We start from the raw sequence: 57,671 nt of genomic DNA on the forward strand, positions 1-57,671 counted from the left end.
GTACGGAAGACGGCATTGCAGCAGTTAACCGTGGCAAACTAGCGGCAACTATTGCTCAGCAACCAGATCTTATCGGTGCTTTAGGTGTTGAAACGGCTGACAAAGTTTTGAAAGGTGAAGAAGTAGAAGAGTACATCCCAGTACCACTAAAAGTAGTCACTAAGTAAGTTTCAAGTTCCAATAAATCATCCTAATTTTTGCTCTCTCCTCCGTTTATATCTGTCGTTTAGGAGGTGAGGGCAAATTTACCCAAAATACTGCAAAGTGTGGGGTATAGATGCCTTTGGCTTTTTATCGAGAATCCTTCGTCAGGAAGAGAAGTTAAAGTCATCTAATGTATTTTCCTAAACAGTTTTTAAAAAGGGTTCATTCAGAACCGAGGATAACCGTATGAATAAGTTAGTGGTGTTAGGTAGTGTAAACGCTGACCATGTTCTTCAAGTGCCTTCTTTCCCTCGCCCAGGCGAGACGCTGCATGGTCGCAACTATCAAGTTATCCCAGGTGGCAAAGGAGCCAACCAAGCCGTCGCGGCGGCGCGATTAAATGCAGACATCGGTTTTATCGCTTGTGTGGGCGACGACTCATTCGGCATTAACATTCGCGAAAACTTCAAAATGGACGGCATCGATATCACTGGTGTGAAGATGCAGCCAAATTGCCCGACAGGTATCGCGATGATTCAAGTGTCGGACAGTGGTGAGAACAGCATTTGCATTTCAGCTGAAGCAAACGCCAAACTGACAGCAGAAGCGATTGAGCCAGATTTAGAGCGTATTCGCCAAGCAGATTACTTGCTAATGCAATTGGAAACGCCGATGTGCGGCATCGAGAAAGCCGCGCGAATCGCGAAAGATGCCAAAACCAATGTCATTCTGAACCCAGCGCCAGCTCGTGAATTGTCTGATGAATTACTGTCTTGCATTGACGTGATTACGCCAAATGAAACCGAAGCTGAAGTTCTGACAGGTATTACTGTAACAGACAACGAAAGCGCGCAAGAAGCGGCGAATGTGCTACATGGTAAAGGTATAGAAATTGTCATGATCACACTCGGTGCAAAAGGCGTTTGGCTAAGCCAAAACGGTCGAGGCGAAATCATCTCGGGTTTCCGCGTTGAAGCGACGGATACTACCGCAGCGGGCGATACATTTAATGGGGCATTCGTCACTGGTCTCCTAGAAGATTTACCTTTAGAATCAGCGATTAAGTTTGCACATGCGGCGGCTGCAATTTCTGTGACCCGCTTTGGCGCGCAAACGTCGATTCCAACCCGCGAAGAGGTGGACGCGTTTCTCGCTGAACAATAAGGCGCACAACGCCTCATTAAAATAGGAGTAGTAACATGGCGACGATGAAAGACATCGCAAAACTGGCAGGGGTTTCCACTTCAACAGTGAGCCATGTTATTAACAAGACGCGTTTTGTGAGCGAAGAGATCTCTGAACGCGTTAACAATGCCGCAAAAGAGCTTAACTACTACGCACCCTCTGCGTTGGCGCGTAGCCTCAAAGTCAATCGTACCAAAACCATTGGTATGCTCGTGACAACCTCAACCAACCCATTCTTTGGCGAAGTCGTAAAAGGCGTCGAACGCAGCTGCTACCAAAAAGGCTACAGCCTCATTTTATGTAACACCGAGGGTGATAACGAACGTATGCGTCAATCCATTAATACGCTATTGCAAAAGCGTGTCGATGGTTTGATCTTGATGTGCTCGTCGCTAGAAGGAGAGCGTATCGATGTATTTGAGCGTTACCCAGATATCCCAGTTGTGGTAATGGACTGGGGGCCGATGCTATTTACAAGCGATAAAATCCAAGACAACTCACTTCGTGGCGGTTACTTAGCGGCGAAATACTTAATTGATTGCGGCCATACCGAAATTGGGTGCATCACTGGCCCTTTGATTAAACACCAAGCGCAAATGCGATACGAAGGTTATAAGCGAGCAATGAACGAAGCGGGCTTGGAATTTAATGCCAATTGGATCATTGAATCGGACTTCGAATGTGAGGGTGGGTATCAAGCGTTCAAAAAAATGGCTCAGCGTGGCGCATTACCCAGCTCGATTTTCGTCTCTAACGATATGATGGCGATGGGTGTGATTAACGCCGCAAATGAGCTCGGTATTAAAGTGCCGGACGACCTGTCCATTATTGGTTACGATGACATCCATATCGCGAAATTTATGTCGCCATCGCTAACTACCATTCATCAGCCTAAGTACCGTTTGGGGCAGGCTGCCGTTGAGACTCTTGTCCGAAGACTGGACGACAAATCTAACGACGCTCAAGTCGTTCAACTGGAACCAACATTGGTTGTACGCAACAGTGTGACGAATTTCTCTTAATTAAAAACAAACGCATGGTTAACAAATTTAGTGCATATAATTTATAAAAAATGGGCTAAAAAATAAATAAGCATGCAAAACAGATGTTCGAATTTATTAACTCAACATTTGAAAAGTGTGATTTTTTGCGAGTAACTCGAAAGATTTCGTGTCGATAGTGCTTAAAAAGCTTATTATTAATAAAGCCTATAATTAGATTTATAAATTATTGAGATGAATGGAAAATCTTTATGTTAGTTAAGAGATATGCACAGTATTCAGTAAAGAGGCCGTGGTTTCACCGTTTCAATATTTCACTAGTATTAACGGTGTTTGTCGTGAGTGTTTATGAACTACTTGCGAATGAAGAGTATGTATACTTGGCTGGCGTGGTGTTTACATTTGCTTCGACTTTACTGTTCGCGTCAGCATCGACGTTCAAAAAGCGCTACCTAGGACACGAGTCCTAGTTCATTTGGAATGAATAATTGAGATAAATAGGTACTTTCAAGTAAGTAATGAATCTGAATTATGATCGAGTGCATCAAGAGGAGGACAAATGTCCTCCTTTTTGTTGGGGATCACGCTCTAATATAAGCGTATTCCAAACAAAATAATAAAGGACATGTTATGGACCTCTTTGCCTTACTCGATATTAATAATACTCTCGTTAACATTCCGATCGGCGACGGCTACGCAATGAGTTGGATCGAAGCTTTCGGTACCGTTTTTGGACTGCTTTGCATTTGGTTTGCCAGCCAAGAAAAAACCATCAACTACTTATTCGGTTTGCTGAATGTCACGCTTTTTGCCGTTATCTTTTTTCAAATTCAGTTATACGGATTATTGCTTCTTCAATTGTTTTTCTTCTGTGCGAACATTTACGGCTGGTATGCGTGGACCCGTCCAAACGCACAAGGTGAAACGCTGGAAGTTCGCTGGTTAAATAAACAGAAACTTATTACTACTGCCTCTATTAGCGTTGCATGTATCGCATTATTAACGATCTATATCGACCCATTTTTCTTTGCGCTAGCAAACATTGCTGTTGATAGCTTGAATCTCTTTGGTGCTGGCTTGGCTGAACCGGTGCTTGAACCTGACGCGTTCCCGTTCTGGGATGCAACCATGACAGTACTGTCTGTTGTTGCACAAATTCTGATGACACGTAAATACGTCGAAAACTGGATTCTATGGGTTGTGATTAACATTATCAGTGTGGGTATCTACGCGACGCAAGGTGTTTACGCAATGTCTGTTCAGTACGCGATTCTTATGTTCATCGCTGCCAATGGCACGCGTGAGTGGGCTCGTAGCGCTAAGCGCAATGGCGATAAAACCTTAGCGCACGCTGCTGCGTAAGGAACGAAGAATGGCCAAACAACCTCATATCGGAGTGGATGAAACACAAATCGCTCCCCTCGTTATTGTATGCGGCGAGCCAGATCGAGCGAATCGTATCGCGGCATTATTTGATGATGCAGAAATGGTGTCGGAAAACCGCGAGTATCGTGTGTTTACCGGCAACTACAAAGGCAAGCCTGTTTCAGTGTGTAGTACAGGTATAGGTGCGCCATCGATGATCATCGCAGTGGAAGAGCTAAAACAGTGCGGTGTGACTCATGTGGTACGCGTTGGATCTGCGGGGGCAATGCAATCAGGCATTCATCTTGGCGAGTTGATCATTGCCGAAGGCGCGGTAAGAGATGAGGGCGGCTCTAAAGCGTATGTCGATTCGTCTTATGCAGCCTACGCAAGCTTTTCACTGTTAAAGGAAGTTGAGCGTTACTTGTCGATGCAAAAAGTGCATTATCATTTTGGTGTGGTACGTTCTCACGACAGTTTCTATACCGATGACGAGGATGCAATATGCCAACATTGGAACAAGAAAGGCATCTTAGGTGCCGATATGGAAACCTCTGCGCTGTTTACGGTCGGTCGACTACGAGGCCTTCATGTGGCTTCGATATTAAACAACGTGGTGCTGTATCAACAAGATGTGAAAGAAGGGGTTGGTCAGTACGTTGATGAGGCCAAAGTAATGATGCAAGGTGAGAAGAGCGCCGCGATTACGGCATTAGAAGCCTTGGTTGCTCAGCGTTAGCCAGTCTTTATCTCAGTAAGTCACATAAACAGAATAGATGTAAAGCGACAGGTCACTGTCGCTTTTTTATTTGGAGTTACGGGGTACAATCCACCTTAAATAGTTGTCCGTAACTTTTTCTGAGAGAGCAGAAAATGAAAATCAGCCCTTATCCGACTGGTCGCTTCAAAACATACCTTGAAGAAAAGAGTGCCACCTTTCGCGATTTGATTTATCAATGCCAAATAAATTCGCGTTACTTTGATGCTGGGGAAGCAATTCTCCGCCAAGGTGAGCAACTTCAGTACTTGTATGTTGTGCCAGTAGGTCGAGTCTCGATGAACATATTGGCCGCAAATGGACGACGTTTTCAATTAGGGGAAGCTAACTGCGACTATCATATTTATGGTGAAATGGAGCTCTTCACTCAGACTCCTTGTCAATGGAATGTGATAGCAGATGAACATATGCAGGTTGATGTTATCTGTATCCAAAAACTAACCGAAGCACTGCAAAATTATCCCCAAATGATGGTGTTCTTCGCTTCAGCATTGGCTGAGTCTTATCAAGACTCCATGGATATCTACACTAATCGTTTGTTGCATCCCATTACTTACAACATTGCCTATGATCTTCTCGTCCGTAATCAGACGGATAAGCTGCTTGGTGGCTTTGATAAAGTGAACCAAGAGGCTGAGCGGTTTGGTACCTCAGGCCGAGTCTATCGACGTGCAGTTAAGGACTTGATTGAAAAGGGATTGATTACCAAAACGGACAACGGTTTGGAGATTATTGATGAGCTGGCACTCAAAGCGTTTATTGAAGCGCATGAATGATACGCCCAGGTATTGAAATTGATGAGTTTTATAAGTCTTTGATATATCTAAGTCTTGAGTAAACGTAACTAATGTAAAGTACCTTAAATTTTGTTGAATGCATTAAAGAGTAGCGTTATATTGCGAACGCGTATGATAATAGATCTCATTAAGGCTTAACAAAATGAAAAAATTCGTCGGTGCGGCTATGCTGTCGTTATTTACTGTTTCTCCTTCTTTCGCTGCTAAAGTTGTGATTGACCACTACATGGGTCAAACAGAGCTAGAGCAATCCCCAGAGCGTGTGGTTGTGATTGGCTTTGGCCCGCTAGATGCGCTGGACAACTTTGGTATCGATCCTGTTGCAGTATCTAACTCGTCTAATCTTCCTAGTTACCTTTCAAAATACAGCAAAGATAACTACACCTCTGCGGGTAGTTTGTTTGAACCTGATTTTGAAACCATCTACATGCAAAAACCGGATTTGATTTTGGTTGGTCCGCGAGCGTCTGCGAAATATGAAGAGCTGAGTGAAATTGCCCCTACAGTTGTTTTCGCGGCGAAAGAAAACCAAGGCTATTGGGAAGGCACGCAAGCGCAATGGCGCAATATTGGTAAGATCTTCAATATCGAAGAAAAAGTAGAGCAGAAAATTGAAGCGTTAGATACTCAATTCAAAGCAATCCGCGACTACAACCAATCGAACAAAAATGATGCATTAACGATTTTAAGCATGGGTGACAACATCAGCGCGTTTGGTGCCCAGTCGCGATTTGGCGTCATTTATAACGACTTTGGCTTCTTGGAAACGGTTGAGCACGTGAAAACGGGCACTCACGGAGATGTCATTTCTTATGAGTTTATTCGTGAAGCTAACCCGAAAAATATCCTCGTGGTTGACCGAAATTCTCTGACAGGTACGCCGGATAACGATATTCGTAAATCCATGGATAACGACTTAGTCAAAGCGACTGCGGCATATAAAAATCATAAAATCACCTATTTAGATGTGGACGCTTGGTACTTGTCGATGTCTGGCGTGACAGCAACAGAAAAAATGGTCAGTGAGATTAAGCAAACCGTTGAACTGTAATCCAAGATAGCAGAGGTTAACTTTGAAGAAGTTATTGCTAACCCTTGTGGTTTTAAGCACGGTTTCGTTATTTGTTGGGGTGGCAAACATGACACCCCAACAACTCTTTTCAGGTGATGAGAAAGCATTAGAACTTTTCTTTACCAGCCGTATACCACGTTTATTTGCCATATTGCTTGCTGGTGCTGGCTTGAGTATTGCGGGTCTTGTCATGCAGCAAATCAGCCAGAACCGATTTGCGGCACCTTCTACAACTGGTACGATCGAATGTGCCATGCTGGGCTATGTACTGAGCGTGGTTTTCTTTGGTAATGATAATCACCTTTGGCTCGTGTTCGGCATCTCGGTATTTGGGACGCTGGCGTTTGTTTTCTTTATTCAGCGCATTCAATTTAAGAGCGTGGTTTTTGTGCCACTTGTCGGGATTATTTTCGGCAATGTCATCCAATCCATGACTACGTTTATCGCTTACAAATATGATGCACTTCAAAGTCTGAATGCTTGGACAGTCGCAAACTTCGCTAACATCTTGCGTGGTGATTTTGAACTGCTGTACATCGCGGTACCAATGGTTATCCTCAGCTATCTTTTTGCCGCAAGGATCTCCGCCGTAGGTATCGGAAAAGATTTCGCGATTAACTTGGGTTTGAATTATCAGCAGGTTGTGACGATTGGCGTGCTATTGGTGTCCATCATGTCAGCAAGTGTCGTGATGATTGTTGGCCAGTTGCCATTCCTAGGGCTTATTGTGCCTAATCTCGTGAGTCACTTTTATGGCGATAACCTCAAAAAGAACATTCCGCTTACGGCCATGTATGGGGCCATTTTAGTGTTGTGTTGCGACTTGGTGAGTCGTTTAATTATTTTCCCTCATGAAATGCCAATCTCTATCGTGATCAGCATATTGGGTGGCGTGGTATTCATCGCTATGTTGTTGCGAGGTAAGCAACATGCGTGATTCAACGAAAATCCTGCTGCTAGGTGGCATTGCGATTCTTTTCGCGTGTCTGTTTATTGGTATTGGGCTAACGGCTGACAACTACCAATATTTTTTGTCTCGTAGAGTTCCTAAAGTATTGGCGATAGTGCTAGCGGGTGTGGCCATTGCTCAGTCTTCACTTGTATTTCAAACCATTACGCACAACCGAATTTTAACGCCAAGTATCATGGGTTTTGATGCGCTGTATGTGTTAACCCAAATTTTGATCGTGTTGATTTTTGGTGGGTTGAGTACCTTAGTTCTTAACTTGTACGTCAATTTCGCGATTGCAGTCATTGTAATGGTGTCGTTTTCGCTACTGCTGTTTGGGTTTTACTTTTCAAAAGGCAGCAAGAACTTGATTACGTTGCTATTGGTCGGCTTGATCTTTGGTCAGCTATTTTCCAATGCGGCGTCATTCTTTTCTTTGCTGATGGACCCAAACACATATGCAATTGTTCAGTCGAAACTGTACGCCAGTTTCAATAATGTCAAAGTGAACTTGGTTTACTTTAGTGCTCCGGCTTTGATGTTTGCATGTTGGTTGTTGTTTAGGATGCATCGCACTTTAGATGTGTTTTGGCTCGACCAAGACAATGCGAAAAGTTTGGGTGTTGATGTACCTAAAGTGACGAGAAATGTGTTTATTATCTCGGCGGTTTTGATTGCTATTTCTACGGCTTTGGTAGGGCCAATCATGTTCTTTGGTTTACTAGTGACCAACTTAAGCCGAGAAATGTTCCGAAGTTACCAACATAAAACGCTATTGGTCGGATGTTCGTTTCTATCCATCAGTTCATTACTTGCTGGGCAATGGATAATCGAAAACGTGTTCAGTTTTGAGACGACGTTGAGTGTCGTAATTAACTTTATCGGCGGTGCGTATTTCTTATACCTGCTGCTGAAAAACAAAGTTGTATAAATATGATAGTAATAGACAAATTAACGAAGGCTTTCGGTTCAAACCAAGTCGTAGACGAGGCCAATACTCAGTTTGAAAAGGGCAAGGTAACATCGATTATCGGTCCAAATGGCGCGGGAAAGAGCACGCTGTTATCTATGGCCTCGCGCTTAACGGAGCGAGATGGCGGTAGTGTTATCATTGATTGCAAGGAAATCGCGGAATGGGACACAAAAGAGCTAGCGAAAAAACTGGCAGTACTTCGCCAAGCTAACTCGATTACAATGCGGTTTACCGTAAAAGAGTTAGTCTCTTTTGGTCGTTTCCCATACTCTAAAGGAAATCTGACTAAAGAAGATCATGAGGTCATAGAACAAGCGATCGACTACTTAGATTTGCAAGATATTCAAGACAAATACTTGGATGAATTAAGTGGTGGTCAGCGACAGCTTGCATTTATTGCTATGGTGATTGCACAAGATACAGATTATGTCTTTCTTGATGAACCTCTTAATAACTTAGATATCAAACACTCTCTTCAGATCATGAAAGTTGTGCAGCAGTTAGCCCATGACATGAATAAAGCCATGGTGGTCGTGATTCATGATATTAATTTCGCGGCGTGTTACTCAGATGTCATATTGGCGCTTAAGAAAGGCAAGGTTGTGGCGAGTGGTGCGGTTGAAGAGGTTATTCAAGCATCTACGCTAGAGGACATCTACGAAACGCCATTTAACATCATAGAGTTAAACGGTAAGCGCATGTGTACCTATCATTAAGCGAGCTAGTTCGTTTTAAACGAGATCAATAGATAGGCGGGCTTACTTGGTGAGCTCGTCTATGATTGGGCATCGGCTCTCTGCATCTCCAGGACAAGAAGAAACCCAACCTTCAAGTTGTGTTTTGATCTCCATGAGGTGTGCAATTTTTTCTTCAACCTCTCTCAGTTTGTCCATGGTTCTTGCTTTTACTTCACTACTTTTGCGGTTGGGGTTATGAGCAAGTTGTACGAACTCTTTGCATTCTTGCAACGAAAAGCCTGCGCTTTTTGCGCGTGATACCAAGTTAAGCTCTTGAATATGATTATCTGAATATTCGCGATAGCCAGAGTCGCTACGCGCTGGTGGAGATATGATCCCTTTGTCTTCATATAATCGAATCGACTTAGATGAAAGCCCTGTGAGCTTCGCGACAGCACCAATATTCATGTTTAACCTCCATAACGTTTAAGGCGAGTATATACCGATGTTGTGGATAAGACACTCCTAAATAACAGTCAGTTACCTAGAGTCCCCTTACTCTTTAATCACTTCATGTGGTGGCACACCAAATGCCTTTTTGAAGGCATAAGTGAAGTTAGAAGGGTGGTGGTATCCGGCTTCATAGGCGGCTTCTGTTATCGTCACTAGGCCACGTTCCAAATGTTGCCTAGCAATCTCAAGACGTCGAAAACGAATGTAGCCGTTTATGGTCATATTAAGTGATTGTTTAAATCGGCGCTGCAGGTTTGAAACACTCATTGAGAATTGGCTCGCCAACTTTTCCAAGCGTAGTTCTTGATCAAGGTGAGTTTCAATATAGCTGACAATATCCTCAATCCGACCGTCAATGTGTCGTTCAATACTGCTGTTTTTAGCACTGAAATTCTTAGGAATTTGCTTGGTGGCTTGATGTAATATTTGATAGATCAAGCTTTCGACCTCTAGCTTTTCTTGGAACTCTTGCGGTGTTTCTCTATTTGTTAACGTTTCGGCCAGCTCGCATAGCGTCTGGTTAGGCTCCAACTGTTGAAACGCCTGATGAGAGTTAAAAAAGGCTCGATGACTACAATTTTGCTCAAGGCGGGCCTCTAGCCATTGGGGCTTAACCAATATGTTGATCTTATTAATGAGGTTATCTTTGAGCAGTGAACGACGAAAATTTGCAGGTTTGAGTAAGTTCACCACTACACCCTTAGGGCCGTCGCTCGCGTCTAAATCAAATTGCAAATCGTCGTAGCCAAACGAGAGTCTACCTTCTAAAAGAATAGTGACCAGCAGTGAGGCGTGTGCAGTAGAAACAATATTCGAATCAATAAGTTCTAGACAACGCCCGCCATGAACAAAAATTTGATCATTGTACTGATATGATAGGAACTTACCTTCGGCCAGTTGAGTTTGACAAGGTTGGCCTTGCGTGACAATCCATTGTTTCTCTGTCGCCTCTAGTCTTTGGGTTAAAGCTATCTTGGCAATTTTAGTTCGTTTTGTTGTGACTTCCTGCATTTGACACTTCCTCATAACACTTGTGCGATTTCGCATAACCAAATCGCCTTTGTATTTATAAAACTCATGCTTATTATACCTGAGAATTATTATCATTAATATTTAGGAATGAAGTTATGGAAAGCCCTGCTTGTTCACCTATCAAGCTTTCAAGCCTTTGCCTTGCAGTGGGAATGGCGCTATCAACCCCTGTTTTAGCTCAAGATACTGAGTCACATTTTGAAGAGGTCGTTGTATGGGGAACGAAAGTTTCCAGCAACACTGAGTCGATGTTTGCGGACGACATGTCACTGAAGCAAGCCGATCATATGTCTGATTTACTGCGCGATATTCCCGGTGTAGATGTTGGTGGAACACACTCTGTGAATCAACGTATTACGATTCGTGGTTTGAGCGAAACCGATTTGGACATTCGTCTTGACGGTGCTTCTCAGCATGCGAGCATGTTCCATCATATTGGTAACTTGACGCTGAACCCTGACATTCTCAAATCTGCGGACATTCAGGTAGGTAATAACTCTGTGACTCAAAACGGGTTAGGCGGTTCGGTTTACTTTGAAACGAAAGACGCTCGTGACTTACTTCGTTACGATGAAAAGTTTGGTGCGCGTGTTTATGGCGGCTATGCATCTAACGACAACCAGCAAGGTTCGTTGACACTGTACGGACTTTTGTCCGAAAACATTGATGCGATGGTCTATGGCCATTACGTTACGCGTGATGATTTTGAAGATGGTGATGGCAATAAAACCTATGGTGCAGCAGGTGATGTTTACAACATTCTGGCTAAGCTGGGGTATGAACTAAATGACATCCATCGTTTTGAGCTCTCTTATGACATGTACCGAGACAGTGGAGATTACAGTCCGCGTCCTGATATGTCGGGTAGTGCAAATAATAGCCTGTCGAGCAAGTTACTTATCCCTACGGATTATGACCGCGATACCGTTACCTTGAGTTACGAGTTGCGAGGCGAACAACACCAAGGAAACGTCACTCTTTATAATACCGAGACAGAAATTAAACGTGACGAAACGGTGATGGCCCCTCGTTGGCCCTCGAACCGTTTATCAAAGAACACCGCCAAAAACCAAAACTTTGGTTTGAATGGCAAATTCCAATCAGATGTTATGTTAGGTGAGTTTGATAATCGAGTCACTTATGGCTTCGACTACATGGATAAAACGTCTTCGAGTTACTACGGTAGTCGTAAGTTTATGGACGAATCGGCGATTTCAACCGCACTGTTTGTAGAAGATCAGTTCTTCTTCTCTGATGCCTTCTTTATTACCGCAGGTATGCGCTTTGATGATTACAAACGCAAAGCTGAGACAGGAACCAGTAATTATGATGATGTGACTTGGGCTCTAGCAGCAGAGTGGGCGGTGACTCAAGATTGGACGTTGTTTGCGAGTGCACGTTCTCTATTTAAAGGTCCAGAGCTAATGGAAACCTTTATTGCTTACCAAGACGTTGCATTTTTAGAGGATGGGTTAAAGCCAGAAACGGGATTGAACACGCAGGGTGGTGTTCGTTTTGATAAAACCTTTGATAAGCATTTCTTTGGGGCGAATATTACGGTATTCCAAACGGAAATTGATGATTACATTGCAGATCAGTACCAAAACGCGACTCAAACTTACCTGATTTACAACTTAGGTGATGTTGAGATTAAAGGCTTTGAGGCAAGTGCTTCTTATGGTTACGACAAGTTTAACAGCAAACTTTCTTACTCTAAGTCGGACACCAAAAACAAGAATACTGGTGGTCCTGTTGCTGGGGGCAATGGGCGTAGCATTGATATGGGTGATAGCATTGCTCTAACTTTGGATTACCAGTCAGACGCTTTAGAAACGCTCTTCGGGTGGAACTCAATGTTTGTTCTAGAGGAAGACAACGTCTTTGATGGTCAGCCAAAGAAAGCAAGTTATGATGTACATAATCTATACGCTCAATGGGTGCCGTCTGATATTGATGGACTGTCGGTGACCTTTGGTATTGATAATGTATTTGACGAGTTGTACAGCTCTCACGCGTCTCGTTCTGGTACTGCACGTGGCTTCACGCTTGATGACTACGAGCCGGGTCGCAACTTCAAGCTCTCTGCAGCTTATCAATTCTAACAAGGTTCTTCATAGGACGTTTCAAAGTAACGAGTAAGTTCATGATTAAAGAAAGCACCCGAATAGATAGCGAACACGCTGACAAATACTTAGTGACGCTTTGTCGGCATTTTGGACGAAAAGTTCCTGCTACTTGGAATGAAAATAGCGGTTTGGTGACATTTCCGACGGGAAAAGCGGAGTTTAACCTTTGTGCATCTAGCTTAACTATAACCTGTGAGGCGGATTCAGAAGAGAAACTGAATACGGTTAAGGCGATCATTTCATCGCATATGGATATGTTTTCTCGTCGAGAAACATTAGCACTTAGCTGGGTTCGTTAGCGCTCGTTTAGGGATGCTGTGATAGAAAGGGAATATTAAAAGCAAAAGCCCGCAATCTTATGATTTGCGGGCTTTTATTGTTTGAATGCTATTGCGCTTTCTCAGGCTCTAGGCTTTTTTTTTCCTGCTGCATTTTTGCTAGGAAGTAGATGTTAACGCAAGCAATAAAACCGTTAGTTAATACTACAGGCCAAGAATCAATCATTAGTCCGTAAGCAGTAAATAGCGCACAACCAATAAAGTTAAGGATACGAAGCTTAACAATATCTTTCATAGTTAGCGAAATAGCGACCATGATTGAAGCTGCATAACCTAAAATCTCAACCATATTCATGTCCATTTTTTGACCCTCTTAAAATCTGCCGAATTTTGTCGGTACCAATTCTTCTCATCTTGAGATTAATGAGGAAGCTCCATGCCTCGAATGGTCTTTTTTTGTTGTATGGACGCACTATATCAATGGAAAAACCGTGATAAAAGCCTCAAATCAAGGTTAAGAGAAGGTTAGCGATTACGCAAACGTTTAGGACTGGAATTACTGATAATTTTACTTATTGTGTTGATTGATAATAACGATGACATTAATAGCTCAAACACCATTGAAAGTAAGGGAATATTTACATATGATTGAAAATGATAATTATTTTCAAGTGCTGTGTTTATGTATTTTATTATTAGCTTGGTCGTGTTTTTTTTGCTGTATATCAGAACAAAACCGAACTCGTGGTGTGCGGGGATTCATATCGTAAGCCACTTTTGTATCGTTGCATTTTGTCCTGCAATTTATGTTGTTCAATATTTAATCGTTACGTTTTTTTCGTCACCGATATTGATTAAGATGTCATCACGCTCCGGTGTATACAACATTCTCATTGCTTTTCTTCCATTATTGATCGCAACCGGCAGTCTGGCGTTTAGCTGAATGATTTCATCTCTCTTCTTTTCTTAAAACAACTACACTTAATTAGAATAAGGTATCAATTTCATATAATTATTCGATATCTACGCGTCAGCACATGTGTCACATTTCTGTGACTACGAGTAAGTTTTACTTATGTTGCTCGGTAGTAGGGTATTTATCGATTGTTTAATGATTCAATACTTAGTTTAATCGCATAAAGGTGTGCAGTATGCCGCACTAAATTAATAAGAAATTATCTAAAAAGGTTAATGGGAAACGTAAGCCATTAGCGGAGGTCAGATGAGTACGCACACGGTACCGCAGAGCGCGATTGTAAATGCTGTCAAAGGTGAAGTTTTGGTTTTGGGCCTGGACGGAAACGTTAAGGTCATAAAATCAGGGGATGAGTTAAGACCTGGCGAGATTATTATCACAGAAAATAATGCCTCTCTCGACGTACAGATAAATAATGAGCTTTATCTGGTCGACGCAAATTGTGTTGCTTGTCTTCCTGTGCCTTCTTCTGAACCGTTAGAACCAGTATTGGTACAATCTCCAGTTAATGGCTTAGTGACTTTTGACCCAACGGCTATTGGAAGTGCTGACTTCGACGCCAACGATATTGCCGCTATCCAGCAAGCTATTTTAGACGGAGCTGACCCTACCGCTATCTTAGAAGCAACAGCTGCTGGCGCAGGTGGTGAGGGCTCGGCTAATGCTGGCTACGTGACGGTTGAATATAATAACCCGGAAGTACTCGCGTCTACTTTTTTTGAAACGTCTGCGACTCGCAGCGGAGAAGATGATCGCGACGAAGATGACGGTTTGAATGTCACGATCTTTGCTGATGGTGGGCAGTCACTGCAATCTAGCGTAACAGAAGGCTCAATTTCTCTATCTAGCTACCCGCAAACCATTTCTTCTAGTGTGCTGGTTGAAGCAGGGGATCTCGCACTTGATACTGCTTCATTTGTACCTGAAACGTCCTCATTAGAGTCTTTGTTAACCGAGTTAAATAGTGACATTACTTCTGGTGGTCAGCCAGTAGCGTTCGTTTATGACGAAGCGCAAAATGCCATTATCGGCACCCAAGAAGGTAACGAAGTACTTCGTATCGAGATCGAAGCGACATCTTTAGGCCGTGATTTAGAGTTAGAGGTCGTTACCACGATTAGCCAGGGTATTGACCATGTTGCGTCTGTTGCTGATGGCCAAGTATCGATCGTCGGTGATCAAATCAATATTGCTTTTGATATTACAGGTGCAGATATTGGTGGTAACAGTATTCAAGCCCCTATTGATTTTACGACAACCGTTATTGATGGCGATGATCCTGCGCCGCAAAACGTTACTTTTGAAAACGTTGAATCTTCTTCTACACCAATTACTGGCACTTTTGTTGATATTGGTAGTGATCAATTGGCAACGGTCACATTTAATCAAGAAGGACTTAGTCAATTCGATGGCCTATTGAGTGATAATCAGGCGACAGAAGCGGTACTCTCTGAAGACGGCAGTACTATCACCTTGTCCATTGCTGGCTCGAATGAAACCGTCTTAACCATCAGTCTGAACACCGATGGTACCTACCAATTTGAGCAATTTAAGCCGTTAGAACAAGCAAACGGTGAAGATACGATTGAGCTCTCTTTACCAACCACAATCGTTGACTTTGACCAAGATACGGCAAGCAACACCTTTACGATGACCATCCTTGATGGCGATAATCCAGTGATTGAAAACGCGACGGGATTGTCTTTAGACGAGGCGGGGGTTGACCAAGGTTCACAGGAAGGCGCGGCAGTAACAAGTGGTACCGGGTCGATCACGACAGCGGTCGGAAGTGACATCATTGATCACTATGAGTTGGAACCTACAGAGTTTAATGTTGGTGGAGAACTCCAATCTCAAGGGCAGGTTGTTCAATTGGAACTGGCGTCCGAGAGTAACGGTGTGCGTACTTACGAAGGCTTCATCGAGCTGGATGGCGTGCGTATTACCGTATTTGATGTGGCGATTGATGCTCCTGCATTGGGCGAATACCAATTCAACTTGTATGAACAACTTGACCATACGGGTGCTAACGATGACTCGCTTACTTTCTCACTGCCAGTTTACGCGGTAGATGCGGATGGTGACCGTTCCTCGATTACTGAAGGTTCGAACACACCAGAAGCAGCGCAAATTGTCATTCAAGTTCAAGATGACGTTCCTTCGATTGATGGCGTTGATGCGCTAGCCGTCGATGAAGACGATTTATCAAGCATTGGCTCCGATCAAAGCGACTCTGTGTTCGCGCAAGGTAGTTTCACGACGACTCAGGGCTCAGACCGTGTTGTAAGTTATCAATTAGAAAGCGGCACTGATCCACTCAATGGGTTGGAATCACAGGGTCGATCTATCTCTCTGACGGAAACTGTCAATTCAGATGGCAGCTTTACCTATTCTGCAACGGCAGAAGGGGACGCTATCTTCACCTTACAAGTGAACCCTGACGGTACTTATTCGTTTACCCTTGAAGGTCCAATCGATCATGCTGTGGGTAGCGATAGCTTAACTCTAAACTTCACTATTGTCGCAACGGACTTTGACGGTGACACCAGCTCACTTGTTCTACCAGTAACCATTACTGATGATGTGCCAATCATTAACGACGTTGTCGCTCTTAACGTCGATGAAGATGACTTAAGTTCGGTAGGCTCAGACCAATCACAGCCAACATTGGTTGAAGGTCAGTTCACGACGACTCAGGGTTCTGATGGCGTCGTACAGTATCAGTTGGATGTAAACGCTGATCCTTTAAATGGCCTGCAATCTCAAGGTCAAACCGTCTCCATTGCCGAAACGGAAAATGCAGACGGCAGCTATACTTACAGCGCAACGGCAAATGGCAGCGCAGTCTTCACATTAATTTTGAATACTGACGGCTCGTACAGTTTTGAGCTACAAGGTCCAATCGACCATGCGGCAAATAGCGACAGCTTAACCCTTGATTTTAGCGTTATTGCTACCGATTTCGATGGTGACACAAGCCAAATCGTATTGCCTGTTACCATCGTGGATGATAAGCCAACCATTACCGATGTCGATGCAATTACCGTTGATGAAGATGATTTAGGCACGATTGGTTCAGATCAGACTGACCCGATTTCAATCTATGGCAATTTCACCACCACACAAGGCTCTGATCGAGTAGAGAGCTATCAGCTTGATGCTTCTTCAACACCAGTGGCTGGACTCACATCACAAGGTGTAGCAGTCACACTAACTGAAACCGCAAACGGTGATGGCAGCTTTACTTACGAAGCGACAGCGGGTACTGAAGCGGTCTTTACGCTGACAGTGAATACTGATGGCTCTTACAACTTCACGCTAGAAGGGCCAATTGATCATGCTGTTGATAGCGACGAGTTGACGCTCAACTTCCCAATCATCGCGACCGACTTTGATGGCGACACCACAAATGCCACGATCCCTGTGACGATTGTGGACGATAAGCCAGTTATTACTGACGTGGATGCCATTACGGTTGATGAAGATGATCTAGCGTCAATCGGTTCAGACCAAAGCAATCCAATTTCTATTGATGGTAACTTCACCACCACACAAGGTTCAGACCGAGTGGTGAGTTATCAACTCGATGGCACATCAACACCAGTTGACGGTTTAACCTCGCAAGGGGTAGCGGTCACGCTTACAGAAACCGCAAATGGTGATGGCAGTTTCACTTATGAAGCGACAGCGGGTGGCAACCCTGTATTTACTTTGACTGTGAATACTGATGGCTCTTACAACTTCACGCTTGAAGGGCCAATTGATCACGCGGTTGATAGTGACGAGTTGACACTTAACTTCCCAATTATCGCAACCGATTTTGATGGCGACACCGTTACTGAAGCCATTCCAGTCACGATTGTTGATGATGTACCTACCATCACAGCGGTGGATGCGTTGAGTGTCGACGAAGACGACCTTAGCGGTGTGGGTTCAGACCCAGGCGGCGATCTGTTCGTTGAAGGTGCGTTTACCACCACTCAAGGCTCTGACCGAGTGGTGAGCTATCAACTGGATTCAACGGCTGATCCTGTTGCGGGGCTAACGTCTCAAGGTGAGGCGATTACCTTGGTGGAAACCGCCAACGGTGATGGCAGCTTTACTTATGTGGCGACTGCAGACGGCAATCCGGTATTCACGTTAAACGTAGCAACAGATGGCACTTACGATTTTACGCTGCAAGGCCCGATTGACCATGCCGCTAACAGCGACAGCCTGACGATTGATTTCCCAATTATTGCCACCGATTTTGATGGTGATACGACTTCGGCAACCATTCCAGTCACGATTACGGATGATGCACCAATCATCGATAATGTTTTGCCTCTGGCTGTAGACGAAGATGATTTATCAGGTATTGGCTCAGACCAAACTGACGCTGTGTTTGTTGAAGGCGCGTTCACCACTACCCAAGGTTCAGACCGTGTGGTGAGCTACCAACTTGATTCAACTTCTGATCCTGTTTCGGGGCTAACCTCCCAAGGTGAGCCAGTTACTCTGGTAGAGACTGCGAATGCTGATGGCAGCTTTACTTACGTGGCTACCGCGGATGGCAATCCGGTTTTCACCATGAACGTGAATGCTGATGGCACATACAATTTCCGTCTGGAAGGGCCGGTCGATCACGCGTTAAACAGCGATGAATTAGTACTGAACTTCCCAATCATTGCAACAGACTTTGACGGCGATACGACGACCGCGACCATTCCCGTCACGATTACTGATGACGTTCCAACTATCGACAACGTTGTTCCACTCACGGTGGACGAAGATGATCTCGCCTCAATTGGCTCAGACCAAAACGATGATGCGTTTATGTCGGGTTCTTTCACCACAACTGAAGGCTCAGACAGCGTTGTTAAATACCAGCTTGATGCAACAGCAGATCCAGTATCTGGGTTGACCTCTCATGGTGAGCCTGTCGTGCTTGCTGAAACTGCTAACGGCGACGGTAGTTTTACTTACACAGCCACAGCAGATGGCAATGCCGTATTTGAATTGATTGTGAAGCCAGATGGCAGCTACAACTTTACACTGCAAGGTCCACTAGACCATGCGGTGAATAGCGACAGTCTGCAAATCGACTTCCCGATTATCGCAACAGACTTTGATGGCGACACCTCATCGGAGACGTTACCTGTCACCATCGTTGACGATAAACCAACCATCACCGACGTAGACGCGATCCGTGTGGATGAAGATGACTTAGCGACGATTGGCTCCGACGGCTCAGATCCAATTTCAATCGATGGCAACTTCACTACAACGCAAGGCTCTGATGGGGTAGTAAGCTACCAATTGGATGCTGCTGCAACGCCTGTTGACGGTCTAACATCACAAGGTGTGGCCGTCACGCTGACTGAAACCGCAAACGGCGACGGTAGCTACACTTATGAAGCGACAGCAGGAACTGAAGCAGTATTTACGCTGACCGTTAATACGGATGGTTCATACAACTTCACGCTGCAAGGTCCAATCGACCATGCGACGGGTAGTGATGAGCTGACACTGAACTTCCCAATCATCGCAACGGATTTTGATGGTGATACCACCACAGAAACGATCCCAGTCACCATCGTGGACGATAAGCCAACTATTACCGATGTTGATGCGATTACCGTTGATGAGGATGACTTAGGTACGATTGGCTCAGACCAAACTGACCCGATTTCAATCGATGGCAACTTCACCACCACACAAGGCTCGGACCGAGTGGTGAGCTATCAGCTTGATGCTTCTGCAACACCAGTTGACGGCCTTACATCACAAGGCGTGGCCGTCACGCTGACTGAAACCGCAAACGGTGATGGCAGCTTTACTTACGAGGCGACAGCGGGTACTGAAGCGGTCTTTACGCTGACAGTGAATACTGATGGTAGCTATAACTTCACGCTAGAAGGGCCAATTGATCATGCTGTTGATAGCGACGAGTTGACGCTCAACTTCCCAATCATCGCGACCGACTTTGATGGCGATACCACAAACGCCACTATCCCTGTGACGATCGTGGACGATAAGCCAGTTATTACTGACGTCGACGCAATCACGGTTGATGAAGATGACCTAGCGTCAATCGGTTCAGACCAAAGCAATCCGATTTCTATTGATGGTAACTTCACCACCACACAAGGTTCAGACCGAGTGGTGAGCTACCAGTTAGATGGCTCATCAACACCAGTGGACGGTTTAACCTCGCAAGGCGTGGCTGTCACACTGACAGAAACCGCAAATGGTGATGGTAGTTTCACTTATGAAGCGACTGCGGGTGGCAACCCAGTATTTACTCTGACAGTAGATACTGATGGCTTTTATAACTTCACACTTGAAGGGCCAATTGATCACGCGGTTGATAGTGACGAGTTGACACTGAACTTCCCAATTATCGCAACCGACTTTGATGGCGACACCGTTACTGAAACCATTCCAGTCACGATTGTTGATGATGTACCGACCATCACAGCGGTGGATGCGTTGAGTGTCGATGAAGATGACCTTAGCGGCGTGGGCTCAGACCAAACTGACGCTGTGTTTGTTGAAGGCGCGTTTACCACTATTCAAGGCTCTGACCGAGTGGTGAGCTATCAACTGGATTCAACGGCTGATCCTGTTGCGGGGCTAACGTCTCAAGGTGAGGCGATTACCTTGGTGGAAACCGCCAACGGTGATGGCAGCTTTACCTATGTGGCGACCGCAGATGGCAATCCTGTTTTCACGTTAAACGTAGCAACAGATGGTACGTACGACTTTACGCTGCAAGGCCCGATTGACCATGCCGCCAACAGCGATAGCCTGACGATTGATTTCCCAATTGTTGCCACCGATTTTGATGGTGATACGACCACGGCAACCATTCCCGTTACGATCGCAGATGATGCGCCAATCATCGATAATGTTGTGCCTCTGGCTGTAGACGAAGATGATTTATCAGGTATTGGCTCAGACCAAAGTGACGCTGTGTTTGTGGAAGGCGCGTTTACGACTACTCAAGGTTCAGACCGTGTGGTGAGCTATCAACTTGATTCAACTTCTGATCCTGTCGCAGGTTTAACTTCTCACGGTGAGCCTGTTACTTTGGTAGAGAATGCGAATGCTGATGGCAGCTTCACTTACGTGGCTACCGCGGATGGCAATCCGGTCTTCACCATGAATGTTAATGCTGATGGCACATACAATTTCCGCCTTGAAGGGCCGGTGGATCACGCGTTAAACAGCGATGAATTGGTTCTGAACTTCCCAATCATTGCAACAGACTTTGATGGCGATACGACAACCGCGACTATTCCAGTCACGATTACTGATGACGTTCCAACCATCGATAACGTTGTCCCACTAACAGTAGACGAAGATGACCTTGCCTCAATTGGCTCAGACCAAAACGATGATGCGTTTATGTCGGGCTCTTTCACCACAACTGAAGGCTCGGACAGTGTTGTTAAATACCAGCTTGATGCAACAGCAGATCCAGTAGCAGGGTTGACCTCTCATGGTGAGCCTGTCGTGCTTACTGAGACAACAAATGGTGATGGCAGCTTTACTTACACTGCCACAGCAGATGGCAATGCCGTATTTGAATTGGTTGTGAAGCCAGATGGCAGCTACACCTTTACTCTGCAAGGTCCACTAGACCATGCGGTGAATAGTGACAGTCTACAAATCGACTTCCCGATTATCGCAACAGATTTTGATGGCGACACGTCGACGGAAACACTACCTGTCACCATCGTTGATGATAAACCAACCATCACTGATGTAGACGCAATCCGTGTGGATGAAGATGACCTAGCGACGATTGGCTCTGATGGCTCAGATCCAATTTCAATCGATGGCAACTTCACTACAACGCAAGGCTCTGATGGGGTAGTGAGCTACCAATTAGATACTGCTGCAACACCAGTTGATGGTCTGACATCACAAGGTGTGGCCGTCACGCTGACGGAAACTGCAAACGGCGACGGTAGCTACACTTATGAAGCGACAGCAGGAACTGAAGCAGTATTTACGCTGACCGTTAATACGGATGGTTCATACAACTTCACGCTGCAAGGTCCAATCGACCATGCGACGGGTAGTGATGAGCTGACACTGAACTTCCCAATCATCGCAACGGATTTTGATGGTGATACCACCACAGAAACGATCCCAGTCACCATCGTGGATGATAAGCCAACCATTACCGATGTCGATGCAATTACCGTTGACGAAGATGACTTAGGCACGATTGGTTCGGATCAGACTGGCCCGATTTCAATCGATGGCAACTTCACCACCACACAAGGCTCTGACCGAGTAGTGAGCTATCAGCTTGATGCTTCAGCAACACCAGTGGCTGGACTCACATCACAAGGCGTGGCAGTCACATTGGCTGAAACCGCAAATGGCGACGGCAGCTTTACCTATCAAGCAACAGCAGGCACCGAGTCGGTCTTTACACTGACAGTGAACACTGATGGCTCTTATAACTTCACGCTTGAAGGCCCAATCGATCATGCTGTTGATAGTGATGAGTTAACGCTCAACTTCCCAATCATCGCAACAGACTTTGATGGCGATACCTCTGCTGAGACAATTCCTGTCAAGATCGTTGATGACAAGCCGACACTTGGTGGCATCGAAGCAACAAGTGTGCAAACGGTTGATGAGGACGATATCCCAACAATCGGATCTGATGGTACACAGTCGAACAGCATTGCCGGTAACTTCATCGCGACTGATGGTTCTGATGGCATTGTCGAGTACAGCGTTTCTGACCTAACGACGCCAGTACAAGGCCTGACCTCTGGTGGTCAATCTCTGGTTATGGTTGAAGTATCAAACGCAGGTGGCGTTTCAGTTTACGAAGCTCGTATTGATGGCACGACGACACCAGTATTCCGTGTAACCCTCGATGCCTCTGATGACAGCTACACGTTCGATTTGCTCGCTCGTCTCGATCATCCAAATGCTGATGGCCAGAATGAACTGATCATAAATTTACCGATAAACGCGACTGACTTTGATGGAGACGTGTCGAACAACATCACCTTACCAATTACGGTTGTGGATGATGTTCCGACCATTGATGGTTTGCTAGCAGGCAGCGAACAAACCGTTGATGAAGATGACCTACCAGCAGGTACGGATGCTGCAAGTGCAGAAGATACTGTTATTTCAGGTACTTTTGATATCACCGAAGGTGCTGACCAAGTTGCTTCTATTCAGCTGAGTGACCTGACCACGCCAGTTGCGTCACTGACTTCAGATGGTGACGCTATCACCTTAGTTCTGTCTTCTAGCGCAAACGGCGTGAACGTATACCAAGGTGTCGCTGGCAATCCTGCTGAAGTGGTTTTCGAACTGACGTTGGATGCAACGAACAACACCTACGAGTTCGATTTACAGAAGCCGCTTGATCATCCAGATGGTAATCAGCAAAACGAGATTGTTATTAACCTCCCTGTGACGGCGACAGATAATGATGGTGATACTTCACCAGCCTTCACATTGCCAATTACCGTTGTGGACGATGTTCCAGTGGTTACCAATATTGAAAGTCTACGTGTCGACGAAGATGACTTACCTCTTGGTTCTGATGGCACTAAAGAGCCGTTAACGGTATCAGGTGAATTCGAAGTCACTAGCGCAGATGGTATTGATGCTTTCGAATTGGATCTGAGCTCAAATCCTATTCCGAACCTGAAATCGGGTGGAGAAGAGGTAACACTTTCTCAAGACGTTGGCGCTTCAACTGCTGACGCGCTTGTTTACGTGGGACAAACTCCGGGTGGAGTGACGGTCTTCACGTTGACACTTCATCAAGATGGTAAATACGACTTTGAGTTATCTGGTCAGTTAGATCACGCGGTTAACTCTGATGAGATTTTGTTGAATCTACCTGTGAAGATCACGGATGGCGACAACGATACCATCACTGCGACCTTGCCAGTTACGATCGTAGATGACAAACCAACCATTGATGCTATTAGCTCTGGTAGTACCTTGTCTGTGGATGAGGATGATATTCCAAGCCAAGGTTCGGACGACACGCCAGAATCCAATATCATTGGTGGCAACTTTGACGTTACTGATGGTGCCGACTCTATCGTTAGCTTCCAGTTGGATAGTTTAACATCGCCTGTTTCTGGCCTTACCTCAGGTGGTCAACCGCTTGAGTTGGTTGAGTTTTCAAATTCAAACGGTGTGATTGAGTACCGAGCTTATGTACAAGGTACGACGGACACCGTCTTTAAACTGACGCTAAATGGTTCAGCAGACAGTTATGAATTTGAACTGTTGGGTGCACTTGATCATCCTGCGGGTAACGATGAAAACTCGTTGGTCATTAACTTCCCAGTCAACGCGACTGATTTTGATGGCGATGTGTCCAATAACATCACCTTGCCGATCACCGTGGTGGACGATGTCCCAGCTATTGTGAAAGTGACAGACTCTAGCCAACAAACCGTTGATGAAGATGATCTTTCCGGTGGCTCTGACACGACAAGTAGTGATTCAACGGTATTGAACGGCGGATTTGAGGTCGTTGCTGGTGCAGACAAGATTGTCAGCTACCAAGTTTCAGACCTCGATGCAGTCGTGTCTGGTTTAACGTCGAACGGCAGCAGCATCGAGTTGAATCTAGTAAGCACGAATGGTGGAGTAACCAGTTACGAAGCGGTTATTACTGGCACATCAACTAAGATCTTCACGCTGTCTCTTGATGCGAATAATGACAGCTACCAATTTGAGCTGTTGGGACCAATCGACCATGACGCTGTTCAAGGTGAAAACAACCTTGTCATTGATATTCCAATTACAGTAACAGACTTTGATGGTGACACGTCATCATCACTGAATCTTCCAATTACCGTAGTTGATGACATTCCCGAAATTAAATCAGCAGATGCTTTGGCTGTTGACGAGGATGACCTTGTCAACGGCTCTCAGGCAACCAACAAAGACAGCCTAGAAGCAACGGGCAATTTCGATACGGTGGAAGGGGCAGATACCGTTGTCTCTTACCAGTTAGATCTTACTTCTAACCCGATACCAGGAGTAACTTCAGGTGGTCTTGGGGTGACGTTAGTTCAAACCGCGGTAAGCAACAACAACTTTACTTATCAAGGTCAAACACCTGATGGTAACTCAGTGTTCACGCTAGTTTTGAACGCTGACGGCTCTTACAAGTTTACGCTTGAGGGTGCGCTAGATCACTCAACTCAAGGCGAAGATACACTCATACTTGATCTCCCAGTCTTTGCGACCGATGTCGATGGCGATACGGCAGGTATTAACTTACCAGTGACGATTACCGATGATGTTCCAACCTTGTACGATGCATCTATTTCGCGTGTTGAAGGACAAGGCAGCCGCACGGTTCACTTATTCCAAGACCCTGTAGAAGGTGATGACGATCTTGGTGCTGACGGCGCACAAGTGACTTCATTTTCGGCTGATGATTCAGGTGTTTACTTTAAGCAAAACGGTGTTGATTCTGATTCTGTCGATTTGAACGGTAGCGACCAAGTCGTATTTGTTCACAAGGTTCTTGACGGAGTGGATACTGAAATCGGTCGTTTGGTTGTTCGAACCGATGGCAGTGTGTCATTCCGTCCGAATGACGATCTTGACCATACCGAAACCGACTCGATTGATTTCACCATCAACGTTGTTGCAACCGATGGTGATGGCGATATCGCTGATGCCGATGTGGATATCTCGATAAGAGACCGCAATGCGCAAATTGACACGTCTACCGTTACTGCGTTCGAAGACCAAGGGCGTGATGGTGTCGTTGTGGGCGTTGACTCTGCAAATACTCAGGACAACTTGTCGACGCTGGATGTTAACCCTGCGAAAGTCGACTTGGTTATCAATTTACACGATATCGACCGTAACGAGAGCTTAGGTGACATCACTATTCGAGATGCTGATACTCACAACGGTACGTTCTACTACCGAGACGGCAGTGGCAACTACATTGAATTAACATCTGTGGGCAATACGGTTGTTCTCGACGCATCAAATGTTGAGCAGTCATTCAATGGTGAGCTTGTCTCGCTAGATAACTTGTACTTCGTACCAGATCGTCATACATCAACCGATGCTTCTGGTATCGATCCTCGTATCCGCGTGGAAATTCTTAACAATGGTACGCCAGATCATACGATTAATGGTCGTTTAGACATTGAAGTTGCTGCCGTCGCAGATATTGCAACGTGGACGGCAAGCAGCGAATTTAACTACTCGGTTGATGAAGATGGAAACAATGTCGCACTTAACATCACGGCTGAAACCCAAGACACTAGTAACCCTGAAGGCATTGTGTACGAGCTTGTCTTTACACAAGGAGAAGGTAACGCAGAGTTAGTCTATTCAGATGGTAGTGCGATACCAAAATCCGGTGGTGTTTATCTGGTGGATGCAAGCCGAATTGATGAAGTTCAAGTTGATCCGATAGATAACTTCTCGGGCGAAATCAGAATTGATGTCACCGCTATTACGACGGAAAACAACAATCCACTGCTTGGGAAAGATACCGCTCGCTCAGAAACCGAAACCATCATTATTGATGTAAACCCAGTTGCGGATAAAGGTAGTTTTACTGTAAACCGAATTAATGTGTTTGAGGATAATGCTCGAACTCAAAATACGGTAGACCCTGTCACTGATCACGACCCACTCCAATTAAGTGAAGTGATCACCATGAAACCATCAGCGGACTTAGATGGTTCTGAAGCGTTATTTGTGCGCATTTCTAACTTCTCAATTGATGGGGTTACTTTGGTGTGGCTGGACTCAGCAAACCCAAGTCAGATAGTAGAAGTGACCGATTCAGGCGGCAATGTACTTTATTACGAAGTGCCAGAGTCTGAATTAGCGAACGTCGAAGTTCTTCCTCCGTTGCACAGCAATGATGACTTTACTTTCAATGTCGAAGGCATTGTGAAAGACACAGCATCATTGTCTACCGGTACGACAGAAGATGTGTTGTCACTGGGCAGTAAGACTGTCATCGTTGGTGTAAAAGGTGTTGCTGACATACCAGACACGGTATTAATTGACGCGGGGAACGTTTGGAACCGATTCGTAGACGGAGATGTGGCTGGGATAGAGACGACTATTGAAGAGAATGGTGTTGTAAACCTCAACTTCTCGGTTGTATCAGGTGAAGTTGCCGATAGACCTCTGGATGATTCAGAAGCCATTACTGTTATCCTGTCCAACATCCCCGATGGTGTTCGTGTCGTAGATTCAGACGGTTCAAGCGTTGACCTCACCTTTGTTGGCTATGATGGTAACGGTCAACCGATTTACGAAGCAAACATCACTGGGCTGAATTTTAATTCCGGTATTCAAATTATTCCAGAAGCCTCTTCAACCGAAAACATTGCGATTACAGGGACGATCATTGTTACCGAAAATGATGGTCATAGTCGTGTGATTGAAAGAGAGGTAAGGATCAAGGTCGAACCCGTTATTGACGCTCAAGATAACTACGTTGTTCGATCTGAGGGAGATGAAGATACGCGCTTTGACATCGATTGGAAACCGACGCTCGTACAAAGTCCTGATACCGATGAATTCTTTAGTGATGTAACCATCTCTGGATTTCCTCCAGGCAGCACGGTCTATGTAGATGGTGTGGCACAAACGCTTGTTTCTGGAACACTAACGCTTTCACCGCAAGCCGGTGAATCAGAGCAAGATTTTTCCGCTAAAATCTCTCAAAGTGGCTATGTTCAAGTCCAGTTGGAGCAGGATTCAAGTACTGACTTTGACTTGACCACGACCGTCACTGTGAAAGAGATTGACCATGAATATGTTGACGCTTCGAATCCCGGTGAAGGTATCGCTGAGAAAACCATCAATGGTACGGTGAATGTCCAAGTTAATCCAATCGTTGAGCCAGAGGATAAGACGGGGGCAATAGATGACCAAACCCGTCTGCTTGTCACTGAAAGTGGTGGTGGTGCTACCGATATCGTGAAGTCAGACGATCAAGGTAACATTGACTTTACGATCAACACTTCTATGGGGGGCGAATCTGGCGCTCATATCATTAAATACCAAGAGTTTGATGCGTCTTCAGATGAAGTGGTGACTCAACTTGTTGTTCAATTTCACAATGTGGACCCTGAGATCCTCAACCAATTGGTTATCGTCGGTGCACTAAATGAAGGTGGAGGTCGTTGGACAGTAACTAATGAAGACAACTTCTCAATTAAAGCGCCGTCTGGACTTGATTTAACACCAAACGATGACAGTGACGATGGCGATAACGGCGGTCTCTCTCAAATTGGCTTAACCATTTACGCAGAAGTGAATGATTTGGGCGAAGATTTGGGCAACGAAAAAGATGCGACGGTCATGCGCCAAACGGATGTGACACTTGAATTTCCTACCGTTCTCACACCGCAAATGAGTGTAGCGGCAGAGATTCAGGTGGCTGATGATGTCCAAATTCAAGCGTTGGAAGATAATTCTATCAACCTTGGTGCTCAGTTAACGTCGAAAGTTGATGCGATTAATGCAGATGGCGTGGAGGATGTCTTGACTATTATCGTCGATCCTTCAGCTCCTGGCATTCCTCCTGGTTTGGTGATTACGGGGACGGATATCGACTTTGTCAATGGCAAATACGTGTTCCAAGCCCATATCGATGCGAGTGGAAATATTACTGGCCTTGATGGTTTGACGATGCACTTGGCAGAAGATTACGCAGGTGATTTCGAATTACCAATTCGGTTCGTCACTAAAGACACTGAGTCCGGTGATGAAAAAGAAAATAATGTCCAGTTTCCAGTTCAGGTTTTACCGGTTGCAGACGTTCCGAGTTCAGCCGGGGATCAGCCGTTGGATAGCGATGTCACACCGAATGTAAAAGTAGATATCGTTGGTACTTTCGGCTTGGATGCAAACAAACAACCTGTAACTGATCTAAATAACGACGTTCCCACGGCGGATGGTGTCGGTTACGAAGATGGCTTAATCCAACTTAACTTGAGTGTTGATTTTGCCGATCAATTTAACAACACTCAAGGTGGTCGAGAAACACTAACGAACATCAAGTTAGAGCTTGATGACACAACATTAGGTGAGTTTGTTGATGCCAATGGTAACAGCTTAGGAACCAGTATTGAGTTTAATGAAGCTGAGATTTTAGCTGGTGCGCTTGACAATGTTCTGTTTAAGCCAAAAGAAAATTACCCCGTCGGTGGTGGCCAAAATACCGTCAAGATTAATATCGAGGGAGAAATTACTGATGAAGCTGTGTTTGATCAGTCTATCTTGAATAACTCTGGCGATAATATAGATGTAAGAACCTTCACTGACGATGTCACATTTGAAGTTACGCCAGTCGTTGATGACATTACCATTACAGGTGCCGATCCGACGCAGCCAATCACGGTGATTGGTGACGAAGATACTTTAATTTCGCTGAATCAATCGGGCTCTGGTGTTTCGATCAGCCTGAACGATAATGACGGTTCTGAGAGTTTCGTTTCACTCAAGTTAACGGGGCTTCCTGATGACTTTATCGTTAAATCCAATTCCTCTGATTATGTTGTTAAGAATAACGGTGGGGGCGAATGGAGTATTCAACTAAAAGATCTCACTCAGACGTCCATTGACCTGAGTGACATCCAAATTAAACCGCCAAAACACTTTAGTGGCGAGGCTGAGATAGGTATTACGGTCTTCATTCAAGAGGAGTTGCTACAAGTACCAACGGAACGAAACAATAACTTTACGCTTATTGTCAATCCTATTGGTGATGATGTTGATGTGAACCCCGACACTTCGGCTGCAGGTAATGAGGGCGAAGACATTGTTATTAATGTAAATGCGTTAGTGGTTGATAACAAAGAGTCCATCGGAGATGGTGCAAACTACCAGGAAAATGATCCAGAGACGCTGAGAGTTGAGGTCTCAAATGTCCCTGATGGGGCGAGCGTTTCATTACCTGATGGGACAGTATTTACTGACCAAGGCGGCGGCGTTTTTGTCTTAGAAATCAATGCTCAAGACTTGGATCAAGTGGTGTTTAATTCTGGTGATCGCAACGATAACTTATGGGATGGTTCGCTGCATTTCAAAGTGCAAGCCGTTGATACTGGGCTCGATGGCAGTCAAAGCTTGGGCTCCGCAGAGGAGTTTGATGTCACTGTTGATGTTGAAGCAGTGAACGATCGTCCAGAGTTCGTCAATACCGTGGATGTGGAAACACCAGAAGATACGCCAATGCTGCTTGATGGTTTCAGCATTACCGATATTGATGCCGTACTCGATGATCCGAATGCTGAATATGTACTCAATGTGAACGTCGACAGCGGTATCTTGGAGCTTAATCCAACGCTCATCGCTACTTACAACCTAACAGTGAGCGGTGATGGTACGGACTCCGTTGAACTGAAAGGTACAGTGGCCGATCTAAACAATGCCATTGCAGACGGTCTGATTGAGTTTAATCCAGAGCTGAACTTCTTTGGTGACGTTCAGGTGGACGTGACAGTCGATGACCAAGGTAATGAAGGTATCGTAATTGGTGGGGTAGATGACACCCTAAATACCAACAGCAGCAGCTTCAATATTGAAGTGACAGCGGTGAATGATACCCCAGAAACTACGCCAGTGACGCTACCGGATATTGAAGAAGATAGTGGTGTGTTCTCCATCTCTGAAGCGGATCTTATTGCGAATGCGACAGACTTAGAGAACGATAATCTCACGGTTAGCAATGTTCAGTTAACGGATCCGAATTCGGGCAGCATTATTTTCAACAGTGGCACGGGAGAGTGGGAATTTACCCCAGCACCAGATTACAACGGTCCAGTTGAAATCACGTACACCATTACAGATGATGGCACGACAAATGGTGCATCCGATCCTAAATCGGTTAACGGCAGCGCATCGTTCAACGTAACGGAAGTCAATGATGCTCCAACGACGTCTGAAGTGACACTTTCTGATATCGCAGAAGACAGTACGGCGGTTGATATTACCCAAGCTGATTTGTTGGCGAATGCGTCTGATATTGAAAACGACACCTTGATGGTGAGCAATGTCCAGTTGGTTGATCCAAGCAGCGGCACATTGGATTTCGACAACGTAACAGGTACATGGTCATTTACTCCTGCGCCTGGCTACAACGGCAAGGTCGATCTGACCTACAACATTACCGACAACGGTACAACGAACGGTGTTTCAGATCCTCAAACGGTGTCAGGAACGGCGACCTTCGAAGTCACTGAGGTGAACGATGCACCGGTAACATCAGAGGTAACGTTGAGTAGTACCGAAGAAGATGGTGGTTCGGTAACTATTACGGCTACTGAGTTGCTGAGCAACGCAAGTGATCCTGAGTCAGACAACTTGACCGTCGATAATGTTGCGTTAGTGGACCCAGCTTCCGGCACGTTGACTCAAGTGAGTGCGACAGAGTGGACGTTTGAACCCGCAGCAGATTTCTTTGGTGACGTTAATTTCACTTATGAAATCACAGATGACGGAACCACTAACGGCGCTCCAGACCCAATTACAATCGCGGGCACAGCAGTGTTGAATGTTGAAGCGACCAATGACGCACCTGAAATCACTGCAGCATCGGTAACGGATACGATCAACGAAGCCGATGGCCAGAAAATAACGGGTATTAGTGTAAGTGACATCGACTTCACTGGTGCGCAGGCGAATGAAATCATGACGGTGACTCTTACAGTTACCGAGGGCGACCTTCGTGTCGAGCCGCCAGCAGGTAGTGGTGTGACTGTTGGGGCGGGGATGGCTGGTGAAATAACCCTAATGGGCACACCAGATAATATTAACTCCGTTCTTGGAGCAACAGATGCTTCTGAGGGTGTATTTGTGGATGCAGGAGATGTCAACGCAGCTTCAATCACTTTATCGGTGAAAGTCGAAGACAACGGCGTGTACTTCGAAAATGCGGGTACCGCATTGGAAGCGAATCAAGATTTCACTATCAATGTGACACCTGTAACTGATGCACCTACATTGAGTATAAATCCTCAGTTTAATTACATTCGTCAAATTGCGGCTAGCCAAACCGCGAGCAGTCAAGGTTTAGCGATTGTCGGAATCATGGCGGCGCTTACTGATATTGACGAGGTGCTGTCTTTGGAGCTAACGGGCGTACCAGCTAGTGCTGAGGTAACAAGTGGCGTTTCTCCATCAGGCATTAGCTTCGATGGTACCACTTGGACAGTACCAAGCGATGAAATTGATACGCTAGAAATTGTCGCAACAGATACTAACAGTGGTATTGATGTCGGTTCTTACGATATTTCGCTTACGGCGATATCAACGGAATCTAATGGCGATGAAGCGCAGTCTTCACCTGTCCAAATTAGTTTGGATGTGAGTAGTGATAGCGACGATATTGACCAGTCAACCGCAGTGGACGACAGCTATTTAGTCGGTGGAGACACAGGTATCAACTTGATTGGTGGCGACGGTGACGACGTTATTCTGGGTGGCGATGGCGATGACGTGCTTATCGGTGGCTTAGGTTCAGATATCTTAACGGGTGGAGACGGCAGCGATATCTTCAAGTGGACGGTAGATTCCGTTGATGAAGGGGCAGTGGATACCATTACTGACTTCACTGTTAACGAAGACAGTATCGATTTACGTGAAGTTATCTCTGATCTCAATAACTCAATGATCGACATGGATGATCTGCTTGGTCACATTTCAGCAGACTACGATGCATCGACGGAAAGTGTTTCTCTGAACATTACGACGGATGCAAATGTTCAGCAGACTATTGTCGTGGAAAACTTAGGTACTTCAATCGACTTCAACGGTCTCAGCTCCAACGAGATTGTAGAGTCATTGCTGAACAACGGTGTTATTGATAACGGATAAACCTGTATACAACACAAAAATAGGCGGCTCTGATAAGCCGCCCATTTTTTTCGGGAACGCTTGATTTTAAACAGGAGATATTTGAATCGAAATAGAAAGCAAGAACGAAGCAAAGGGGTTATCTTGTTACGACGTTGTAGTGATAGTTGGAAATTAAAATAGCGATAATTTGACGTTAAATCGCCTAAACGTGGATGTCTAGCAAGCTGCCAATGATTTCATTGTTTTTCTCTATGACAGACGCGCCAACTCGGTTATAACCAGCGGCTTGTGCGAGGTTGATGAGAGATTCAACTTTTTGAGAGGGAAGGCTAGGTGTTGAGGCTGTTATTGCGACATCCGCAACCGCAGCTAAATCGATGTTGTGATCAGAAAGCTCTTCTTTTACCTTACTTACATTATTGCTAATGCCATGTGCAGCTTTCTCGGCCATTTGTTGTGACATCTGAACGATGTGGTATCCAGATTGAATTCCCGATACAGGCATATCACTACTCCCAACATTATGATAGTGAGAGCATAGGTGGAGTTTATAAAACGTTCAAGTGTTTTATATCAATGACTTGATTAGGCAAACAGTTTGGCAAGCATTTCTCTTTCTTCACCAGATAGAACCGGTTTTTGCGCTTTATTTAGTTTCACGCTGATCTCACCTTGTAATGACTTTAACTGACTTGCCGTTAAATCACTGAGCTTTTGCTTAAGTTCATTAAATTGTTGTGCGTTCATCTCAATACCTTCGTCGTGATTCGGTTTATCCGTCGTTGCCCGAAATTCTTCATCCTTTGGATACAACATATTTATTCAACCAAAATAGATTAGAATTTGATCGATTGCTTTTTGTCCGAATATTGTCAAGGTGTGTTAAGTGATACGTCAGATTTTTCCTAAGAAGGTACATAATTACCCACTTTGGGGTAGATGGAAACGTAAAAAGAAAAAGGGAAGCGATATAGCGCTTCCCTCTTACATATGGTTTGAATGTTACTAACTTACCCTGACGGCAAACTTACTAGCAAGTGAATGAAGCTCTGGGAGCATGCGATAGATAAGATGAAGTTGCTGCAATACCATGCGGGCAGAGCTGTCGTCTTCATCGCGCCATTCGTTTAAGCGTTGCTCGAGTCCAGCATCATCAATATTAGATAGGTCACACTCCTCACAATGCTGGTGAAGCTGTTTATGAAGTACATCCAGATGCTGATGAATACAACGGTGAGCATCTAAAACGAGTTTATGAATTGACTCATCTTCGATGCGAGTTCTGTGCGCGCCTAATGCAGAAATATAGTTCAACATTGCGTGATTTAACGTTAGGAAGCGAAAACTTTCATCAACAGCTGCGCGATATTTGCCAGGCTCCGCCAGCATCGTACTAATCGCAGAAGAGAGTGAGGCATCATTATTATGGGCCTGGCGGCGAGCGATACGGTAACTCAAATTGTCTTTCTTGCCGATTCTATACTGACCAATGATCTGATCGAGATACTGCTTGTTCGCCTCTATCGCATCCGACATAACTTTGTGAAGCCTTCTCGACTGCCAGTCGGGCAAAATAACTAATACAGCTCCTACTGCAAGCACACACCCGATGAGGGTATCTGCTAGTCGAGGAAGGACAACTGCGTAACCTTCACCTAGTTGATTAAATAAGAAGAGGACGAGCAGTGTAATAAAACCAGTCGCGTACCCATAGTTGTTCATCCGGAAGGCGAAAAACATCACACCAGAGATAACGATAAATACTAACTGGCTTTCTTGAGAAGGGAAAAAAGTCAGCAATGGTACACCAATCAACAAACCAGCTAATGTACCTATTACTCGCGCCGTCAATTTTTGGCGAGTGGCACTGTAGTTCGGTTGGCATACGAATAAAGTGGTTAAGAGTATCCAGTAACCTCGGTCGATGTTGAATATTTGAATGATTCCATAGCCAATCGTTAAGGCAATTGACATACGTAATGCATGCCGAAACAGCATCGAATCTTTGTGTAAATTTGCTGATATACGCTGCCACATCGCTTTTAGCGTGTGTGGGTTGGTATCGGCGAGGGTATCTTCTTCGAGGCCTTCAACATCTGGGTTGTTAATGTTATTAAGTTGTTTTTCTACCGTCGCTAAGTTATTGAATAAATATGTTAACTGCATCAGCAGACGTTTCCAGTGCCCTTGCTTTTGTTCTTCTAGATAAGCAAGAGAGTTTTGTACTTCAGCTAATGCCAGAATAGATTGATCGGTATGGGAGTATTCATTTCCTAGCTGAATGGCTAGTGCAATATCACGACACGCTTGGGCTTGAGACTCCAAAAGATATTTAAAACGAAACAGCACATCAGAACGTTCAAATTCGGTCGCTAAATCCTGATAGCGATAATGGCTAGAACTGACGCGTTCGTGAATGTCTTGAGCGATGAAATAAATATTTAAAAATCGGTCACTAGGCCCATCAATGTGACCCCGTTTCGATCGGTTAAGTAATGTGGTTTTACAAGCGTTTAGTGCCGTAACCGTGGCAGCATTGCATTTTGCAGCTTCAATCCGCAGCGGTTGTGGCGTCAAGTTGGTCACAGGGTGAAAAAGCTTGGCTTTCGCATCAAGATAATTCGCCATTTGGAAGAACACATTGGCTAAGCTTTGTTGCACCGGTTGAAGAGGCCAAAATATTTGCCAAATCATGGACATGAAGTAATACCAGGCGGCACCAGTCAAAAGCAGTAGTGGCTGAAACCAAATGTTGGTGCTTTCATGTGCGCCAAGCATAGTGTAAATAGCGATCAGCAACGAACCAAAAGCAATACTCGCGTACTTAGGACCTATCGCCCCAAGAATGATGAAGCCGAAGGTTGAGATAAATAATCCCAACGCAAAAGCCCAAGGGGTATCGAACAAGATTTCAATTGAAAAAGCAGCAAGCGCAAAACAGAGAAAGGTGAGAATCAGAGCCTTGATGCGTCCAGTGAAACTGTCATCACTTTCAGCCAAAGCAGCAGCAATAACGCCTAATATTAATGGCGTTATCAGCGTGTTTTGCTCGAAATACCAAGTTGGGATAACCACACCCAATAAGGTGATGAGGATAAGAACGCTGTAATTTATCGTCTTGTTTGCCCAATATAGCCGAAATTTAGAAGTTGCTTGCACAATGCGCCTTATGTTTCCGATGAAGAACAGGGGGAATACTACCAGACCCACTATAGCGCGTTTATGATTTACTTTAAGAAAAATTCGTGGTTGCTGATAAAATCAGCAGGGATGTCATTGGCTTATATTAAAGCTACCATGTCATGTATTTAGGATTGTAAAGCCAGCTTCAAATAACCTCAGCTTTAGGTTATTAAATCGACAGTAATGTGAATTTTATTAAAGAATAGAAGAAGAAGCTTACTTAGGTGCTCGCCGTTGCTACAATTTAGCGCCTTAAAATGATATAAATCGACAACTTCTAAACTAAAAGGCGCACGTTTCATGCAGCTTACTGCCACTAGCAAAGCACAGTTTTTTATTCAAAATGAGTACCATCACGTCGAAATAAAAGAGAACAGTGTTTTATTAAGCTCGATAGGCAGTGAAGAACATATTCCTTTTACGATCTGGAATGGCAAAGTTAGCGTAAAGCGTGGGTTATTATGGAGCTCTTTACAGTTTTTTGCTCATGAACACGAAGGCAAACAACAAAGCTGGCTAGTCCAAGGTTTACCGTGGCCACAATGCCGAAAGTTCGCGCTTGAGGCCGTTCGTCAATATCAAGAGTGGCACAACACTCAGTGCCGAAAACTGGCTGAGTATCTACCTAAGTGGGAAGAAGAGCTTTACAAACTAAAGCACTTGCCTGCTTACTTATCGCATTCTCAAGTGGTCTCCTGGGTTGAAAGTCTTAACCAAGAGTTAAGCGAGATGAAAACCACCCTAGAAGAAGCCAAAATGCGAATGCCGAATCGTATGTCGCAAATAGAGCCTTGGCTCATTGATACCTCTGAGGCGCTTGGTGAGCGTAATCGCGATTGGCTAGAAGCAGAACGTCCAAATTGGGAAGTGCTGTTTAATCAAATTGAATCCTCTCCTTTGAATTTATCCCAGCAATATGCGGTATTACTCAACGACGACCACAACTTAGTTCTTGCTGGTGCCGGCTCGGGCAAAACCAGCGTTTTAACCGCACGAGTTGCCTATTTGTTGCAAAGCCATCAAGCTCAAGCAGAAGAGCTTCTCATGTTAGCGTTCGGTCGTGATGCGGCGACTGAAATGAAAGAACGCTTAGTAGATAAAGTGGGCATGGCGGCAGACGGTGTGCGCGTCAACACATTCCATCAGTTGGGCTTGTATATTCTTAAACAAGTCGAACAGCAACCTGTCGAAATTAGCCCTTTAGCGTTGGACGAAAATCAACGAACGGCATGGTGTGTAGACTGGTTGAAAAAACATTGGATGACACCCACCAACTTTAAACGTTGGCAAAAACATTTAGACAAATGGCCGATTGCGTACCTAAAAGGGGATGATGAGTTAGGAAGCCATTCAGAAAATCCAAAACTGATCGCTTGGCTAGATTCGCAGTTGTCTCATTTAGCGGCGGTAGGGTTGACCAAAAAGCAAGTACAAGAAAAGCTCGTAAACCACCAAGACTATACGCGTTTAAATAGTGAACTCGCCTTATGCTGGCCATGTTTTACAGCGTGGCAGAAAATGCTTAAAGAAAGCAACCAAGTGGATTTCCCAACCATGATCAGTCGTGCGACAGATTATGTGAATAAAGGAAAGTTTGTCTCGCCATGGCGCTTTATTATGGTCGATGAGTATCAAGATATCTCTCCAGACCGTCTGGCATTGATTGAAGCACTGTGTGAATCCACTCAGAAACAAGCAGGTGCGACGTTATTTGCTGTTGGCGACGATTGGCAAGCTATCTATCAGTTTGCAGGAGCGGATGTCGATCTTATCACTGGTTTTAAAGAACGCTTTGCTCACTCAACCGTTCATCACTTAGATACAACTTATCGTTTCAACAATCAGATTGGTGATGTAGCGAATACATTCGTGCAGCAAAACCCATCGCAGTTGCCGAAAACACTAAACAGCCACATACAACGCAAGCAGAAGAGCGTACATACCGCGCCGAGCAATCAAGTGGAAAAGATCTTGGATCACTTGAATCAACAAGCCAAGCAAACCAAGTCAGTTTTATTGCTAGGACGTAACCATTATCATAAGCCCGATTTGTTCGACGATTGGTTGCGACGTTTCCCTAATCTCGATATTCGCTTTATGACTTGCCATGCGAGTAAAGGACGCGAAGCTGACTTTGTGATTATTCTTTCTGTGGATGAGGGGCAATTCCCCGCTAAGAAGAAGCAAATTCACATTGATGGTGCGTTGACGGAGTCCAAAGACAAATTCCCTTACGCAGAAGAGCGCAGGCTATTTTACGTGGCTATTACACGTGCGAAAGAGAAGGTTTGGATCACGCATACTGGCGCGGGATCTGCATTCGTTCAAGAGCTCGTTAATGGTGACTATCCCATAGTGACTTCCCGTTAAATGCAACGTTTAGAATGTTAAAAACAGCAAGGGCGATACTTGGTATCGCCCTTGCTTTATTTGGTTGGCATCAAAGCTTACATGCGCTCAGCAAGATAGGCTTCGTAATCCGGTACTTCGATGTCTACTTCTTGCTCAAGAAGAGGGGAGTTAAACAGGAACTTAGCGGTGGCTCGGTTCGTTGCTACAGGAATATTCCAAACACTAGCAATACGAAGAAGCGCTTTAACATCTGGGTCGTGAGGTACGGCATTCAGTGGATCCCAAAAGAAAACGAGAACGTCGATTTTGCCTTCTGAAATGAGAGCGCCTAGTTGTTGATCACCGCCCATCGGACCACTGATCATGCTCTTGATCGCAAGTCCAGTTTCTTTACTCAGCATGTGTCCTGTCGTGCCAGTTGCGTAAAGGAAGTGACTCTGTAGCTTTTCTTTGTTTTCTTTTACCCAGCGAAGTAGCTCAGGTTTGCAGTTGTCGTGAGCAACCAAAGCCACATGTTTATGGGTTGGCATGGTACGAATGGTTTTTTGCATCAAGATGTTTCCGTTTGTATGATTTTAAAATTGTTGTGACTCAATAGAACACGTTTTTGGTCTTTCAATCAACAGCCTTAACACGGAATGTCGGCCTATATTCTGACGGAGATAACGATTCTTCGATCGTGTCGTCATGAAGCGTCTTCGGAGTCAGTGGTTTGATGGTTGGTGAGGCATGTTTGTCATAAGCTTCACCTCTTAAGTAATGCGTTGCTTGCATCACGGAAAGCCGACCTTGCTGCACCATTTTATCTGTTGGTGCGAAGAGTACTTTGTTACGTAACAGGCCTCGATATACACCATGACTTAAGTACACAGAAACTAAACCGATCTCCTCAGCTTTGCCGGCACTGCGCAGCTCACTGATGGCCGCTTCAATCGCCACTGCACTGCCAACAATGTAATCTATATTTCCCATATCGATCACACGTTGAACTAGGTTACGTTGTAACTCCTTGTCGTTGTCTGCCCAAAATGAGTCAACAATGTTGATATCACTTCCTTGTATCGCTTCATAAAATCCGGCAGTAACGGGTTTCGTACCACCACGAGTTCGCGGCCCCAAAAGTAAGGCAATGTTGATCTTTCCTGACCCCTTTGGATGGCGAGCGGCCAAATATTGACCCGCTTCGTATCCCATCCAATGCCAGTCAACACCGACAGTCCCTTTTAGCAACTCACTTTGTTCTTCATCCAAGTCGAGTTGGTTCACAGTAGCAAAAACGGGAGTATTCCCCACCCAATTTTTAAGTGAATGCTCGTAAGCCTGTGGGTCCACGGTCCCAAGGATAACCGCATCTGCTCCCCATTGGTTACACAGTGCGAGTTGTTGTTCTTGACGGGTTTTGTTTGGGTAGCCGCCCGCTTCAAGGACTCGTAGCTCGACACCTTCTCTTTTCGCTTCGGACACCATTCCATAGTTTACTGACAACCAGTATGAATCCTTTAGGTGAGGGTATATTGCACATATTTTCTCTGCGGCAACCGCTGGCAAAGAAGCAACTAGGGTTAAAGTGGCTGCAGAATGTTTGAAAAATGTGCGAAATGCGTGTTGATTTTTAACCATGAAATGAAGTTCGTTGGCATAGATTAAGTAAACACTGCAAAATATAACGTAATATGTCGCTGAACACGAACATTAAGGTCATGAAAATATGCTGCTAGCAACTGCAAGCATCGGTCGTAAACTTTTGTTGTCTTTCATTGCGATGGCAATACTGGTCATGTTATCGGCACTTATTGGTGTGTCTGGATTTTCTTTGGTTGCCAAAACCGAAAGAAATGTCGTGGATTCTGCGATTCCCGCCATGATTGAGGCGAGGCAAGTCTCTGAGTTGAGTACTCGTATTATTTCGTCTGTACAAATGTTGTCGAACGCAAGAAACGAGCAGGAAAGAAAGGAGTCAGGGCGAGTGCTGTTCGAACAGCTCGAGTCTTTACTCACTCACATCAAGGAGCTCGGGAGCGAGTCGTTCGATTCTCAATTGTTAGAAGCTTTAGAGAATAACGTCCAGAATGTTATCGACAATTTGGCAGAACTCGGTGTTTCGGTTGAAAAAAAACTGTGGCTTGCAAAAGAGATAGATACTCGTGTTGAAGAAATGCGTCTGCTCAGTGAAGAGCTAGAACAACTAACTCGTACGCAAGTTCAGAATACGAGCACCATTGCTGTTGCAAACGTCACGCATATTTATGACTTATTAGAATCGAATAAAAAATCGCAAGTTTATCAGGCGCTAGATGCACTGGTGGAGGTCGATCTTGATCTGACTGAGCGATTGCATGAACTGCACTTGTTGGCCTTTAAAATGTTGAATCAGATTGAAGAGGCTCGGACATTAACGAATATTGAGCGAATTCAACAGGTTCAAAGTGATTTCGATAGCAACCTCAAAATCATGCAACGCCGTGTACTCGCTGTGGAAGATCCTACGCGCTCTAAGCAAATGAGCCAACTGCTCATAGAGCTTGGTAAGCGTCAGGTCGTATTTTCTATACTGATGCAGCAATACGAGAATAACGAACAGTCACAACAACTGATGCAAAAGACATTAGAGTTGTTCTCAGAGCTTAATGGCACGGTCAACAAATTGGTTGATGATTCAAACAAAACCACTACCGTCGCTGTAGACCAATTGACCAGCACACTGAAATTCGCTCAGTGGTCTCTAACCGTTATTTCAATTGTTGGTTTGATTGTATTGGTGCTGATTTTATGGCGTGTGGTGTACCTTTCTGTTGTGAAGCGGTTAGCGGAATATTCCGCTGCGTTGCTGTCTGTGGCACAGGGTAACTTAGCGGTTGAGTTGGAAGTGAAAGGCAAAGATGAGTTGGCGCATATGGGGCAGGCCATCATCACGGCTCGTAATACCGCGCAAGCACTAAAAGTGGTAGCTGAGGGTGAAGCTCAAGCCAAGCGAGAGCTTGAGGAACATAAAGAGCATTTAGAAGAGCTTGTTGAGCAGCGCACTTCGCAGTTAAAACAAGCTAACCGCCGTTTGAATGAAGAGGTTTTGAATCACGCTAAAGCTCGCAAGCAAGCAGAGCAAGCGAGCCGAGCAAAATCGGCATTCTTGGCGACGATGAGCCATGAGATAAGAACGCCAATGAACGGAGTGTTGGGGACAGCACGCTTGCTGATTGACTCAGGCCTCAACCCAATTCAAAAACGCTATGCGGAAATCATTAATCGTAGTGGTAAAACGTTGCTCGCGATCCTTAATGATGTACTGGATTACTCCAAGATTGAAGCGGGGCATTTAGAAATTCGTCACATGGGCTTCGATTTACACCAAATGGTGGAGGACACTTTCCAGTTAATGAACAGTCGAGCACAAGAGAAGAAGCTGCTGTTCTCCTACCATATTGAAAGTGATGTTAGTCGCTACTGGAAAGGGGATGTCACCAGAATCAGTCAGGTGCTGAACAATCTTGTTGGTAACGCGATTAAGTTCACTGACGAAGGAGAAATTGATATCTACGTTAGCCTGAACCCTGAGGACGAGTCGCAAGTCCTGTTTGAAGTATCAGACACTGGAATAGGAATTGCCAAAAAATACCAGAGAACGTTGTTTGATGCCTTCACGCAAGCTGAAGGTGGGATGAGCCAAACTGGAGGTACGGGGCTTGGACTTGCCATCAGTAAGCGAATCATTGAAGCGATGGGCGGTGTTTTAGAAGTCGATTCCGAAGAGGGAAATGGTAGCCGATTCTGGTTCTCTATTCCGTTAGAGGAAAGCGAACCTGTTGAAATAGGAACCGTGGCAACCGCACGTTGCAAAGTGAAAGCAAAGGTCTTGCTGGTAGAAGATAATGAAGTCAACCGAGTGGTCGCGGAAGGTTTTCTCGAAAGCATGGGGCATCAAGTCGTGATGGCGGAAAACGGCTCACAAGCAGAGCAACTGATCAGCACACAGGATTTTGATATCGCTTTAGTCGACATCAACCTCCCTGATTGTGATGGAACTGAGTTGATCCAACGCTTAAAGCGGATTGAGTGTGATAAGCCGGCCAATAAAGCGCTTGCCGTCACGCCAATGATTGCAGTGTCTGCGCACGTTTTTGCGGAAGAAGTTGAGCGCTATCTAGCCGCTGGTTTTGACGGATACTTGCCTAAGCCATTGGCAAAAGAGGCACTCGCGGCATTGATTCAGGATGCGCTAGACGGAAAGCCGTTGTTGTTGCCACAAAATGCCGACTGTACCCCTTTTGATCAAATTTCGCCTCAAGAACAAGAGCTACAATCAAAGGTCGTTCAAGCACCCCAAAAAAAGGAACCCGATGTGGTTATCATTAATCCGAGCGTGATTGAGTCCGATATGAAAATCTTGGGCAGAGATAAGATGTTGCACATTATTAATCTGTTTAGATCCACCAGCACTGATGTATTAAGCAAACTGCAAGCGTCTGCTGAGGACAATGATAGTAAAGAAGTAAAGAACCTTGCCCATAAATTAAAGGGCAGCGCGGGAAGTTTAGGACTAACTGCATTAATGAACGCTTGCCAAGCAATTGAAGCCGCGGCTCAACCTTTAGATACCTATAATGCGACTAAAGATGATTTAGTTTCTCAAGTGTCTGCATCAATTCAAGCTCTGGATGAGTTAATGGCGAAGTAATCCATCGAGCATTGAAAATAAAAAAACCTCCGGCTTTCCGGAGGTTTTTTCTATTCGGTCATGTCATCTTCCCACTCGAATCGAGTGTCTAGGGCATAAGGGTCATCATCAAAAGGATGTTCCACTTTGCCACGCAAGTATTCGAGTTGATGCTCAAGCATATTGACCGTTTCGTAGTCTCCCTCAGAACAAGCAACGTAAATCTGTTGTTCAAGAGCGGCAATGTTATCTCGGATACCCATGAGAACCCCCTTAAATCATCATCGATTCTCAAAACGATTATAGTCAAGTAATCCAAATTCGATCGGTTGTTTTGTACGGTACCAATTGTGTAAACGATCGCTAAATGACCAGAATTTTTCTGAGCTTCTACGAATCGCAAAATTATCCAATAACTTAACGTAATCGGACTCGTTTTGGATGGCACTAAATTGATCGACAAAATCTTTTACTTGGTTTTCGTTGATCGAGAAAAATGCCGCAGGGTAGCTTCCCACAACGCCGCGTACAATGGTCATATCATCGTTAGCAAAGTCACGGTTACTTTCTTCATCAAACAAGCTAGAGATGTTTGTGTGTGCATTGTTGTGAAGTAAGGTGAACAGTTCATCTTCCCCTGATTGACTTCTCACCATAAGCATAGTGATTTGCGGAACGGTTTTTAGGCCTTCACCACGAACGTGGTCAATACGTTTTAGTTGCTTTTCACTACTCGCAGAAAGAGCCGTGTCTTGAATTTCGTAGCGAGGCAGAAGCACATCTGAAACATGTTCGCTCAACAACTCCACCAACTCCGTTTTTGGATCGTCACTCTTATACTGAACGCTGGTTGGTTGGTTAAACGGCTTCACATTTCGTTGTAAAAAGTCACTCAACTGCGGGCTTTGCTCTTTATACCAGCTAGATTGAAGTTCATGGCGCATATCGGCGGGTAACAACGAGATAAAGTTACTTTCGCCTTCTAGACGCAAGAAGTCCATAAACATTCGTGTCATGAGCTGATGGCCGAAGTTACCGTAAACGTCAAACCCAGCAACAAGCAAATAGTGGATACGCTCTAGTAGCGCGTAGTCAAGAATCCACACTGTTTTAGGCTGCTCACCAACTAACCCTTGAACAACAGAAGCACTATCAAAATGGCGGAATATCGTTAATGCCGCATTATGGTTGGTGCCATTACCATCCCAAATTACATCGGTGGATAGGTTTTCACCTTCTTTAAACCAGTTATTAGTGAACTCAGATTTAGCCTCTAGGTAGCGAGCTTGTTGACGCGCGTACTTGACCCAGTTGGTAACAGGTAGCGTGTTACTTTCTTGCTCTGCCGGTAGTTTTAGATTATCAGCCTGAGATCGGTAAAACTCATTTACTTCTGGGATGTCTGCTTTATCTGGATCAAGGAAAAACACCCAAAAGCGATCATTGATAACATTCAATGCCAGTTGGCCACGACAAACTGGGCCTTTGATGTATGCCATTATTGTATTTTGTGCATTATCTAGCATGAACTTAAAGCGCGACTTCACTGGAAGGTCGATGAATGATGTCATCGGGTTTGCAGCAACTTCTGGTTCATAACTCGGTAGCTGACTAACCATGTAATCAGCATCAATAAACCAAGTTTTCCAGTTCTCTATGCGTTGCTTGTTTAACGCGAATGGCATGTGAGTTTTATCTACTATGGTCCCTTGCTCTGGAATAATTCGATAAAACACACGTTCAACCCCTGGATCATCGTACGGGCGACGCGTTGAAATACGTTTGATGGGCTGTCCTGGTGGTGTAGCAGAGCGGACGAGCGTGAAGAATCGGGGATCTTCATCGAGTTCCGAAAAGTAGAGATGAGATAAAAATAAATGCTCATATATATACCTAGCCATCAGCTGATTTTTCAAATCAGAGTGGTTAAGTAATGCTTCGTACTTATCTATTTGCGCTTGCTCTTTCTCACTAACAGGTCGGTGAACGTTCATTATTGCGCCGTTTTCCAACCAAGTCATGAGTGTGTGGTATTCACTGTTTGATAGGTTTGGCATACCAAAAGGCATTCCCCAGGTCGGGTTATCCTTTTCGTATTGCTCGTATTCTTCAATCGTCGGACAGGTTTGCTCTCGGTCTATCGAAAAGTCAAAGCCTTCTAACTGGACTTGGTCAGGCAATGGGTGGCGCTCTTTTTGTTGTAGCAAACGTGCGATAAGGCCTGCATCAATGTTGGCTGCCATGCTTTGATCACGTTCGTTGAGAACCGGATGAAAACCCGCATCGCGCCACTCTTGGGTTGTTTCTGCATCTTCGAATAAGCGTGTTGGTGCTGCGGCTGTGAGTCTTGTTCCTTCATATACCAGTGCTTTACTCGCACCACGGTCAATGCCCTCAACAGAAGAGAGCTTAAGTTGACATGGTGCATCGTAGCACGCGTGGCAGACGACACAGCGGTTATCCATAATGGGTTTAACTTCGCTTTGGAAGAAGTTTGCTTGAGGGGTTTCCACGTCAACAGTGCGTTCACGCACGAGCTGTGGACCAAACAGTTGGTCATAGTTAAGACCAGCATAGGTTGCACAGCCGGCAAACAAAGTAGCAATGCAAAGTGTAAAAATTAAGCGCAAATTCATTGAGTTATTTTACGTGATTAGAATTTGCATTAATTAAAGCAAAATAAGCGGTCAATTACCAAAAGTTGGGTCAATTAGCGTTAATTTTTCTGTTGATTGTCTGAGCGCTTGAAAATGTAACCCTGGCGGTGGACTGTCTGAATTCTGTCTGTTGGAACGCCTTCGTGAACTAGACGCTTTCTCATTCTGCTCATGTGCATATCGAGAGCTCGATCATGTTCAGTAAATTCACGTTTTAGTACTGTTTCGTAAAGAAAATGCTTACTAAGTACTTGATCTTGATGGTGAGTGAGAGTTTGCAGCAGCTTAAATTGAATGCTTGTTAACTGAACAGATTTCTTGTTTGGCAAGTAATTGAGTACCACAGAGTGAGTGCGCTTATCTAGTAATAGCTCCTCATCATTATGGTGAACGCCGTTGTGTTGGCATTGGGAAGTTTTTCCATTTGAAACCTTGGAGTCAAGCACACGGGTACCTTAATTATTAATAGTAGTAAAACGTATTATCATTAATATTTATATAAAAGCAATCAGGTACTTTATGAGCACTGTGATATGCGTAGACAATCTTAATACTTGAGATTACCAGTAGTGATGAATGGTGCGATGGCGCTCTGAACTAAAGTGCTATTGGAGTGCGTATTAGCGACAAATAACGGTGTAATGTTAGGCAAAGATAGAAAGAATTCTCATTTAGTAAATTCGCTTATCCGCTATTTGTGAACTATACATTCTGTTGCAGGAAGCACTTTTCTAATACACACAGAGGTTTATATGACAGCGAAATATGGCGTTAAACGCCGATTAGCGATTCTTGCCGCCGCTTTAATCGGTGCGACAAGTAGCAGTATCGCAGCAGAGAAACCAAATATTCTCGTCATTTGGGGTGATGATATTGGCCAGTCCAATCTCAGTGCTTACACGTTTGGCTTGATGGGGTACAAAACACCAAATATAGACAGTATCGCCAAAGAAGGCATGATGTTCACTGACTATTACGGTGAGCAATCTTGTACAGCGGGCCGTTCTACTTTCATTACGGGCCAAACCGTTCTTAGAACAGGTTTGAGTAAAGTGGGGCTTCCAGGTGCTGATCTTGGCTTGAAGGAAGAGGACGCAACCATTGCCGAAATGCTGAAGCCGATGGGCTATATGACAGGGCAATTTGGTAAAAACCACTTAGGTGATAAAGATGAGCACCTTCCTACTAATCACGGCTTCGATGAATTTTTTGGCAACCTTTATCACTTGAACGCCGAGGAGGAGCCAGAAAACGTCGATTATCCTAAAGATCCTGAGTTTCGTAAAAAGTTCGGTCCGCGCGGCGTTATCCGTTCGTACGCTGATGGCAAAATTGAAGATACAGGGCCTCTAACTCGCAAGCGCATGGAAACCGTGGATGAAGAGACGTTAGATGCGGCACTCGACTTTATGGATCGTGCAGTCAAGGCTGAAAAACCTTTCTTTGTCTGGTGGAATGCAACTCGTATGCACTTCCGTACTCATGTGAAAGAAGAGAACTCTGGAAAACAGGTATCAGCGAGTATGCAGATGGTATGGTCGAGCATGATAACCATGTAGGTCAGCTACTGAAAAAAGTGGATGATTTGGGTATTAAAGACAACACAATCGTCTTTTACTCCACCGATAATGGCCCACACATGAACTCGTGGCCAGATGCAGGTACAACGCCATTCCGTGGAGAGAAAAATACCAACTGGGAAGGTGCGTACCGAGTTCCTGCGATGGTACGTTGGCCGGGTAAAATTAAAGCTGGCTCTGTTTCGAATGATATCATGCATCACATGGACTGGATGCCAACGTTCGTTGCTGCCGCGGGTGATGACAATATTAAAGAGAAATTGCTCAAAGGTTATAGTGCGAATGGTAAGAAATTCAAAGTTCACCTAGACGGCTATAACTTCCTACCATATTTGACTGGTAAAGAGGATAAGGCCCCACGAGAAGAAATTTTTTACTTCTCAGATGATGGAGACTTAACTGCACTTCGCTATAACAAATGGAAGCTGGTCTTTATGGAGCAACGAGCAAAAGGTACGTTGCGTATTTGGGCTGAACCATTCACCACACTTCGTGTTCCTAAGATCTTCAACTTGCGTATGGATCCTTACGAAGTGGCTGATATCACTTCTAACACTTACTACGATTGGATGCTAGACCGTGCTTACATGCTTGTTCCTGCGCAAGCTTACGTAGGCAGATTCCTTGAAACGTTTAAAGAGTTCCCACCAAGGCAAAAAGCAGCAAGCTTCTCGCTCGATCAAGTGATGGAGAAACTAAAAGAGAACCCAAATAAGTAGGAAAAGCTAAGTGAAGTATCACATATAGAAAGAGGCTCATTAAAATGAGCCTCTTTTTTATCTGTAAAATTCTATCTATTCAGGTTTGTAGAAAGCTTGATGACGAAAACGCCTAACGCTTCAATTGACAAGAGTTATAAACAAATTGGTTCGTAGTGGACTGCCGTTAAGTTGGCTTTGATTTTTTCACGTAGAGCGATGTGGGCTGGGTTGTTTACCTCTCGCTTATGGTAGACGAACTTGTAAGGGATAGAGCGTATCGAAATGGGGCAGGGCAAAATTTGAAGCTTGAGCGCTTTGCTCCACTTGTTTGCAAAAGATTGAGACACGATCCCTAAACTGTCTCTTTGGGCGACATACAGCGCCATGCCCGCTAGCGAAGATGTGATCAAGTCGACTTTTCTTTCTTGAATTGTTTCCTTTGCTAGTTGCTCGAACCCCGACATGTTGTTCCATTTTCCTGAAAATAAACAGTGAGTTTCCTCATAAAATTGCTCTTTTGTGAGCGTGCCGTGTACACGGGGATGGTTCTCACTACAGATAACCACGGCTTCTTCCTCATAAGCATCTTCAATAATAAACGCTGCATCTTTCGTGATCACCGTATCGATTACTAGATCGACTTTTTGTTGTCTTAACAGCTCAAATAATAGGAATTTTTCGGGTGGTGATTCATAAAAAATAGTGTTCTTTATCGGGTCCATAATGTGCAACAAAATTTCCGAACAACACACTTCAAAATGATTTTTATCAGATATCGCATTGTCAATAATATTAACCGCTTGCTGGAATTGCGGCAGTAATTGATAAGCGGTGGAGGTTAGTGCGATACCTCGCCCTTTTTTAACGAATAATTGCTTATCGACGACTTGCTCTAAACGCTTTATTGCAGCGCTCACAGCAGGTTGTGTAAGCCCTAATTGTTCCGCGGCTTTTGTATAAGATTGAAACTCCGCAACAACAAGAAAAGTTTGGATCAAATTCAAGTCCATAACGTCACTCATAAATTTAATTTATAGGTTAACTAATTTTGACTGCATTTATCGCCTGAAATTAGTGCTTTATCTTATATCAACAATGGTATTGAAAAGCGAATACCATTTTTACGCACTAGCGAACTCTTGGAGATAATATGAAAAATGCGACCAAAACGAGCAGTAAAAAACTCGTACTTAACGCATGTACGTTAGCTTTGGGCGCTGCATCTGCAGTTGCACATGCAGCGGACAAACCCAACATTCTTGTCATCTTTGGTGATGATGTTGGTTACTGGAACCTTAGTACCTATAACCAAGGCATGATGGCGTACAACACGCCAAACATCGATAGCATTGCTAAAGAAGGTGCGAAGTTCACTAACTTCTACGCACAGCAAAGCTCGACAGCAGGCCGTTCTGCATTCATCACTGGTCAAATGCCAAAACGTACAGGTCTATCAAAAGTGGGCTTACCAGGCGCTCCGGAAGGTATCTCGGAAAAAGATCCGACGATTGCAACCGTGCTTAAACAAATGGGTTACGCAACCGGACAATTTGGTAAGAACCATTTAGGTGACCGAGACGAGCATCTTCCTACCAACCACGGTTTTGATGAATTCTTCGGCAACCTATACCACTTGAACGCAGAAGAAGAGCCAGAGAACGTGGATTACCCTAAAGACCCGGAGTTCAAGAAGAAATTTGGCCCTCGTGGCGTTATCCATTCTTACGCTGACGGCAAAATCGAAGATACCGGTCCACTAACGCGTAAGCGTATGGAAAATGTTGATGGTGAGTTTCTTGATGCCGCAGAGAGCTTCATAGAAAAGCAAGTAAAAGCGGACAAGCCGTTCTTTACTTGGTTTAACACCACTCGCATGCACAACTTCACACATGTTCCTGAAGAATACCAAGGTAAAACAGGTGCCGGTTTCTACGCGGATGGTGTTAAGCAGCACGATGACCAAATCGGTCAGCTACTTAACAAGATCAAAGAGTTAGGTGTGGATGACAATACAATCATTGTTTACACCACTGACAACGGCCCTATGGTTGATTTGTGGCCGGATGCAGGGATGACACCGTTCCGCTCAGAGAAAAACACTGGCTGGGAAGGGAGTTTCCGTGTGCCAATGTTGATTAAATGGCCTGGAAAAATTGAGGCAGGTAAAACATTCAACGGCATGATGTCATTAGAGGACTTTTTCCCGACACTAGTTGCTGCGGCAGGTGATACCAAAGTTAAAGACGAACTGCTAAAAGGCAAAAAAGTTGGCGATATGGACTACAAAGTTCACCTAGACGGTTACAACCAATTGCCATATTTAACGGGTAAGTCAGACAAATCCGCACGAAATGAGTTCGTTTACTGGAGCGACGACGGCGATCTTGTGGCATTGCGCCAAGGAAAGTACAAGTTCCACTTTATGATTCAAGAGAATGAAACGGGTATGGATGTATGGCGTAAGCCGTTCACTAAACTTCGTGTGCCACTGATCTTTGACTTGAGCATTGATCCATTTGAACGAGGCGATCAAGGCATGGGTTATTCTCGTTGGATGTACGAGCGTTCATTCTTAATGATGCCAGCAATGGATACAGTGAAAGAGGTGATGGGTACATTCAAAGAATTCCCGCCTCGTATGGAAGCAGGTTCGTTCGTACCTAAGTCTTCTAAGTAAATTAAGATTATATAGCGCTTTTTGGAGCGCTATATACCCAAATAGCTTCACTTTTGCTGTACAGCGCTCACGAGGTTATTTGGGTATATGTAATAGTGAGAAACGTATGAGTAAGATTTCCCCTCGCCATTCTACTACTATGCCTATTGTTCCTCTTAAAACGGCGTCTAAAGCGCCTGTTCTGGGCGCGTATGACCGTCGATTCCATGTGATGGCAAAGCCAGGCGGAGCAAAGTGCAACATCGATTGTCAGTACTGCTTTTATCTGCATAAAGAAAATCTACTGCACCAAGAAAAGCAGCCAAAAATGGACGACGCAACACTGGAAGCGTTCGTGAAAAGCTATATCGAAAGTCAGGATGGCGAAGAAATTGTATTCTCATGGCAGGGCGGGGAGCCGACGCTGCTTGGGTTGGACTATTTCCGCAATGTCGTAGCTTTGCAAAAGAAATATCAGCCGAAAGGCGTTCGCATTGAAAACGACCTTCAGACCAACTGTATTTTGCTAAACGATGAGTGGTGTGCGTTTTTAAAAGAGCACAACTTCCTAGTTGGCTTGTCGATTGATGGACCACGAGAGCTGCACGACAAATATCGCAAAACCCGCAGCGGTAAGCCAACGTTTGATCTCGTGATGAAAGCGGTAGATAAGCTCAAAGCGCATGGCGTGAAATTCAACGCGTTGGTCACGGTGAATCGTCACAATGCGAAATACCCGCTCGAAGTATATCGATTTTTAACCCAAGAATTGGGTGTGACTTATATTCAGTTTGCGCCGGTGGTAGAAGCCAACAACTTCCAAACAACCGCGCCGCAGTTTTGGAACGAACAGATGATCCCAACCAAAGGCAGTGATCTGGCTAAACCGGGGCATCCAATGTCGATTGTAACGGATTGGTCAGTCGATCCTGAAGACTGGGGACGCTTTTTAATGGCGACCTTTGAAGAGTGGGTGAATAACGATCTTGGCCGTGTGCTGGTTAATCTGTTTGAAACCGCGGTGGCGCAAGTAATGGGGAAACCGTCTCAGCTTTGCGTGACGGCGGAGTTTTGTGGCAAAGGGCTGGCGATTGAGCACAATGGCGACGTGTTCAGTTGCGACCACTATGTGTATCCAGAATACAAACTCGCCAACATTCATGAACACTCACTGAATGAAATGGCCTTCTCTACAAGACAATATACTTTTGGCATGGCAAAACGCGATTCATTGCCGACGTATTGTAAGCAATGCCCTTACTTGCCTTATTGTTGGGGTGAGTGCCCAAAAAACCGTTTGATCAAAACGCCGAATGGTGAGAGTGGTCTAAACTATTTGTGTTCGGGAATCAAAATGTTCTTTGATTATGCGTTACCGATGTTGGTTGGTCTTGCACAACTTCTCCAATCTCAAGAACCGCAAAGATAACATAGTGAATATAACCTTAAGTTATTTCATTTGTTCTTATACTTAACTATCGAAAAGACGGCTTAAACCATTGAAAAGGTATCCTATGAACCACGCACAACAAGCGATAAAAGAACTCATCGAACAAACAGAAAAAAGCGTCATTGGACAAAGCCACGTGGTTCGAGCTTTAGTCATCGGGTTATTAACAAATGGGCATATTCTGCTAGAAGGTTTACCGGGAACGGCAAAAACACGTTCCGTAAAATCGTTGGCGAACTTGTTAAACACCAGTTTTGGTCGAATCCAGTTTACGCCGGATCTTTTACCATCTGACGTGACGGGTACTGAGGTTTATCAAGAGCTGGATGGTAAGCCGCAACTCCACTTTCAACCTGGGCCCATTTTTAACAGCATTGTACTTGCTGATGAGGTCAACCGTGCACCTGCCAAAGTACAAGCGGCACTGCTTGAAGCCATGGCCGAAGGCACAATCACAGTAGGCGATAAAACTCACGTATTGCCAGACTTATTTATGGTGCTTGCAACGCAAAACCCAGTAGAGCAAGAGGGCACGTACCCACTGCCAGAAGCGCAAATGGACCGCTTTATCATGAAGGTTACCGTCGATTATCCAGAAGATGACGCCGAACGTGACATCATTCGTTTGGTGCGCAGTGAAGAATTGGGTGCGGAAACCAGCAGCGAAATTATTACGCCAAAACACATCGAGCCAGACGTGGTGCTAGAAGCGCGTCGTCAGTTACCAAACATCGTGGTATCAGACCTAGTGGAAAACTACATCGTTGCGTTAGTGATGGCGACTCGTAAGCCAGAGCGTTATGCCGATTCAAACTTAGCAAAATGGATTGAGATTGGCTCTAGTCCTCGTGCTTCTATCGCACTTGACAAATGCGCTCGTGCGTATGCGTGGATGCAAGGACGTGACCATGTGACTCCTGACGATGTGCGTGCCATGGTTCCGTCTGTATTGGGCCACCGTTTTTCTTTGACCTACGATGCACTGGCAGATGGGGTCGATCATCAACGAGTCGTACAAGAGCTGCTAGATTGTGTAGAAATTGGGTAAGTGGGAGGCATTATGGCTAAGCCAACTCTTGCGCCAAAATCACAGGGGATGGATCCCCGTTTGTACTGCGATTATGCTCGTTTAGTACGTCTGCAAGCACAAGCAGAATCATTCAGTTTACTTCCTCATCTAAAAGCGGGTAGCGTACTCTCTGGCCGACACAATTCGTTGTTTCGCGGTCGTGGATTGAACTTCGAAGAGCTGCGCCATTACCAATTGGGTGACGATATTCGTAACCTTGATTGGAAAGTTACGATGCGTACAGGTAAGCCGCACGTGCGCAGCTATACAGAAGAAAAAGATCGCAACGTAATCGTGTGTGTCGACCAGAGAAGCACAATGTTTTTTGCTTCGACGCAAGTAATGAAATCAGTTGTCGCGGCAGAGATCGCAGCGATGTGTGGGTGGCGAGTATTAAAAGATGGCGACCGAGTCGGTTTTGTCATCGCATCCCCGCAGGCGTTGTTTCACAGCAAGGCACAGCGTTCGCAAAACGATCTTCTGGCGCAACTTAAACGTCTCGCTAAAGCCAATCAATCGCTCAATGTGGACTCCTGCAATTCCGAAAAAGTAACGTTCAGTCAATGGATTGAGCTTATTAAACGCATGAAGCTCAAGCAATCCACTTTGATTTTTATCAGCGACTGGAGCGACTGCGAGGAGCACCACCTTGATCACCTTAAACAGCTACAACAGCACAACGATGTTCTTGCAGTGATGGTCAGTGACCCATTAGAACAAGCGCTACCAGACGATTTGGCAAAATCGAAATGGGTGGTTGGTGACGGGCAGTATCAACTCAATTTAGACAGCAAAGCAAAGGTAGAAGCTGCGAGCGCAAAGCTTGAGGCTCGAACTAGCTTACAGCGTCAATCACTCTCTCAACTTATGGCGATGAAACACCTTCCGCACATCGAACTCGATACGACAGGTGAGCACATTAAACAATTCCAAAAACTGGTAGGAGGGCGTTAAATGAGTGATCTTCCTACGCCTCCAAGTACCTACATACTCAGAGAGCTGCATGATGTGGCCGTACCATCTAGCGTGAGTTGGTACCCGCAAACTATTGGCTGGAAAATTTTAGCGGCGGTTGCGTTCATTGCATTGGTATATTTCGCATATCGCTTGGCTCGGCAATGGTGGCATAATCGTTACCGAAAAGAAGCTCTACTGGCGATTTCGCAAATCAACCCGAGCGACAAAGACATGCCAAAAGTATTGTTCTCTGTGCTTAAAATAGTGCTGATTCATATTGATAGCCGCAACGCGAAATTGTTTGATACCGCCTTTCTGCGCAAGCTCGATGCGCTGTATCCGCAAACCAGAGACTCTCAAGCAAACTCGCAAATGGTTTTTAACGATGAGCTTTCAAAGTGCTGGCTACAAAGTATTGTTGACCCAAGCGTTACGCTAACCAACGAAGAGCGAGTAACGCTTATTGCTCGTGCGAAAAACTGGGTGAGTGAGCACCGTTGTGATGCTCAAAAAAGCGCGGCAAATAAATCACCACGATTGAAACGCAAAGCACATCAGGGAGGTCAACATGAATGATCTTCTTGCATCGATAACTGGTTTGTCTGGTTTTGAATTTGCTCACCCAATGTGGTTTCTGGTTTTGCCCTTGCCGTTGGTGGTGTACTACTTGGTGCCTGCATATCGCACTAAGCAAATGGCGATCAAAGTGCCGTTTTTTAGTCAGCTGGTGGAAGCGATTGGCGAGACGCCATCAGAAGGTGCAAGCCAGTTGACCCCGAGTTGGTGGCAACGAGCAACGTTAATTCTTTCATGGCTTTTGGTGGTGTGTGCGATGGCAAAACCCACCGTGTTAGGCGAGCCTCAAGTTCGCGAGAGTTTAGGCCGCGATGTGATGGTGGTGGTGGATCTTTCGGGCTCCATGGCCGAGCCAGATTTCACCTCACGTACAGGCGAAAAAATTTCTCGTCTTGATGCGGCAAAAGAAGTGCTGTCGGAGTTTGTTCAGTCTCGTAAAGGTGACCGATTAGGCTTGGTGCTTTTTGGTGATGCTGCTTTCGTGCAAACGCCATTTACCGCAGACCAAAAAGTGTGGCTCGAACTGCTTAACCAAACCGATGTGGCAATGGCAGGGCAGAGTACCCATCTTGGTGATGCGATTGGCTTAGCGATTAAAGTTTTTGAGCAAAGCGATAAGTCGCGTAGTGCTTTAGAACAAGACCAAAACCGTGAAAAAGTCGCGATTGTATTAACCGATGGTAACGACACGGGCAGTTTTGTTGAACCGATTGATGCGGCGAAAGTTGCGAAAGCCAAAGGCGTGAGAGTACACGTCATTGCGATGGGCGATCCGGAAACGATAGGTGAAACCGCGTTGGATATGGACACGATTCATCGCATTGCGAAAGAATCCGGCGGTGAAGCGTTTGAAGCACTCAACCGTGATGAACTATCGGCTGCCTACGACGAAATTGGCAAACTGGAACCTCAACTTTACGAAAGCACCACATACCGCCCAAAACAAAGCCTTCACCATTACTTGATGGCGTTAGTGGTCATCATGCATTTGCTCGCGTTCAGCGTCGCAACACTTAAAAGAAGGGCTGTTACACGATCATCATTAGGAGAGAGCGATGTTTGATTCTCTTAGTTGGACGCAATTCTTTACGCAGTTTCATTTTATTCGACCACTGTGGTTACTGGCTTTGATCCCCATGTTTTTCTTGGTGTGGTTACGCTGGCGAGAAGAAAGCGAGCCAAGCTGGAAGGATATTCTGCCCGAACATTTACGCAATGCTTTGACGATAGGTGAGCGAGGCTGGCGTAAGCAACTGCCGCTTAAGCTCTTGATGCTGATTGTGTTCATCGCCATTGTGATTTGTGCAGGCCCAACGTGGCAACGAGAATCTTCTCCCTTTGGCGAAGATAAAGCCTCTATGCTTGTGGTGCTTGATAACAGCGACTCGATGCTGCAAAAAGATCTCCCACCAAGCCGCCTTGAGCGTTCCAAACAGAAAATACGCGATTTGCTAGTCGCGCGAAAAGGCGGAAAAACGGGTTTAGTCGTGTTCGCGGGCAGTGCTCATGTCGCGATGCCTATAACTCAAGACAGCAAAGTATTTGACCCGTTTTTGGCGGCCATTACGCCAGAAATTATGCCCGTGCAAGGTAAGCTTGCCGAAAAAGCATTGCCGTTAATTGACCAACAATTGCAAGGTCAACCAGGCTCCACTGTTCTGTTGGTGAGTGATGGCGTTAATCCAGCCACGATTGAGCAATACCAAGCGTATTTCTCGGGCAAACCTTATCAACTGTTAATTCTTGCGGCAGGGAATGCTGACATTGTGAGTAACAACCCAATGGATTTGGATTCTCTACAAAAACTGGCTAGTCAGACTAACGGTCGATTGGTGGAAGTGACCGTCGATAATAGTGATATCGAGCAACTGAATCGATACGTTGAGCGCAATATGCAGCTTAATGGCGAATCTTCAATGCCTTGGAAAGACATGGGATATCAGCTTCTGTTCCCAATCGCGCTGATCATGATGCTGTGGTTTAGAAAAGGGTGGTTAGTGCAGTGGTGCGTGATTGTAATGGTGAGCGGCACGTTATTGATGCCAACCAGTGCGTTGGCGGAGAACATTTCTGTTAAAGCCGAGCAGCCACAAGTTGTGCAAAAAGTGACGGCTTTCGACAAGGTAGCGCAATGGTGGTGGGATTTGTGGCTAACGCCAGACCAACAAGGACAGCGTTTGTTTAACAAACAAGCGTATTTAGAAGCCGCGAAACACTTTGTCAATCCATTACGCAAAGGCACGGCGTACTACTACGCTAGCGAGTTTGAACTCGCCCACAGTGCGTTTTTGGAAATGCAAAACGACCCGTCCGAAGAGGTTCGAGATTACGGTCTTTATAATGCGGCGAGTGCATTGGCGCGTCAGCGTGAATATTTGGCTGCACGTGACTTGTTAAAATCCCTAGCCAACAAGCCAACGTTGAGCGAGAGGCTAAGACCGGATGTTGAGCATAACTTGAAAGTGATTGGTGGTATTGTAGAGGACATCAACCGGATGAGTGAGAGTCAGGCAGGAACAGAGCAAGAAGCATCAACCGAGCTAGGCGATAACCCTCAAACCGCAGAAGGGGCGGATGAAAAAACGTCAGCGGAGTTGATGATTAAAGAGACGTTAAATGCAGACGACATCATAGGTAGCCAAGAATTAGCCGACAAATGGTTAAAGCGAGTCGAAGCGGATCCTAAATACTTCTTAAATGCGAAGTTTCAGATTCAATTGCGTTCAATAGAAACCGGAGAATCAACCTCTACTGCGAGCGAAAATACAGAGGAGGCGGTGCAATGATGAAAAGCCACCGTTTTACGCCCTTTGCTTTACCCTTGTGGGTAGTTATCTGTTTCGGTTTCCTCCTGAGCAGTAGTGTGTTGGCTCAAGATATTCGTGACGTTCAACGAGAGCATGGTGTTGAGTTACAAGCGTGGGTTGGTAAACAACCAACGGCTGGAGAGAAGCGGAAAACACCAAGTTTTAGCGTCAATGAGCAAGTTATTTTAACCATCGAAGTGGCAACGCCGCGTTGGTTTACGGGTGGTACGAGAATTGGCAATATTGAAATACCCAATGTTATCGCCAAACAGCGTAATCAACTAGCAACCAACTTTACTGAGCAAAAAGAGGGACAAACT

36 protein-coding genes and 1 pseudogene (2 of these 37 only partly in view) are annotated in these 57,671 nt (G+C 45.0%); 25 read left to right on the forward strand and 12 right to left on the reverse strand.

Annotation, left to right across the window (positions count from 1 at the left end):
- From rbsB to vctC, 11 genes are all read left to right on the forward strand, one after another.
- Window positions 1-167, forward strand: partial view of a ribose ABC transporter substrate-binding protein RbsB gene (rbsB, locus tag R7E38_RS09265; protein WP_005373143.1) — the end only. Its footprint begins 712 nt before the window's first position; 167 of the gene's 879 nt are visible here — the last part of the coding sequence; the start codon falls outside the window, past its left edge; its stop codon occupies window positions 165-167.
- Between the two features lie 223 nt (window positions 168-390).
- The gene (rbsK, locus tag R7E38_RS09270) at window positions 391-1,308 is read left to right on the forward strand and encodes a ribokinase (RefSeq protein ID WP_005382617.1); all 918 of its coding nucleotides are present in this window, start codon (window positions 391-393) and stop codon (window positions 1,306-1,308) included.
- Between the two features lie 35 nt (window positions 1,309-1,343).
- Window positions 1,344-2,351: a substrate-binding domain-containing protein gene (locus R7E38_RS09275; protein WP_064354714.1), complete on the forward strand. Its 1,008-nt coding sequence runs from the start codon at window positions 1,344-1,346 to the stop codon at window positions 2,349-2,351.
- A 230-nt stretch (window positions 2,352-2,581) separates the two neighbouring features.
- A complete protein-coding gene (locus R7E38_RS09280) occupies window positions 2,582-2,800 on the forward strand; it encodes a hypothetical protein (protein ID WP_005499106.1) in 219 nt (72 codons plus the stop codon).
- Between the two features lie 160 nt (window positions 2,801-2,960).
- Window positions 2,961-3,692 (forward strand): nicotinamide riboside transporter PnuC, encoded by a 732-nt coding sequence (gene pnuC / locus R7E38_RS09285; RefSeq protein ID WP_025767870.1) that lies wholly within the window; start codon window positions 2,961-2,963, stop codon window positions 3,690-3,692.
- 10 nt (window positions 3,693-3,702) lie between these two features.
- Window positions 3,703-4,434, forward strand: a complete 732-nt coding sequence (locus tag R7E38_RS09290) for a nucleoside phosphorylase (protein WP_226083153.1) — start codon at window positions 3,703-3,705, stop codon at window positions 4,432-4,434.
- A 134-nt stretch (window positions 4,435-4,568) separates the two neighbouring features.
- Window positions 4,569-5,249 carry a Crp/Fnr family transcriptional regulator gene (locus R7E38_RS09295; protein ID WP_226083152.1) on the forward strand — a complete coding sequence of 227 codons (681 nt, stop codon included), beginning with the start codon at window positions 4,569-4,571 and terminating at the stop codon, window positions 5,247-5,249.
- 163 nt (window positions 5,250-5,412) lie between these two features.
- Window positions 5,413-6,321: a siderophore ABC transporter substrate-binding protein gene (locus R7E38_RS09300; protein ID WP_065275234.1), complete on the forward strand. Its 909-nt coding sequence runs from the start codon at window positions 5,413-5,415 to the stop codon at window positions 6,319-6,321.
- Window positions 6,322-6,343: 22 nt separating this feature from the next.
- A complete protein-coding gene (vctD, locus tag R7E38_RS09305) occupies window positions 6,344-7,279 on the forward strand; it encodes an iron chelate uptake ABC transporter permease subunit VctD (RefSeq protein ID WP_017820306.1) in 936 nt (311 codons plus the stop codon).
- Window positions 7,272-8,222, forward strand: a complete 951-nt coding sequence (gene vctG, locus R7E38_RS09310; protein ID WP_005376631.1) for an iron chelate uptake ABC transporter permease subunit VctG — start codon at window positions 7,272-7,274, stop codon at window positions 8,220-8,222. The genes vctD and vctG overlap by 8 nt, the downstream gene beginning before the upstream one ends.
- Before the next feature lie 2 nt (window positions 8,223-8,224).
- On the forward strand, window positions 8,225-8,980 hold the full coding sequence (gene vctC / locus R7E38_RS09315) for an iron chelate ABC transporter ATP-binding protein VctC (RefSeq protein WP_226083145.1): 756 nt from the start codon (window positions 8,225-8,227) through the stop codon (window positions 8,978-8,980).
- A 42-nt stretch (window positions 8,981-9,022) separates the two neighbouring features.
- Here vctC and cueR read toward each other — a convergent pair whose 3' ends face one another.
- Window positions 9,023-9,409, reverse strand: coding sequence for a Cu(I)-responsive transcriptional regulator (cueR, locus tag R7E38_RS09320; protein WP_005376627.1), 387 nt, complete (start codon window positions 9,407-9,409; stop codon window positions 9,023-9,025).
- A gap of 87 nt (window positions 9,410-9,496) precedes the next feature.
- Window positions 9,497-10,465 carry a helix-turn-helix domain-containing protein gene (locus R7E38_RS09325; RefSeq protein WP_005382609.1) on the reverse strand — a complete coding sequence of 323 codons (969 nt, stop codon included), beginning with the start codon at window positions 10,463-10,465 and terminating at the stop codon, window positions 9,497-9,499.
- A 116-nt stretch (window positions 10,466-10,581) separates the two neighbouring features.
- Here R7E38_RS09325 and R7E38_RS09330 point away from each other — a divergent pair, with 116 nt between their 5' ends.
- Both R7E38_RS09330 and R7E38_RS09335 read left to right on the forward strand, forming a co-directional pair.
- Window positions 10,582-12,588, forward strand: coding sequence for a TonB-dependent siderophore receptor (locus tag R7E38_RS09330; protein WP_226083144.1), 2,007 nt, complete (start codon window positions 10,582-10,584; stop codon window positions 12,586-12,588).
- A 41-nt stretch (window positions 12,589-12,629) separates the two neighbouring features.
- Window positions 12,630-12,911, forward strand: coding sequence for a DUF2218 domain-containing protein (locus tag R7E38_RS09335; RefSeq protein ID WP_033906471.1), 282 nt, complete (start codon window positions 12,630-12,632; stop codon window positions 12,909-12,911).
- An 88-nt stretch (window positions 12,912-12,999) separates the two neighbouring features.
- Here R7E38_RS09335 and R7E38_RS09340 read toward each other — a convergent pair whose 3' ends face one another.
- Window positions 13,000-13,251: a YgjV family protein gene (locus R7E38_RS09340; protein ID WP_005376619.1), complete on the reverse strand. Its 252-nt coding sequence runs from the start codon at window positions 13,249-13,251 to the stop codon at window positions 13,000-13,002.
- A gap of 861 nt (window positions 13,252-14,112) precedes the next feature.
- On the opposite strand from R7E38_RS09340, the gene R7E38_RS09345 reads away from it, so the two are divergent.
- Complete coding sequence (locus R7E38_RS09345) at window positions 14,113-32,730, forward strand: retention module-containing protein (RefSeq protein ID WP_226083143.1); 18,618 nt, start codon at window positions 14,113-14,115, stop codon at window positions 32,728-32,730.
- A 184-nt stretch (window positions 32,731-32,914) separates the two neighbouring features.
- Here R7E38_RS09345 and R7E38_RS09350 read toward each other — a convergent pair whose 3' ends face one another.
- The 3 genes from R7E38_RS09350 to yccS form a co-directional block, all read right to left on the reverse strand.
- On the reverse strand, window positions 32,915-33,217 hold the full coding sequence (locus R7E38_RS09350; RefSeq protein ID WP_047101396.1) for a hypothetical protein: 303 nt from the start codon (window positions 33,215-33,217) through the stop codon (window positions 32,915-32,917).
- An 80-nt stretch (window positions 33,218-33,297) separates the two neighbouring features.
- The gene (locus R7E38_RS09355) at window positions 33,298-33,528 is read right to left on the reverse strand and encodes a hypothetical protein (protein ID WP_005376575.1); all 231 of its coding nucleotides are present in this window, start codon (window positions 33,526-33,528) and stop codon (window positions 33,298-33,300) included.
- A 189-nt stretch (window positions 33,529-33,717) separates the two neighbouring features.
- Window positions 33,718-35,871: a YccS family putative transporter gene (yccS, locus tag R7E38_RS09360; protein ID WP_005376573.1), complete on the reverse strand. Its 2,154-nt coding sequence runs from the start codon at window positions 35,869-35,871 to the stop codon at window positions 33,718-33,720.
- Between the two features lie 324 nt (window positions 35,872-36,195).
- Here yccS and helD point away from each other — a divergent pair, with 324 nt between their 5' ends.
- Window positions 36,196-38,265 (forward strand): DNA helicase IV, encoded by a 2,070-nt coding sequence (helD, locus tag R7E38_RS09365; RefSeq protein ID WP_138940154.1) that lies wholly within the window; start codon window positions 36,196-36,198, stop codon window positions 38,263-38,265.
- A 77-nt stretch (window positions 38,266-38,342) separates the two neighbouring features.
- On the opposite strand, the gene R7E38_RS09370 is transcribed toward helD, so the two are convergent.
- Together R7E38_RS09370 and torT are read right to left on the reverse strand one after the other, a co-directional pair.
- Window positions 38,343-38,798, reverse strand: coding sequence for a methylglyoxal synthase (locus R7E38_RS09370; RefSeq protein WP_005376571.1), 456 nt, complete (start codon window positions 38,796-38,798; stop codon window positions 38,343-38,345).
- 64 nt (window positions 38,799-38,862) lie between these two features.
- Window positions 38,863-39,912 (reverse strand): TMAO reductase system periplasmic protein TorT, encoded by a 1,050-nt coding sequence (torT, locus tag R7E38_RS09375; RefSeq protein ID WP_262664154.1) that lies wholly within the window; start codon window positions 39,910-39,912, stop codon window positions 38,863-38,865.
- 43 nt (window positions 39,913-39,955) lie between these two features.
- Between torT and torS the strand changes: the two genes are divergently transcribed.
- The gene (gene torS / locus R7E38_RS09380) at window positions 39,956-42,919 is read left to right on the forward strand and encodes a TMAO reductase system sensor histidine kinase/response regulator TorS (protein WP_226083134.1); all 2,964 of its coding nucleotides are present in this window, start codon (window positions 39,956-39,958) and stop codon (window positions 42,917-42,919) included.
- Between the two features lie 50 nt (window positions 42,920-42,969).
- On the opposite strand, the gene R7E38_RS09385 is transcribed toward torS, so the two are convergent.
- The 3 genes from R7E38_RS09385 to R7E38_RS09395 all read right to left on the reverse strand — a co-directional run bounded on the left by R7E38_RS09385 (window position 42,970) and on the right by R7E38_RS09395 (window position 46,001).
- Window positions 42,970-43,161: a hypothetical protein gene (locus R7E38_RS09385; protein WP_005376565.1), complete on the reverse strand. Its 192-nt coding sequence runs from the start codon at window positions 43,159-43,161 to the stop codon at window positions 42,970-42,972.
- Window positions 43,162-43,179: 18 nt separating this feature from the next.
- Complete coding sequence (locus R7E38_RS09390) at window positions 43,180-45,534, reverse strand: fatty acid cis/trans isomerase (protein ID WP_226083131.1); 2,355 nt, start codon at window positions 45,532-45,534, stop codon at window positions 43,180-43,182.
- Window positions 45,535-45,614: 80 nt separating this feature from the next.
- Complete coding sequence (locus R7E38_RS09395; protein WP_005376561.1) at window positions 45,615-46,001, reverse strand: winged helix-turn-helix domain-containing protein; 387 nt, start codon at window positions 45,999-46,001, stop codon at window positions 45,615-45,617.
- A gap of 306 nt (window positions 46,002-46,307) precedes the next feature.
- On the opposite strand from R7E38_RS09395, the pseudogene R7E38_RS09400 reads away from it, so the two are divergent.
- Window positions 46,308-47,854, forward strand: a pseudogene (locus tag R7E38_RS09400) (arylsulfatase).
- 134 nt (window positions 47,855-47,988) lie between these two features.
- On the opposite strand, the gene R7E38_RS09405 reads toward R7E38_RS09400, so the two are convergent.
- A complete protein-coding gene (locus R7E38_RS09405; RefSeq protein ID WP_226083129.1) occupies window positions 47,989-48,846 on the reverse strand; it encodes a LysR family transcriptional regulator in 858 nt (285 codons plus the stop codon).
- A gap of 140 nt (window positions 48,847-48,986) precedes the next feature.
- On the opposite strand from R7E38_RS09405, the gene R7E38_RS09410 reads away from it, so the two are divergent.
- The 8 genes from R7E38_RS09410 to R7E38_RS09445 all read left to right on the forward strand — a co-directional run.
- Window positions 48,987-50,513, forward strand: coding sequence for an arylsulfatase (locus R7E38_RS09410; protein WP_017635363.1), 1,527 nt, complete (start codon window positions 48,987-48,989; stop codon window positions 50,511-50,513).
- A gap of 106 nt (window positions 50,514-50,619) precedes the next feature.
- A complete protein-coding gene (locus tag R7E38_RS09415) occupies window positions 50,620-51,921 on the forward strand; it encodes an anaerobic sulfatase maturase (protein WP_115386602.1) in 1,302 nt (433 codons plus the stop codon).
- Between the two features lie 85 nt (window positions 51,922-52,006).
- The gene (locus R7E38_RS09420; protein ID WP_005376549.1) at window positions 52,007-52,990 is read left to right on the forward strand and encodes an AAA family ATPase; all 984 of its coding nucleotides are present in this window, start codon (window positions 52,007-52,009) and stop codon (window positions 52,988-52,990) included.
- A gap of 12 nt (window positions 52,991-53,002) precedes the next feature.
- Window positions 53,003-53,965 carry a DUF58 domain-containing protein gene (locus tag R7E38_RS09425; protein WP_017821549.1) on the forward strand — a complete coding sequence of 321 codons (963 nt, stop codon included), beginning with the start codon at window positions 53,003-53,005 and terminating at the stop codon, window positions 53,963-53,965.
- Window positions 53,966-54,544 carry a DUF4381 domain-containing protein gene (locus R7E38_RS09430; RefSeq protein WP_017635361.1) on the forward strand — a complete coding sequence of 193 codons (579 nt, stop codon included), beginning with the start codon at window positions 53,966-53,968 and terminating at the stop codon, window positions 54,542-54,544.
- Entirely contained in the window at window positions 54,537-55,607 is a 1,071-nt protein-coding gene (locus tag R7E38_RS09435) for a vWA domain-containing protein (RefSeq protein ID WP_033906482.1), read from the forward strand. Before R7E38_RS09430 ends, R7E38_RS09435 begins: the two co-directional genes overlap by 8 nt.
- A complete protein-coding gene (locus R7E38_RS09440; RefSeq protein WP_226083127.1) occupies window positions 55,600-57,330 on the forward strand; it encodes a VWA domain-containing protein in 1,731 nt (576 codons plus the stop codon). The genes R7E38_RS09435 and R7E38_RS09440 overlap by 8 nt, the downstream gene beginning before the upstream one ends.
- A protein-coding gene (locus R7E38_RS09445) for a BatD family protein (protein ID WP_226083125.1) crosses the window boundary here: on the forward strand, window positions 57,327-57,671 show its 5' portion. 957 nt of this gene lie beyond the right edge of the window; only the first 345 of its 1,302 coding nucleotides appear in the window; its start codon is at window positions 57,327-57,329; its stop codon lies beyond the right edge, outside the window. The genes R7E38_RS09440 and R7E38_RS09445 overlap by 4 nt, the downstream gene beginning before the upstream one ends.

The organism is Vibrio sp. Vb2131, from assembly GCF_033338535.1.
GTDB classification, from domain to species: Bacteria; Pseudomonadota; Gammaproteobacteria; order Enterobacterales; family Vibrionaceae; genus Vibrio; species Vibrio alginolyticus.

Bases quoted from the DNA above. Each gene is read 5' to 3' on its own strand.
- vctG (WP_005376631.1), top strand. From the start codon at position 7,272: ATGCGTGATTCAACGAAAATCCTGCTGCTAGGTGGCATTGCGATTCTT.
- R7E38_RS09385 (WP_005376565.1), bottom strand. From the start codon at position 43,161: ATGGGTATCCGAGATAACATTGCCGCTCTTGAACAACAGATTTACGTT.
- R7E38_RS09350 (WP_047101396.1), bottom strand. From the start codon at position 33,217: ATGCCTGTATCGGGAATTCAATCTGGATACCACATCGTTCAGATGTCA.
- R7E38_RS09335 (WP_033906471.1), top strand. From the start codon at position 12,630: ATGATTAAAGAAAGCACCCGAATAGATAGCGAACACGCTGACAAATAC.
- R7E38_RS09300 (WP_065275234.1), top strand. From the start codon at position 5,413: ATGAAAAAATTCGTCGGTGCGGCTATGCTGTCGTTATTTACTGTTTCT.
- R7E38_RS09345 (WP_226083143.1), top strand. From the start codon at position 14,113: ATGAGTACGCACACGGTACCGCAGAGCGCGATTGTAAATGCTGTCAAA.
- R7E38_RS09430 (WP_017635361.1), top strand. From the start codon at position 53,966: ATGAGTGATCTTCCTACGCCTCCAAGTACCTACATACTCAGAGAGCTG.
- R7E38_RS09405 (WP_226083129.1), bottom strand. From the start codon at position 48,846: ATGGACTTGAATTTGATCCAAACTTTTCTTGTTGTTGCGGAGTTTCAA.
- R7E38_RS09330 (WP_226083144.1), top strand. From the start codon at position 10,582: ATGGAAAGCCCTGCTTGTTCACCTATCAAGCTTTCAAGCCTTTGCCTT.
- helD (WP_138940154.1), top strand. From the start codon at position 36,196: ATGCAGCTTACTGCCACTAGCAAAGCACAGTTTTTTATTCAAAATGAG.
- pnuC (WP_025767870.1), top strand. From the start codon at position 2,961: ATGGACCTCTTTGCCTTACTCGATATTAATAATACTCTCGTTAACATT.
- rbsK (WP_005382617.1), top strand. From the start codon at position 391: ATGAATAAGTTAGTGGTGTTAGGTAGTGTAAACGCTGACCATGTTCTT.
- R7E38_RS09370 (WP_005376571.1), bottom strand. From the start codon at position 38,798: ATGCAAAAAACCATTCGTACCATGCCAACCCATAAACATGTGGCTTTG.
- R7E38_RS09415 (WP_115386602.1), top strand. From the start codon at position 50,620: ATGAGTAAGATTTCCCCTCGCCATTCTACTACTATGCCTATTGTTCCT.
- R7E38_RS09275 (WP_064354714.1), top strand. From the start codon at position 1,344: ATGGCGACGATGAAAGACATCGCAAAACTGGCAGGGGTTTCCACTTCA.
- R7E38_RS09390 (WP_226083131.1), bottom strand. From the start codon at position 45,534: ATGAATTTGCGCTTAATTTTTACACTTTGCATTGCTACTTTGTTTGCC.
- R7E38_RS09290 (WP_226083153.1), top strand. From the start codon at position 3,703: ATGGCCAAACAACCTCATATCGGAGTGGATGAAACACAAATCGCTCCC.
- R7E38_RS09435 (WP_033906482.1), top strand. From the start codon at position 54,537: ATGAATGATCTTCTTGCATCGATAACTGGTTTGTCTGGTTTTGAATTT.
- cueR (WP_005376627.1), bottom strand. From the start codon at position 9,409: ATGAATATTGGTGCTGTCGCGAAGCTCACAGGGCTTTCATCTAAGTCG.
- R7E38_RS09325 (WP_005382609.1), bottom strand. From the start codon at position 10,465: ATGCAGGAAGTCACAACAAAACGAACTAAAATTGCCAAGATAGCTTTA.
- R7E38_RS09355 (WP_005376575.1), bottom strand. From the start codon at position 33,528: ATGTTGTATCCAAAGGATGAAGAATTTCGGGCAACGACGGATAAACCG.
- torS (WP_226083134.1), top strand. From the start codon at position 39,956: ATGCTGCTAGCAACTGCAAGCATCGGTCGTAAACTTTTGTTGTCTTTC.
- R7E38_RS09280 (WP_005499106.1), top strand. From the start codon at position 2,582: ATGTTAGTTAAGAGATATGCACAGTATTCAGTAAAGAGGCCGTGGTTT.
- R7E38_RS09420 (WP_005376549.1), top strand. From the start codon at position 52,007: ATGAACCACGCACAACAAGCGATAAAAGAACTCATCGAACAAACAGAA.
- R7E38_RS09440 (WP_226083127.1), top strand. From the start codon at position 55,600: ATGTTTGATTCTCTTAGTTGGACGCAATTCTTTACGCAGTTTCATTTT.
- R7E38_RS09425 (WP_017821549.1), top strand. From the start codon at position 53,003: ATGGCTAAGCCAACTCTTGCGCCAAAATCACAGGGGATGGATCCCCGT.
- R7E38_RS09340 (WP_005376619.1), bottom strand. From the start codon at position 13,251: ATGGACATGAATATGGTTGAGATTTTAGGTTATGCAGCTTCAATCATG.
- R7E38_RS09410 (WP_017635363.1), top strand. From the start codon at position 48,987: ATGAAAAATGCGACCAAAACGAGCAGTAAAAAACTCGTACTTAACGCA.
- R7E38_RS09295 (WP_226083152.1), top strand. From the start codon at position 4,569: ATGAAAATCAGCCCTTATCCGACTGGTCGCTTCAAAACATACCTTGAA.
- vctC (WP_226083145.1), top strand. From the start codon at position 8,225: ATGATAGTAATAGACAAATTAACGAAGGCTTTCGGTTCAAACCAAGTC.